The following is a 43,913-nucleotide window of genomic DNA, read 5'->3' as shown; positions in this document are numbered from 1 at the left end:
AGGGTGAAACGAGGTCGCTGGGTGCTGCTGAAGAACCGGGAGAACATGACCGACAAGCAGCATGCCTATCTGGAGGAACTGCTGGCCGAGAACCGGTCGCTGATGGTGGTGTATCTAATGCGGGAGCAGTTGAAGGAGCTGTGGTATGCCGACTGTCCCGATGCAGCGCTGAGCCAGTGGCGGTTATGGTGGCAACAGGTCACCGAGAGCGGCATCGAACCGCTTATCCGCTTCGCTAGGAAGCTCAAACCCTACCTCAAAGGCATCATCTCTTCAGCCACCTATCGGCTGCACACCTGCAAGCTCGAGGGAATGAACAACAAGATAAAGGTCATCAAGCGCATGGCCTACGGATACCGGGACAGCGACTACTTCTTCCTGAAGATACGAACCGCTTTTCCCGGTAATGCGCGATGAACCTTTTTTATGGGCGCTCGTCGGATTGCCGGCCTGCGGGCGGAGCCCTTCGGCGTTGTTGCGGCGAAAGCTGCGCTTTCTCGTTTCCGCGCCAACCCTTCCGAGCGCGCCATATTTCAATACCAATCATTGCGACTGGTCATAAAGCCCGAGCGGACACTCGGGTTTTTTATGTCTGATTTCTGCTTAAGTGTGCGGAGTCTTACCTTCAGTACGGTATGGGAGTTACGGTTGGCTGCTGCATCCTGCATCACTTTTTGTTCAGCCGAGGGTCGTATTGAAGCATTGTTGTGCAATCAAGCACCTGGAGCGAATTTGTTGCCCTTTAAGGGTTTGACATCCTCGCATTAGGCCGTAAGATAGCACTCCTGTGTTGGCCACTAAGGCGAACGCAGAGCGTGGTGAGGTGGCCGAGTGGCTGAAGGCGCGCCCCTGCTAAGGGCGTATACCTTGATCGGTATCGAGGGTTCGAATCCCTCCCTCACCGCCATTGCGCGCTCGTAGCTCAGCTGGATAGAGTACCTGGCTACGAACCAGGCGGTCGAAGGTTCGAATCCTTCCGAGCGCGCCATTTAATAAGAAAGCCCGAGCTAACGCTCGGGTTTTTTTATGCTCGCTCGTCGGATTGCCGGCCTGCGGGCGGAGCCCTTCGGCGTTGTTGCGGCGAAAGCGTGGGCTTTGATGTTTCTGGCTCTAAATGAAGACAGCTAGCCAGGCTGGGTCAGTTCAATCATCAGGGCGAAGAAGCCGATCAGCCCGAGGCAGAGGCCAACGATCCAGTAAAACCCCTTCTTTCCCTGCTTCAGGGTATAGCCATTCATGGTCAGAAACAGGTACCACAGCAGTGACAGGATAATTGGGATCAGAAACATTCTTCCTATCATGGTGGTTCCTCATCATTGAACTAAAAGCAATTTCTTAATAAATACCAAGAGTTTGCTGAGTTTTCAAACCGGCTACTACCGTCGGGGACTCGCGCCCCCCCTGGATAGATGACGGGGATTGACAATGTTTATCAGTGCGTTAACCCTTGTGAATCAAGTGTAAAAAATTGACAAATTGGCTTCTTATTTATCCATACGCGTGTAGCATATAGCCTCTGGGGGATTATCAAATTGACTATGCGCTACCTGACTTTGCTGACTTTGTTCTCCCTACCCGTTCTGGCCTGGTTCGACGCGGTTCCCGACTGGCTGGATAAAGAGAGTCATCAGCTGGTGATGGACCTCAACAGTGGTATCGGACAAAGCCAGAATCCTAACTTCTTAAAAGCCGAATATGGCGATGGTGAGATGATACTGTACTATCGTCAGGTTGATGGCGATCGCCTGGGTGCCTTCGGCGCTGTGGTGGAAAACCACGTTCAGGAGACCATTTACAGTTTCTGTACCAGCGCCTACTATCGTAAGCGCCTGGAACTGGGCATGGTGTATCGTCACCTGTACCAGAGTGATACGGGCAACACCAGCCAGGAGATCCGTATCGACAGATACAGCTGTCTGCAGTCACAGCGTTTTTGACCGCAAGGGGAACAGAGGCCCCGTAAGTCCGTACCTCTGAACGCCTTTGGCGGTTGATTGGAGGTTAGATTCTTGCAACTCACCAGCTTCAGTGACTTCGCGTTCCGTTCCCTGCTCTACATGGCGACGCTGCCAGAAGGGGAGTTGACCAGCATCACCCGGGTTACCGAGATCTACGGAGTATCCCGTAACCACATGGTGAAGGTGATCAACAAGCTGGGCCATGCCGGTTTTGTGAAGACGGTAAGGGGCAAGAAGGGGGGCATCTGTCTGGCAAAAGCCCCTGAAGAGATTGGCCTGGGCGAAGTGATTCGCGCTCTGGAGCCTTTGCAGCTGATCAACTGCGGTGAACCCTATTGTAAAATCCTTCCCGCCTGCCGCCTGAAGCAGGTCCTCACCGAAGCCACCAATGCCTTTCTGGGTACACTGGATAATTACACCCTGGCCGATATGCTGGCCAATAATGACGAGCTGAAAGCTCTGATGATCCCTTCGGAAACCGTCGAGTAGTCTCTTGCTCTCTGCCGAAGGGGGCCTGTTCGTCAGTGCCTTTGTCTCCGCCACTCTTGCTCCCGGCGGCTCGGAACTGCTTCTGGGCTATCTGATTCAATCCACTCCTGATACCTGGTTCAGCCTCGTCATAATCGCCACCATAGGCAATACTCTGGGTTCCCTCACCAGTTATCTCCTTGGGCGCCTGGGACGGCGTGCCAAATCGCCCGAACAGCTGATTGAGGGAAAGCACCAATGGCTGATACCCAAGGTGCAGCGTTATGGCGTCTGGAGCCTGTTGTTGGCCTGGCTGCCCGTGATCGGGGATGGCATTCCCCTGCTTGCCGGATGGTTCCGGTTTGGGATGTTATCTAGTAGTCTGTTGATCTTCATTGGTAAGTTTTTTCGATACCTGGTGATAGCCCTCACCACTCTGGGCATCATCAGTCAGTTCTAGGCGCAGCCCGACCGGGCTGTGGGCCGCTACAGGAGGGATTCCGTGAAATTGTTCAAGCCGCTGGCACTCAGTCTGGCGATCACCCTGGCCGGATGCGCATCAGACGCTCCCACCCCATCGCTGCCCGATGGGGTCGCTTATCTGGGCTCAAATCTGTCTCAGCAGGCAGAAGTAACAATTCCTTACGAAAAGTTCCAGCTGGATAACGGTTTGACCGTCGTCCTGCACAAGGACGGTTCCGACCCTCTGGTGCATGTGGACGTCACCTATCATGTGGGTTCAGCCCGCGAGGAACTGGGGAAATCCGGTTTCGCCCACTTCTTCGAACACATGATGTTCCAGGGATCGGAAAACGTCGCCGATGAACAGCACTTCCAACTGGTGACTGAGTCCGGTGGTACCCTGAACGGGACCACCAACAGCGACAGAACCAATTACTTTGAGACTGTGCCGGCCAATCAGCTGGAGAAGATGCTCTGGCTCGAGGCAGACCGCATGGGATTCCTGTTGCCGGCGGTCACCGAAGAGGCGTTCGAGGTTCAGCGCGCCACGGTAAAGAATGAGCGCGGCCAACGGGTGGACAACCAGCCCTACGGGCGTCTCAATGAACTGGTCTCTCAAGCCCTCTACCCCAAAGGGCACCCCTATTCCTGGCCGGTGATCGGCTGGATGGAGGAGCTGGACAACGGCAACGTGGACGACCTGCGTGCCTTCTTCAAGCGTTGGTATGGCCCCAACAACGCCACCCTTACCATAGGCGGCGACTTCGATCGTCAGCAGGTGCTGCAGTGGGTGGTGAAGTATTTTGGCTCCATCCCACGTGGCCCGGAGGTGACGGCCCAGCCCAAGGCGCCCGCCGCGCTAGATGCCGACCGTTACCTGACCCTGGAAGACAAGGTACACCTGCCCCTGATCTACCTCTCCTTCCCGACGGTGTACGCCCGTCACGAGGATGAGGCGGCGCTGGACCTGCTGTCTGAGATCCTCGGCGGTGGCAAGACCTCCATCTTCTACAAGAACCTGGTGAAATCCGGACTGGCGGTGCAGGCCGGGGTCGGACACCCTTGCCGCGAGCTGGCCTGTGAGTTCACCATGTATGCCCTGGCCAACCCGGGCAAGATGCCCCAGCTGGACGGGATCGAAAAGGTGATTCGCGATTCCGTTGCCGAGTTTGAGAAGCGCGGTGTTCTGGCCGATGATCTGAAGAAAGCCCAGGTCGGCCATGAGGCAAACACCATTTTCGGCCTGCAGAGTGTGCGGGGTAAGGTGACCTCCCTGGCCTACAACCAAACCTTTTTCGATGAACCGGACCTGCTTCAGCAGGATCTGGAGCGTTACCGTAATGTCACCGCCGAAGACGTCATGCGGGTGTTCAACACCTACATCAAGGGCAAGCACGCGGTGATCATGAGTGTTGTACCCCAGGGTCAACTGGCCCTGGCCGCCGCGTCAGCCAGTTTCACCGCCCCGGGTCCGATTCCCAAGGATCAACTGAGCCACGCCGGTAAGGTGGAACAGGCCCAGATTCAGGACAGCTTCGACCGAAGCCAGGTGCCGGGTTCCGGTCCTGCGCCTCAGCTCAAGGTACCTGCCCTGTGGCAACAGCGCCTGGCCAACGGCATCGATGTCATTGGCACTCGCAGCGATGAGACCCCCACCACAGAGATCATGATTGCCCTGGATGGGGGGCAGCGCCTGACCTCCGCTGCCGAGGCGGGCCTGGCCCAACTCACCGCCACCATGATGGGGGAGTCCACCGAGTCCTTCACCACCGAGGAGATGGCTCAGGAGCTGGAGAAGCTGGGCTCAACCATCTCCGTCAGTGCCTCAGGTTATCGCACCTACGTCAGCGTCAGCGCCTTGACGGCCAATCTGGACGCCACGTTGGCCCTGCTGCAGGAGCGTTTGCTCAAGCCTGCATTCAAGGATGAGGACTTCCAGCGGGTTAAGGTTCAGCAGATTCAGGGACTGCAGCATCAGGCCAATGACCCAGGCTGGCTGGCCAACACCGCCTGGAGTGAGCTGCTCTATGGTGGCAACAGTGCAGGTAAGCCCGTAGGCGGTACCCTGGAGAGCGTTCAGGGCCTGACCCTGGAACAGGTCCAAGGCTTCTACAAGGAGCAGTTTCGCGCCGGAAACGCCAGCGTGGTGGCGGTGTCCGACCTGGATCAGCCTCAGCTGATGGCCAAGCTGAACTGGCTGGGCCAATGGCAGGGCGACGCCAGCCAATGGGCACCGCTGACGGCGATGCCACAACTGGCCGGCCCTAAGGTGTACCTGCTGGATAAGCCGGGGGCTGCCCAGTCGGTGATCAAGATTGGCCGACGCGGCATGCCTTTCGATGCCCTGGGTGATTACTTCAAATCCGGGCTGATGAACTATCCCCTGGGAGGGGCGTTCAACAGCCGCATCAACCTGAACCTGCGTGAAGACAAGGGCTATACCTATGGCGCACGCAGCAGCTTCCGTGGCGGACCTGAGCTGGGCTCCTTTGTGGCCGGTGCCAGTGTCCGTGCCGATGCCACTGCGGCGTCGGTGAAGGAGTTTGTCGACGAGCTCCAGGGGTTTGCAGACAAAGGGATGACTGAGGAGGAGCTGGCCTTTATGCGGGCTTCGGTGACTCAGTCTGATGCCCTGAGTTTCGAGACTCCCGGGCAGAAAGCCCGCTTCCTGGGTAAGTTGCAACGTTATGATTTGCCTAAGGACTTTGTTGAACAGCAGGGGGCGCTGATCCGCAGCATCAGTCGTGATGAACTGAACCGGCTGGCCAAAGATCAGCTGGACCTGTCACAAATGATCATCCTGGTTGTTGGCGATAAAAGCAGCGTAGAGCCCTCTCTGAAAGAACTGGGCTATGATATCGTCACACTGACGCTGTAAAATTGTCCCTTTCCATCTACACCGGGAGGGCAACGCCCTCCCGTTTTAACGAGTATCTGACTTGACGGATTTTGAACGGAACCTGAGCCGACTCTCCAATGAGGAGGGCCGGCTCGCCCTGCGCTCTCTGGGACGCGGGATAGAGCGGGAAGCCTTGCGAATCCTTCCCGAAGGCTTGCTGGCACGGGACCCTCATCCCCAGGCTCTGGGCTCTGCCCTGACCAATAAGTGGATCACCACAGACTTTTCTGAGTCGCTGTTGGAGCTGATCACCGGGGTAAACACCTGTGTCGATGGCCTGCTGGAGGAGCTGGGCGATATCCATCGTTTTGTCAGCCACCACATCGGCGACCAGTTGTTGTGGCCCCAGTCCATGCCCTGCTTCATTGATCATCAGGAAGATGTGCCCATCGCCCTGTATGGTCATTCCCACGTCGGAAGGATGAAGACCCTCTACCGAGAGGGGCTTAAACGCCGTTACGGGGCCAAGATGCAGTCCATCGCCGGGGTTCACTTCAACTTCTCCCTGCCGAAATCATTGTGGCAGGCCCTGTACGGCGACAACAGCCAGGAGACCATCTCCACCGGCTATTTCCATCTGATTCGCAACTTCCGTCATCAGGCCTGGATACTGCCTTACCTGTTTGGGGCGTCCCCAACCCTGTGCTCCTCCTTCCTGGATGGCCGAGAGGTCGGGCTGGAGTTTGACACCCTGCCCAGCGGCCTGCTGGTGTTGCCCTGGGCCACCTCCCTGCGGATGAGCGATCTGGGGTACACCAACAGCGAGCAGACCAACCTGCGCATTCGTTACAACTCGGTGCAGGAGTACGTCTCGGACCTCAAACGTGCCATTACCCTGCCGTCAGAGCGTTTTGCCGAGCTGGGTCTGGAGGAGGGAGGCCAGCGGGTACAGCTGAACACCAACATTCTGCAGATTGAGAACGAACTCTATTCTCCCATCCGGCCTAAACGCACCGCTCATAGTGGTGAGACCCCCTCCGATGCCCTGGATCGCGCCGGTGTGGAATACATTGAGGTGCGTACCCTGGATGTGAACCCCTTTGCCCCCCATGGAGTCAGTCGCGATCAGGTGTTGTTGCTGGATCTCTTCCTTCTGGACTGCCTGTTGCTGCCCAGTCCCTGCTGGACAGACGAATGCCAGCAGCAGACTCAACGCAACTTCGATACCGTGGTTGCCAGGGGCCGTCAGCCTGGTCTGGAGCTGGAGTACGGTTGTGGTGACAGCAAGCCGCTCAGTCAGTGGCTGGGGGAAAGTTTTGAACGCTGGCGCCAGATCGCCAGGGTAATAGACGGTGAGCAGGGCAGTGATTATCAGGATGCCCTGGCGCAGTGGCAGGGGTGTATTGATGATCCTGAGCAGACCCTCTCCGGCCGCATCCTGGCCGAACAGAAGGTTCAGGCCAATCCGGTGATGGCACTGGCCAAAGCCCATCGTCAGCACTGGCTCGACGGCCAGTCCCAGCGCCTGCCTGAGCAGAGGTTGCAGCAGGAGGCGAAGGATTCCATCGAGCGTCAGCAGGCCCTCGAAGCCAACCAGGCGGGCAGCTTCGAGGAGTACCTGGATCACTACTTCAGGGGCATCGAACAGTGAAACACCTGGGGTGGCTGTTGCTGGTCGGCGGGGCGTTGGCCGGTTGTGCCAGCAACCAGGAGTTTGCCTGCGGGGTGGTGGCCAGTGGTGTGCGACCCCCGGCGGAGCAGGGGCTGTTTCAGGTGATGGTGACTCACATTGATGGACAGCCGGTGGTCTCCAAGGCCAGTTACCGTCTGCCTCCCGGTGAGCATCAGCTGCGCCTGGTGGAGCTCATTGATGATCCTCGTTTGGGCATCAGTCTGCGTGACCGCAGCTACCGGGAGATGACCCTGAAGGTCGAGGCCAATCAGCAGTTCTCTCTGGCTGCCCGATTCGATCCGGCGGCTGAGTCTGTCGCCGAGGGGCGCTACTGGGAGCCCACCCTCTGGCAACAGCACGCTCAAACCTGCTCGCTGGAGTAGCCGTCAGAAATCAAAAAAGGCCGCATCAGCGGCCTTTTTTGTCTCTTACAACCCATCAGGCGATGGCCATGGCACCGCCGAGTCCGATAAAGGTCAGCCCGCAGAGTCGGTTAAACCGCTTCTGAGCGGTAGTGCTGCAGAGCCGGTTGGCCAGCTGGCAGCCACCGAACGCCACCAGGTTGAGCACCATGAAGTCCACGGCGGTAAAGGTGGAGCAAAGCACCAACAGCTGAGGCACCATCGGTTTCTCGGGGCTCAGAAACTGGGGAAACAGGGCGGCGAAGAAGATCAGTCCCTTGGGGTTGGCCAGGCCGACCATCAGTGTCTGGCGGAACAGTCCGAAGGCGGAGGCGTCATCCCGGTAGCGGAAGCCCGACTCCAGGTTTTCCTCCGGGCGTGAGCGCCAGGCAGAGATTCCCAACCATAGCAGATAGCCGGCTCCGCCGTATTGGAGCAGTTCAAACAGCGCCGGGCTGCTGGTGATCAGGGCGCCTATCCCCGTAGCGGACAGCAGCATCAGCACCAGTCCGGCCAGGTTGGAACCCAGCACGGTGGCCAGGGCTCTCTTATGGCCGTGACGGACGCTGGTGGAGAGGGTCAGCAGAGTCATGGGGCCGGGAGCAACCAGCAGGATGACTACGGTGGCAAGGTATACCAGGTAAAGCTCAGTCGACATTGGAAAAACGACGGGTTTTCAGAGAAAGGGGCGCATTTAACCAGTGCTGCACAGAGCTGTAAAGGACCGGGGGGAATTCGGGCACAGGAATTGAGAGCTCACCTGTCAGCTTTGGCTGACAAAGGGGCAATTTCTTCACCCTTGTGGCCTGGCGATCGTTGATGGTATGGCTTTTCCTCATCTTAAGGTGGCAATTGTGAATGCCTCAGGGCAGAATCAAGGCTTTCAGGGACTCACACGAACATCCAAACCCATGATGAAAATAGTAAAACTGTTGCTGAGCTCGGCGCTTCTGGTTTCTCTGGTTGGCTGTGCCACGCCGCCCCCCAGAGACCCGGAGAACCTGTGTAACATCTTTACGGAGAACCGTGATTGGTATAAGGCGGCCAAGGACAGCCGGGATAAGTGGGGAGTGCCAGTGCATGTTCCCATGGCGATGATGTACCAGGAGAGTTCCTTCAAGCACAACGCCCAGCCTCCCATGGAGTGGTTCCTCGGGTTTATCCCCATCGGCCGAGCCTCCAGCGCCTATGGTTACGCCCAGGCCAAGACGGTGACCTGGGATCAGTATGCCCGGGAGACCGGCAACTCCTGGTCCAGCCGCAGTGACTTCGACGATGCCATGGACTTCATGGGCTGGTACATCTACAAGACCAACAAGATCAACGGAGTCTCCAAGTGGGATGCTTACCGCCAGTACCTCAACTATCACGAGGGGTGGGGGGGCTATAAGCGCGGCAGTTACCGCAAGAAGCAGTGGCTGGTGAAGACCTCCCGCAAGGTTGAGGCACGCTCTAAGCGCTATGCGGCCCAATACAATCAGTGCAAAGAGGACCTGGATCGCAGCTGGCTGTGGCGTCTGTTCTTCGGTTGATGCTCTCCTGAGTCAGAAAAGCCAGCACCCGTTGCTGGCTTTTTTTATCACTGACGCATCAAGACTCTATGCCGGGAAGACCGAGCCCTCAGAGGTATTGCCGGCAGATCTCCACCAGCGCTGTCGGGGTATCGGCCACATGATCCGGCTGGTGTTGCCAACGCTGAGGGGAAGCTCCGCTGTAGGCGGCGGTAATGGCAATCACCCGGCTCTGTGGGCCGAGGACGGCACCCAGGTTACGGGCAAACTGGACGTCGCCCTGATGGTCTCCGATGTAGACCAGGGTTTCCGGGCTGTGCCCCCCAAACATCGCCTCTATGCACTGGAGCCCGCCGGCAGGGTGGGGCTTCTGCGCCTCTGAGGAGACTTCGTTGTACCCCACCACCGCTTTGAAGGGGGAGGCGATACCCTGGCGTTCCAACTGGCGCCAGATGGTCACCGAATCATTCTGGGAACAGATGCCATGGGGCAGTGCCTGCAGCTGCTCCAGGACCTCTGCAATCCCCTCAAACAGGGAGACGTCGGTGGTGTTGCGCCTCTGATGCTGAGCCCACAAAGGGCCTGCCTGGGCGGTTTCCACAGCCGTCAGTCCATAATAGTTCTGATAGAGGTCCTGCCAGTTTTGCGCCGCGTGATTGGCCTGGTGATAGCGCGCCTCACTGCGAAGGCAGTGCGGAAGGCGGTCGCCGGTCAGCCTTGGGGCAACTTCATCCAGAATGGAGAGAGTGATGCTGATGTTTTTAGGCGCGGAATTCACCAGGGTGCCGTCATAATCCCATAGGATGGCGCTGTGGTGCATAGGGGGCTCCTTCTGAACAGTGGCGCTCACTTTGCCACCGAATACACCCAGGAAAAAGCCCCCAATCTCGAAATGAGTGTTCTCAGTCATGGGCAAACAACCACAAAAAACCGGAGCCAGGCTCCGGTTTTCTTGGTTTGAACGGATGAGGTTCAGTCGCCGAAGTAATCGGCCACCTGCTTGAGAATCCCCGGGCCGTCCAGGCCCAGTACGGTGTGCATCTCCTCCTGGGTACCCTGTTCAATAAAGCGGTCGGGCAGGCCGAGCTGCAGCACCGGCTTGGCGATCTTGAGACGATTCATGCACTCCACCAGGGCGGAACCGGCACCGCCCATGATGGCGTTCTCTTCCAGGGTCACCAGACGATCGTGGCTGCCGGCCATCTGCTGAACTATCGCTTCATCGATGGGCTTGACGAAGCGCATGTTCACCACGGTGGCGTCCAGCTGCTCGGCCGCCTCCAGGGCGTAGGGCAGCAGGGTGCCGAAACTGAAGATACACAGCTCTTTGCCCTGACGACGGATCTCCGCCTTGCCGATAGGCAGCGCCTCCATCTCTTCCTGAATCTCTACCTTGAGGCCGGTGCCTCTCGGGTAGCGCACGGCGGCCGGGGTGTCCATCATGTGGCCGGTGTAGAGCATCTGGCGACACTCATTGGCGTCTGCCGGAGCCATTACCGTAAAGTTGGGAATGCAGCGCAGGTAGGAGAGATCGAAGGCCCCCTGGTGGGTCTGGCCATCTGCGCCCACCAGACCGCCCCGGTCGATGGCGAACAGCACCGGCAGGTTCATGATGCCCACATCATGAATCGCCTGGTCGTAGGCGCGTTGCAGGAAGGTGGAGTAGATGGCCACCACCGGGTGGTATCCCTCACAGGCGAAGCCAGCACCCAGGGTGACGGCGTGCTGCTCGGCAATCGCCGCGTCGAAGTACTGCTCCGGGAACTGCTGGGAGAACTCCACCATGCCGGAGCCTTCGCGCATGGCCGGGGTGATCCCCATCAGTTTGTTGTCCTTGGCGGCCATATCGCACAGCCAGTCGCCGAACACCTTGGAGAAGGTCGGTTGTCCCGGCTTGGACTTGGGCAGCTTGGACTCCTCGACATTGAATTTCGGCACACCGTGGTAGCTGATGGGATCCTCTTCCGCGGGCTTATAGCCTTTGCCCTTCTTGGTCATGATGTGCAGAATCTGCGGACCCTTGAGGTTGCGCATGTTGCGCAGGGTGTCCACCAGACCGCTGACGTCGTGACCGTCGATGGGGCCGATGTAGTTGAAGCCCAGCTCCTCAAACAGGGTCCCCGGGACCACCATCCCTTTCAGGTGCTCTTCGGCTCGGCGGGCCAGCTCCTTGATGGGAGGCAGGCCGGACAGGGCTTTCTTGCCGCCCTCGCGAATGGTGGTGTACAGCCGGCCGGACATCAGCCGGGCCATGTGGTTGTTCAGCGCCCCAACGTTTTCAGAGATGGACATCTCGTTGTCGTTGATGATCACCAGCATATCCTTATGGATGTCGCCGGCGTGGTTCAGGGCTTCGAACGCCATGCCTCCGGTAAGGGCACCGTCACCGATGACCGCCACCACTTTGCGATCCTGCCCTTCACGGTCGGCGGCAATGGCCATACCCAGGGCGGCGGAAATGGAGGTGGTGGAGTGGCCGACACTCAGGGTGTCGTACTCGCTCTCTTCACGCCAGGGGAAGGGGTGCAGGCCATCCTTCTGGCGGATGGTGGGCATCTCCTTGGCGCGACCGGTGAGGATCTTGTGGGGGTAGGCCTGGTGGCCCACATCCCAGACCAGGCGGTCAAAGGGGGTGTTGTACACATAGTGCAAAGCAACCGTCAGCTCCACAGCCCCCAAGCCGGAAGCCAGGTGGCCCGAAGAGTGGCTCACGCAGCGCAACAGGTACTGACGGAGTTCATCCGCCACCGCTTGCAGGTCGGCCTTGGGCAGGGTGCGCAGGTCCTGGGGCATCAATGCCTTGGACAGGAGTGGATAATCGTTCAGATCCAGACTCATTATGACAGTCGCTTCTTGTTATCGTGATTATTGGCCTCGCTCGATGATGTATCGGGCAAAGTCAGTAAGTAGTTCAGTATTGTATGGCAACTGGGCCAAAGATGTCAGGGCATCTTTATGGAGACTCTGCGCCACCTCACAAGCCCCTTCCAGACCCAGCAGGGCAGGGAAGGTACTCTTGTCCGCATCGGCGTCCGACCCCTGGGGTTTTCCAAGCTGTTCGGTGTCGGCGGTGATGTCGAGGATGTCGTCCTGAACCTGAAATGCCAGACCTAAGGCCTCGGCGTACTCCACCAGGGCGACGCGGTGTGCAGAATCCAGGTTGGGCACCGCCAGGGTCGCCAGCTCTACGCTGGCCCGGATCAATGCTCCGGTCTTCAACCTGTGCAGCTGGGTCAACGCTTCCAGAGGAATACGTTTGCCGGTGGAATCCAGATCGATCGCCTGGCCGCCACACATCCCCTGATAACCGGAAGCCCTGGCCAGGGCGCGGAACATGGCCACCCGGTTGCCCTCCAGCGCATCAGGCAGGTCAGCCTCTGCCAGAATTTCAAACGCCAGGGTCTGCAGTGCATCCCCGGCCAGAATGGCGGTGGCTTCGTCGAAAGCGATGTGACAGGTGGGTTGGCCGCGGCGCAGATCATCATCGTCCATGGCGGGAAGATCATCGTGGATCAGCGAGTAGGCGTGGATGCACTCCACCGCCGCAGCCAGGGGATCCAGGGTCTTCTCATCGGCGCCCAGCATGGTGCCCACGCTGTAGACCAAAAAGGGCCTGACCCGTTTGCCGCCCAGCAGGGTGCCGTAACGCATCGCTTCCAGCAGGCCGGGAGCGCAGGGGGGCAGGGAATCAAATTGGTGGATAAGGTGTTGGTCGACCCGCTCACGGTAGCGGGTCAGGGCAGCGCTCAGCATGCTTACTCCTGAGATTCGAAATCAACCAGTTGTGCGTCGCCTTCCTCATCCCTGGTAAGCATCTGTACGCTCTGTTCCGCCTGGGTCAGCTTGCTCTGGCTGGCCCGCACGAGGTGAATGCCCCGCTCGAACTGTTTCAGCGCCTGCTCCAGCGGCAGGTTTCCCTGTTCCAGATTGCCAACAATCTGCTCCAGCTCCGACAGCGCCTGTTCAAAACTTAGGTTGTCCGGTTTTTTTGCCATCTTTCGGCTCCTTGAAGTGCTGGACAAAGGTACTGCTTTGTCGACCCTGGATCAATGGAGGTCCAGGCTGAAGCTGAAATTTCATTAAACTTGCCTTCGATTGGACCGATAAAGACAATAGACTACCTAGTTCCCCCTGCTGGGACGATCAGAAATTCAGACAGATCAGGAGAGTTTGTGGATCTCGCGACCCTAATTGGCCTCTTAGGCGCCTTCGCATTCGTGATCATGGCGATGATGGACGGGGGGGACCCCGGTGTTTTCGTCAACATCCCTTCGATCCTCATCGTAGTGTGTGGCTCCCTGTTCGTGGTGATGATGAAGTACAACATCAAGCAGTTCCTAGGAGCCATCAAGATTGCCGCCAAGGCCTTCATGTTCAAAATTGACAAGCCGGAAGACCTGATCGAGCAGGCGGTGGTGATGGCCGATTCTGCCCGAAAGGGGGGCTTTCTGGCCCTGGAAGAGGCGGAGATCAACAACAGTTTTATGCAGAAGGCGGTGGACCTGCTGGTGGATGGTCACGATGCCTCGGTGGTGCGTCAGGCGCTGGCCAAGGATATCGGTCTGACCATGGAGCGGCATCAGAGCGGCTCCGGTATTTTCCGCGCCCTGGCGGATGTGGCGCCGGCGATGGGGATGATCGGCACCCTGATCGGCCTGGTGGCGATGCTCAATAACATGGACGATCCCAAATCCATCGGCCCTGCCATGGCGGTGGCTCTGCTGACCACCCTCTATGGCGCCATCATCGCCAACATGGTGGCGGCCCCCATCGCCGATAAGCTGGAGTTGCGCATGGGCGAAGAGATGCTCAACCGGCGCTTGATCATGGACGCGGTACTCTCCATTCAGGATGGTCAGAACCCCCGCGTGATCGAAGGCTTTTTGAAGAACTACCTGGCGGAGAAGCAGCGAGCCGTCTCCACCACCGAGGAGTAGCTTCATGACTCTGAGCGCCAACCGTGATGAGGAGATGGCTCCAGCGAAGAAGGCCAGTGGTGGCTCTCCAGCCTGGATGGCCACCTTTGCGGACCTGATGTCTCTGTTGATGTGCTTCTTCGTACTGCTGCTGGCCTTCTCCGAGATGGACGTGCTGAAGTTCAAGCAGATCGCCGGTTCCATGAAGTACGCCTTCGGTGTCCAGAACAAACTGGAGGTGAAGGACATCCCCAAAGGCACCTCGGTGATTGCCCAGGAGTTTCGCCCCGGGCGGCCGGAGCCCACTCCCATCGAGGTGATCAACCAGCAGACCATTCAGTTCACCAAGAATCACCTGGACGTGGACCCTGGTAAGGACCCGGTGGCCGGCAGTGAGCAGACCAACGATGGCAAGCTCAAGGGCGGGGCCAGCGAGCAGACCTCTCCCTCGGCGGATACCATGGCTCAGACCCAGGCCCAGGCGGAAAGCAGCGCCCTGGCCAAGAAGCTGGCGGAGCAGCTTCAGGAGCAGATTGAGGATGGGGCCATTGAGATCGAGTCCCTGGGACAGCAGATCGTCATCCGCATCCGCGAAAAGGGCGCCTTCCCGGCAAACTCGGCGTTTCTGCAGCCCAAATTTCGTCCGGTGGTCGCCGCTGTGGCCGGTCTGCTGAAGGATGTGCCTGGTATCATCACCATCACAGGGCACACGGACAATGCGGTGATCAACAACGAACTCTACCGTTCCAACTGGGAGCTCTCCTCTCAGCGAGCGGTCTCTGTAGCCCATGAGATGATCACCGTGGAGGGGTTTGAGCCTCACCGCATGGAAGTGATCGGCAAGGCCAACACCCAGCCCCTGGCCAGCAACGACGAAGCCGCTGGTCGAGCCAAAAACCGACGGGTGGAGATTGCGATCACCCAAGGTAAGCCTAAACTTTCCGAAGAGATCCCGGCCGTTCAGTAACCTGAGCGGGGTCACGTCCCCCGGGACGTGACCTTGTGTCCTCTCTGCCAGTGGTTCCCCAGATGCATAAGCTCAGGTATAATGCCGCGCTTTGATTTTTTGCCCGTACAGGAAGCTCATGAAATTTATCGTTAAGCTGCATCCCGAGATCATGATTAAGAGCAAATCGGTGCGTAAGCGCTTCGGTAAGTTGCTCGAGTCCAACATTCGCAATGTGCTGCGTAAGACGGATGAGACTGTGCGGGTTCGCTTCAACTGGGATCATATCAGCGCTGCCAGCAGCAATGACGATCCGGCCAATACCGCCAAGCTGGTGGAATCTCTGAGCAACATGCCGGGCATCCACCACTTCATGGAAGTGCGCCAGTACAACTTCGAGACCCTGGACGACATCTATCAGCACGCATTGCCGGTGTTCACCGAACGCCTGCAGGGCAAGACCTTCTGTGTGCGCGCCAAGCGTCGCGGCAAACACGACTTCAACTCTCTCGAGGTGGAGCGTTATGTGGGCGGTGGCCTGAACCAGCACACCGAGGCGGCGGGTGTTCGCCTCAAGGACCCCGATGTGGTGATCGGCCTGGAGATTGAAGACGACAAGCTCTATCTGGTCCACAAGCGTCATGACGGCATGGGCGGCTTTCCCATCGCCACCCAGGAGGATGTGCTCTCCCTGATCTCCGGCGGCTTCGACTCCGGAGTCTCCAGCTTCCAGTGCATCAAGCGCGGTGCCCGTACCCATTACTGCTTCTTCAACCTCGGTGGCGCCGCCCATGAGCAGGGCGTGAAGCAGGTGGCCTACTACCTGTGGAATAAGTACGGTTCCTCCCATAAGGTGCGTTTCATCTCCATCCCGTTTGAGCCGGTGGTTGAGGAGATCCTCGAGCGCATCGACAATGGTCAGATGGGCGTGATTCTCAAACGGATGATGATGAAGGTGGCCAGTGCCGTGGCCCAGAAGTACAACATCCCCGCCCTGGTGACCGGTGAGGCCATGGGTCAGGTGTCCAGTCAGACTCTGACCAACCTCAATGTCATCGACAAGATCAGCGACACCGTGATTCTTCGCCCCCTGGTGACCTGGGACAAGCAGGAGATCATCGACGTGGCCAGGGAGATCGGTACCGAGGAGTTTGCCGCCAGCATGCCCGAGTATTGTGGGGTGATCTCGCAGAAACCGACCGTGAAGGCGGTGCTCGCCAAGATCGAGGAGGAGGAAGCCAAGTTCTCCGAGGATCTGGTGGAGCGTGTGATGGCGGAGGCCAAGATGATGGACATTCGTGATATTGCCAAAGAGGAACAGGCCAAGGTCACCGAGATGGAGACCGTGGACAGCCCCATCGACGGCGCCGTGGTACTGGATATCCGCGCCCCCGAAGAGGAGGAGCAGAGCCCGCTGCAACTGGACGGTGTCGAGGTGGTGACCCTGCCCTTCTTCAAGCTGGGCTCCCAGTTCAAGGAGCTGGACCAGCAGCGCACCTACCTGCTGTACTGTGACCGCGGCGTGATGTCCAAGTTGCAGGCCCTCTACCTCAAAGAGCAGGGTTACAGCAACATCAAGGTGTACCGCCCCTGATTGACATCCAACTATAAAAAAACCGCCGAAAGGCGGTTTTTTTATAGTTGGCGTTTGACGTTCAGCGCGACTGCAGAGCCTTCACCCTGTCCAGGTTGTCCCTGTGTGTCGGTGCCTCAATGCCCGCCTTGTCCGCCAGGGCAACCACGAAGCCACTGATCGCCTCAATCTCTGTCTGACGGCCGGCGTCCACGTCGGTGAGCATCGAGGAGCGGTTCTTTGCCGTCGCCCTGGCCACCTTGAGCCCCAGGGCCAACACCTCGTCGGCCTCCATGGAAACGCCCTGACTGGCGGCCACCTCAGCCAGCTCTTCGCTGAGCCGGGTCAGGGTGGGCAGGAACTCGGCCCGAGTCAGCTCACCATTGGGGCAGCGGTGCAGTGCCGTCAGTGGGTTGATCAGGGCGTTGACCGCCAGTTTGTGCCACAGCCTCAGCTCAATGCGGGCGTCGAGCTCAAAGCCGATGGCCGCCAAGGCGTCAGGCAAGGCATCCTGGCGGAGCAGGGGACCGGCAAAACGTTGCCCCAGCCCGGTGTGGGTCACCGCGTCTTGTCCCTGGCGCAGCCCGCCGTCGGTCAGGGTGCCCGCCCACCAGTTGTGTTCGGGGAAGCGTCTGGCCAGCGCCTGCTGAGGGCCAAGGCCATTATGCAGCAGCACTATGGGGGTCTGAGAGGAGAGCCTCGGGAGCAGAGGCGTTACCGCCTCTTGGACCTGGTAGGCTTTGGTGGTGATCAGCAGCGCCCGACAGGGCGGCATTGCCTCGGGAGTCAGGTGGCGCACCCTGTGGCGAAACGTATCACCCTCCAGGGTGGTCAGGCGGTGCTCCCGCACCCCACAGTCACAGCCTGGTCGGCCTATGATCACCACCTCGATGCCCTGCTGTGCCATCAGGCCGGCCATCAGTTGGCCGATGGCACCGCCGCCGACAAGGGCTATCGGTTCTGCCATCGCACCACCAGCATCAGCACTAGGTGAAACATCAGGGCGCCGGCCATGTCCGCCAGGAAATCCATGGGGTCCGCCTGCCGGTAGGGCAGCCTGGATTGCACCAGTTCCACCAGCCCGGCGTAACCGGCCAGCACCAGCAGCTGCTGCCAGCGGGGCCAGTCGAAGGCCAGGTGCAGCATCATCGCCAGGGCGGCGAAACCAAACAGGTGCCCCAGCTTGTCGGTATGGGCGATGGGCTGAGGGTAGCTGGGTTTGCCAAACAGCAGGTAGGAGAAGGCCGCCAGCATAATCAGCAGGCTGAATCTGAACCAGAGCCGCTGCTGCGGGTTGGGAGAGGTCAAAATCATCATGGCAGCAATGATAGCCGTCCGGAGGCCGCCAGGCCATGACCAATTGCCCCTTTTGGCCCATTGCGCCTTGCGGTGGCGGCGACTGAGAGTAAACTCCTTGGCATCAACAGATTTGGCCGACAGAGGCTTTTCAGGAGATTCAGATGCCCTCATTCGACATAGTGTCCGAGGTAAATGCCGTAGAGCTGCGCAACTCTGTGGACAACGCCAGCCGTGAGCTGACCAATCGTTTCGATTTCCGCGGTGTGGAAGCCAGCTTCTCCCTGGCGGAGATGGTGGTGACCATGAAGACCGAGTCCGATTTCCAGCTCAAGCAGATGGAGGACATCCTGCGCGGTGCCCTGGCGGCCCGTAAGGTGGACACCAGCGCCATGGAGGTGGATGAGAAAGCCCTGCACAGCGGCAAGACTTTCTCCCGCAACGTCAAGTTCAAGCAGGGGATTGAGCAGCCCACCGCCAAGAAGCTGGTGAAGATGATCAAAGACAGCAAGCTGAAGGTGCAGGCTCAGATCCAGGGGGACAAACTGAGGATCACCGGCAAGAAGCGTGACGACCTGCAGGCGGTAATGGTCCTGGTGCGTGAGGCGGAGCTGGGGCAGCCGTTCCAGTTCGAGAACTTTAGGGAATAGAGGCTGACCTAGCTGGCGGGAGGTCGTCGTGTGGCTTTAGTCATCACGCGTTGACAACTTCGAAAACTTCCGCGACTAGTTGCCCTGGCTTACGACGGGCTGCGCAGCCGGCTCTGACCTCAGGTGGCCTGAAATCTCGTGCGGGGGCGTGTCAGCCGATCCAACACGGGACGACTAGGGGCGACCGTTTTTAGAGGTGGCACAGCAATCGCGACCTTGCTGAATCGGCGGGCAGGGAACGTTGCCATAGGAGCAAAATACGCAGCAGTGACCGGGCAGGGGACGCAGCAGCTGGCCGCAGCTTCGGCACTCATAAAACCACTGGCAGGCATCGGTGGGCATCGACTCGGTGCGTTGATGCCCACAGTAGGGGCAGCTGAGGGTGGATTCCAGCACCAGCGGCATGGCTTACACCGGCTGCTCGATAGTGAGCATCTGCTCCTCCAGCAGCCTGCGGGTGTACTTATGCTGTGGGTTGGCGAACACCTCTGTGGTGCGCCCCTCCTCCACCACCACGCCCCGTTTCAGGACGATCACCCGGTCGCTCATGTGCCGCACCAGGCCCAGGTCGTGGGACATCAGGATGTAGCTCAGCCCCAGCTTCTGCTGCAGCTCCAGCAGCAGATTGACACACTGGGCCCTCAGAGAGGAGTCCAGTCCGGACAGCGCCTCATCCGAGATGATCACCTTGGGTTCCAGCATCAGTGCCCGGGCGATGGCCACCCTCTGGCGTTGACCGTGGGAGATCATATGGGGGTAGAAGTCACCGTGCTCCCGCAGCAGCCCCACCTTCTTCAGGATGCGGTTGATCGTTTGCTGACGCTCCTCCTTGTCCTGGCTGGTGTTGAACTTCAGTGGCTCCTCCAGCAGCTGGCCTATACGCTGTCGTGGGTTCAGCGAGGTGGTGGTGTCCTGGAAGATCATCCGGATCAGGCTGCAGCGGCGCTTGTGATCCATCATCTCCAGATGTTCTCCGTCGAGCAGGATCTCGCCACTGCTGCGCTGTTCGGCGCCGGCCAGGATTTTGGCCAATGTAGTACGGCCGGAGCCCGCTTCCCCGACGAAGGCCAGCGTCTCTTTGGGGTAGAGGTCGAAGGAGATCGGCTCCAGCGCGGTGTCGTACACTTTGCGAAAGCGCCGGTAACCCGCCGGGAACTTCTTGGACAGGTTCTTCACCTGCAGCAGGGGCTCGGTCATTTTCTCTCCTCCTCCGCCTGCAGCGGAAAGTGGCAGCGGAAGGCATGGCCGTTCTTGGTGGCGATCCGCGGAGGGTTCACGCATTCACGGCGGGCGTGGGGGCAGCGCGGCCCGAGACGACAGCCGATGGGCAGGTGTTGCAGCGGCGGGATCATCCCCTCCAGAGTGTTCAGTTGCCGCTTGGGCAGAACCGACATGTTGGCACTGGGGGCACTGGCGATCAGGGCCTGGGTGTAGGGGTGGCGAGGCCCTTTGATCAGGGCCTTTACCGAGCCGGATTCCATCATCTGACCACAATAGAGCACACTCAGGTTGTGGCTCCAGCGGGCCACCGAGTTGAGGTCGTGGCTGATCAGCAAGATGGCCACGCTCTTGGTCTGGTTCAACTTGGCCAGCAGGCGGTAGATCTGGGCTGCCGTTGCCGTCTCCAGCCCGGTGGTGGGCTCATCGGCGATCAGCAGCTTAGGACGGTGGGACACCGCCATGGCGATCATCACCTTCTGCGCCAGTCCCTCAGACAGTTCCCAGGGAAAGGCCCGCATCACCCGGGCGTGGTCTTTCACCCCTACCCGGTGCAGCAGGTCGATGGCCATCTCCTTGCGCGCCTTGGGGCGCTTCCACCACGACAGTTCATCGAAGTCCGGCATCGCCTCGATCAACTGGCCGCCGATGCGACTGCCGGGATCCAGGCAGGAGCCCGGCTCCTGGAAGATCATGGCGATCTCCCGCCCCATCAGCTTGCGCCTTTTGTTGATGGACATGGTCAGCAGATCTTCACCTCGCCAGCTCAGGCGGTCGGCGATGATGCGGGTGCGCTTGTCGGTGATGCCCATGATCGCCTGGGCCAGCAGGCTCTTGCCTGAGCCGGACTCGCCCACCAGGCCATGGATTTCACCCTCCTGCAGGGTCAGGCTGAACTTCTCTACTGCCACCAGCCAGCCGTGGGGCGTGTTCAGCTCAATGGTGAGGTTTCGGATGTCGAGCAGATGCATCAGCCGCGGCCCTCCAGCAGGGCCTGGCGCAGCCCCTCACCCACCACATTGGTGGCCAGAACGCTGAACAGAATTGCCATGCCCGGCATGGTCACCGTCCAGGGGGCGGTCAGCAGGTTGTCCAGCCCCTGCTCTACCATGGCACCCCACTCGGGGGAGGGGGACTGTGCTCCCAGGCCGATGAAGCCGAGGGCAGCGATATCCAGGATGGCCACGGAGAACGCCAGGGTGGTCTGCACGATCACCGGATTCCACACATTGGGCAGGATGGAGTCGTAGAACACCTGCCAGGTGCCGGCACCGTCCAGGCGGGCCGCCACCACGTACTCTTTCTGCACCTCTTCGTGAACCGCGTTGTGCACGGTGCGCACAAAGCGGGGCACCAGGGAGAGCCCCACTGCCCAGATGACGTTGTCCAGTCCGGGTCCCAGGACGGCGGCAAAGAGAATTGCCAGCACCAGGGAGGGCATGGAGAGCAGGGTGTCCAGCAGGTGGGAGAGCACACTGGCCTTCAGGCCCTTGGTCATGCCCGACAGGCTGCCAATCAGGAAGCCGCACACCAGCGAGAGCAGCACAATCACCAGGGCATAGCCAAAGGTGAGGTGGGCCCCCTGCAAAATCCGCGAGAACAGGTCCCGGCCCAGGTCGTCCGTACCCAGGAAGTGTTCCACCGATCCGGCATCGGCCCAGGAGGGGGGCACCAGCAGGGCAGAGGGGTCCTGATAGGAGGCGGAGTAGGGGGCGACGAAGGGGCCCAGCAAGCTCATGGAGAGGATCAGCATCAGCACCCACAGTCCGATCAGTGACAGGGGGTTACGGGTAAAGCTCTCCCAGATGGTCTGCCACAGGGAGGGGATCTTCTCCTCGTAGTAGATATTAACGTTGCCCATAGATCTCTTTCCGGCTGATGGGGTTGAGCGTGGTGTGGGCCACGTCAAACATGATGCTCAGGAATACGATGAACAGGGAGATGGTCAATACCCCTCCCTGCAGAGCGGTGTAGTCCCCCTGGCGCAGGGCCGCCACCAGCCAGGCACCCACGCCCGGCCAGGAGAACAGCAGCTCCACGATGATGATGGAACTGGCGATGGGACCCAGTTGCAGCGCCAGCACCCGCAGCACTGAGGACAGGGCGTTGGGCAGGGCATGGTTCATGATTAGCTTGTACCTGGAGATCCCCCGGGCTTCCAGGGCGCGGATATAGTTCTTCTCCAGCTCTTCCGCCAGGGCAAAGCGGGTAATGCGGATGATGATGGTCAGGGGCAGTACCATCACCACCGACATCGGCAGCACCAGGTGGGCCCAGGCGTCGGCCATGGCGGCCCCCCGCGAGGGGCCGTCGGAGAGGAAGATGTCCACCAGCAGTAGGCCACTGAAGTCGGGGATGTCGTACATCAGATTGATTCGCCCGGAGGCGGGCAGCCAGTCAAACTGGATGCCAAAGGTGATGATCTGCAGCAGCCCCAACCAGAACACCGGCAGGGAGAACCCCACCAGGGTCAGGGTCATCACCACCCGTTGTACCGTGGCGTTGCGACTCAGGGTGGCCAGCATGCCGATGGGGATGCCGACAAGCAGGGCCAGCCCAACGGAGAGCATCCCCAGCTCCAGGGTGGCGGGCAGCACTTGCAGCAGCTGTGCGGCGATGGCCTCCCCCGAATCCATGGAGACGCCGAAGTCACCGCGCAGGCGGGTGCTGACGTAGGCCACATAGCCGACGATGGGCCCGTGTTCCAGCTTGTAGGTATGGTTGATTTCAGCCAGTTCGGCGATGCTCGGGTCGCGCACACCGGACAGGTTGGCCACCTGGTCGCCGGGCAGGGCCAGGGTGACCGAGTAGACCACCGCAAACAGCATCAGGGTGGTAAGCACAAACAGGTTTATACGTCGCAGCAGGTAGCTCAGCATCAGTTTACCCTCTTAACCTGGCCAAAGCGGATGCCGCCTACGGTCGTCAGGATGGGCCCCTCCAGGTGGCGCATCCGCCCCAGGGTTCGGGTGGCGTGGGCCAGAGGCAGCAGAGGCACCTGCTGCACCAGGTGTTGCTCCAGCTGATGGTACTGGATGCGACGCATGGTCCGATCCTCATTGCTTCTGGCCTGCTGCAGCAGGGCATCAAACTCGCGGCTGCACCAGCGAGCGTGGTTGGTGCCGGAGACCAGGCCGCTGCAGCTCAGGATGGGAGTGAAGAAGTTATCAGGATCCGTGTTGTCGGCGTTCCAGCCCAAGAGTACCGAGTCGTGCTCTGCCTGACGCAACATGGTGGTAAACAGGCTCCAGTCGTAGCTTTTAATGATCACCTCGACACCAATGGCAGCAAGATCCTGCTGAATCAGTTCGGCAGTCTTGATGGCGTTAGGGTTGTAACTTCGGCCAATGGGAGGTGCCCAGATCTCCAGGCTCATGCCCGCCAGCCCCGCCTGGTTTAGCAGGGTGCGTGCCAGTTCGGGGTTGTAGGGCAGCTCGGTGGTGCCCTCCTGGTAGGCCCAGGAGATGGGGGGCAGAAGGCCGGCGCCCCGGGCGGCGGTGTTGTGGTAGACCGCCTTGAGGATCTTCTGCCGGTCTACCGCCATGGCCAGGGCCCGGCGTACCGTCAATTGATCGAAGGGGGGCTTCTGGGTATTGAACGCCCAGTAGGCTACGTTGAAGCCGGGTTGGGCTTCCAACTGCAGGTCGTCGTACTCCTGCAACAGCGAGAGCTGGCCCACCTGTGGCAGGGCGGCCACATCACAATCACCGCCAATCAGCTTGATCATCCGCCCGGTGGCGTTGGGGGTGATGTCGAAGATCAGCTGCTCCATGGCCGCGGGGCCAAGGAAGTAGCCGGGGTGGCGCTTATAACGCACAAAGCGGTTTTTCTTATACTCCACCAACTGGAAGGGGCCGGTGCCTATGGGCTGATGGTCGATCAGCTCCATCTCTCCATCCCGGTAGAGTTGCTGACCATACTCCGCCGAGAGAATGACGGCGAAGTCGGTGGCGATGTTGGTGAGGAAGGTGGCATCGGGCTGGCGCAGCTCAAATTCCACCTGGTGGTCATCCAGCCGGTGGACCGCCAGCAGGTTCTCGGCCAGTTCTATGCTCTGAAAGAAGGGGTACTGACCACCGCCCACGCTGTGATAGGGGTGATCGCTGTCGGTCATTCTGTTGAAGCTGAACAGCACATCGTCTGCGTTAAAGGGGCGATTGGGAGTGAAGCGTTCGTTGCTTTGAAACCAGACATCACGGCGAAGAGTGAAACGGTAATGGCGGCCATCTTCAGAGATCTGCCAGCTTTCGGCGAGCTCAGGCATCAGCTTGCCGCTGACGTCATCAAACCCCAGCAGCCGGTTGTAGATCTGCTTGGAGCTGGCGTCCAGGGTACTGCTGGAGGTAACCAACTGGGGGTTAAACAGCTCCGGGTTGGCCTCGGAGCAGTACACCAGTCCCTGGGTGGGGGCGGAATCGGTACGACTGCAACCCTGGGTGAGGGAGAGCAGCAGCAGCGCCGCGAGAACACGAAAGTGAGTCATTGGGTTAACTGACGTTTCTGGGATCCAGCTAGTGTATCAAAGCCAGGGACTAGGGTCACCTGACCTGGCGGGTGTTTCTCTTTTCGGTGTGAAATTTGCCCTTGAGAGCGACGTCATCCAGGCCCTTCCGGGGACCGCCCGGGATGAGCAGGTCCCAGGCCATCTGGCGGCGCCAACGCCAGACAGGTTGGGGAAGAAGGCCCAGCAAAGGTCCGCAAGCAGGCAGCTACAGCAGGTCGTACTTCTTCAAAATACCCCGCAGCTGATGGTAACTCAGTCCCAGCATCTCGGCGGTGCGCTTCTGGTTGAACTGGCTCTCCTCCAATGCCTGCTTGAGCAGGTCCACTTCGAATGACTGCACCGTCTCCTTGAAATCCAGGGGCAGCACGGGTTTGCCATTGGTTGCGCTGCTTTGCGGAGCCGCGGGCGTCGCCGGCTCCGGGGCAACAGGGGCGGTGGAGACCGGCGGCGGACTCTGCCTGTCCTGGGTCTTAACCCGCTGCTCTGGCCGCCAGGGGGACTGGAAGGGATCCAGGATGATCTGGTGCACCGGCAGGGTGTCATTGTTGTGACGGTATACGCTGCGCTCCACCACGTTCTTCAGCTCGCGAACGTTGCCGGGCCAGTGGAAATCCAGCAGGGTTTGTCTGGCCGTGCTGGTGAAACCGGGAAACATCGACATGTGCAGCTGGCGGGCCATATTGATGGCAAAATGCTCTGCCAACAGCAGGATATCTTCGGTGCGCTCTCTCAGTGGCGGTAGGGTAATGACGTCAAAGGCCAGCCTGTCCAGCAGGTCGGCACGAAACTCGCCCTGCTCCGCCAGGTCCGGAAGGTCCTCGTTGGTGGCGCAGATAAGGCGCACGTCGGTGCGGACGCTGCGGCTACCGCCCACCCGTTCAAACTCGCCATATTCGATGACCCGCAGCAGTTTTTCCTGGATCAGCCCCGAGGTGTTGGCCAGTTCATCCAGGAAAAGGCTGCCTTTATGGGCCCGTTCAAACCGCCCTTCGTGACGCTTTCCTGCGCCGGTAAAAGCGCCTGACTCATGGCCAAATAGTTCACTTTCAAGTAGATTCTCATTAAGTGCGGCGCAGTTCAGGGTGATATAGGGCTGCTCCCAACGGCTGGAAAGAAAGTGCAGTCGTTTGGCGATCAGCTCTTTGCCTGTCCCCCGTTCGCCGATGATGAGCACCGGCTTATCCAGAGGCGCTACCTGAGACACGTGGTCCAAAATACTGAGAAAGGCGTTGGATTCGCCTATCAGGTTGTCTTGTTTGCGAGAGTTGGCCATCGGTCCCTGATGTAGTGTGATTGGCTAATTGTTAGTGGATTTCATAATAGGGACTGGAAGGCTCAAAATAAAGGGATTTAAAAATTCCCTTTAATAACAGTGGTATAAAGGTCTGTGAAAAGTTGGCACGCTTCCTGTAGCACTAAGGGCAAGAGGGCCATTACAGACTTTTAGAGGAAAGAGATTATGGGTATTTTTTCAAGGTTTGCCGACATCGTAAACTCCAACATCAGCGCCCTGCTGGACAAGGCGGAAGATCCGGAGAAGATGGTTCGCCTGATCATTCAGGAGATGGAAGACACTCTGGTTGAAGTACGCTCCACCTCCGCCAAAGTACTGGCCGAGAAGAAGGAAGCGATTCGCCGCATCGAGCGTGCCGAGGCCCAGGTAGAGGATTGGGCCTCCAAGGCGGAGCTGGCCCTGAGCAAGGATCGTGAAGACCTGGCCAAGGCGGCTCTGATGGAGAAGCAGAAAGGCGCCGAGCTGGTGGACACCCTCAAGCGTGAGCTGGTCTACATCGAAGAGCAGATTGAGCGTCTGAAGCAGGAGATCAACCAGCTGCAGGACAAGCTGAATGACGCCCGCGCCCGTCAGAAGACCATCATCATGCGCAAGCAGACTGCCAGCTCCCGCCTGGACGTGAAACGCCAGCTGGATACCGGCAAGATTGACGAAGCCATGATGAAGTTCGATCAATACGAGCGTCGCGTGGAAACCCTCGAAGCGGAAGTGGAAGCCCACGAAATGATGCAGCCCAAGTCCCTGGAGGATGAGTTCGCTGCCCTGGCCGCCGAAGAGAAGATCAATGATGAACTTGAGCAGATGAAGAAGAAGCTCAAGAAGAAGAAAGACTGATTAGGGAGGAGTCGGAATGGAAGAGATCATGGGTTTACTCATTGCGCCGCTCATTATATTTCTGCTGATTGTGGCGCCCATCTGGCTCATCCTGCACTACCGGAGCAAGAAGCAACTGGCTCAGGGGTTGAGCGAGGAGGAGTATCAGCAGCTGAACCAGCTGCTGACCCGGGCGGACAAGATGAGCGAGCGTATTCAGACTCTGGAAGCGCTGCTGGACCAGGAATCACCGGAATGGAGGACCAAGCATGAAGGATAAACCACGTCAGTTGGTTCGACTGCCGGAGCAGGGCAAGGTGGCCGGGGTCTGTGCCGGTCTTGCCGAGCACTTTAATCTGGAGGTGTGGCTGGTTCGTATCGTGACTCTGTCCGCCATCCTGCTGACCGGCATCTTCAGCCTGCCCCTGCTGCTCTACATCATTGCCTGGGTGTTACTGGATAAGGGAAGTACCCGTCAGGAGACGCACCAGCCTGAGTTGAAAACCAAGGTGTGGCAGGCCGGTGATTCACCCCAGAAGGCGATGACGGAGGTCAGCACCCGTTTCCGCAACCTGGAGTTGCGTCTTCGCCGGCTGGAGAAGCACGTCACCTCCGATGCGTTCCACCTGAAGCGCGAAATCAACAATCTCTAACCTCTCGGGCTCGGTTTGGCAACCGGGCCCAACCTTCTTCTGTCCCACCAAGCAGTGATCCTATGAGTGCCATCAAACACAGGGTAAAACGTCTCACAAGCCAACTGGAAGAGGTCGCCCAGCGGGGCATGGACCGCCACATCCGCCTGGGGGTGACCGGCATCTCCGGGGCGGGAAAAACCGCCTTTATCACCGCCTTGGTCAATCAGTTGCTGCAGGCGGAGAGTCATCAACTGCCCGCCTGGCAGGTGATGGCCCAAAGCCGCTACCTGGGCGGGCGTATCGCCCCGCAGCCAGACCTGACCCTGCAGCCCTTTGATTACAATGGTGCCATCGCCTGCCTTCGGCAGGCGCAGCCGCTGTGGCCCCCTTCGACCCGCACCATCAGTGAGATTCGTCTGGCGCTGCGCTATATGCCGGACAAGGGGCTGGCGGGGCAGATAGGTCGGCCGGTCACCCTCTATCTGGACATCATCGATTATCCCGGCGAGTGGCTGCTGGATCTGCCTCTGATGCAGCAGGAGTATGAGCAGTGGTGCGATCAGATCTGGCCTCAGTTGCAGCTGCCCGCCTGGCGAGAGCTGACCGAGGCTTGGTGTGCTCGTGCCAGCAGTCTCAGCAGCGAGGCCACCGAGAGTGACATCGCCGAATTGGCTCAGGAGTACGCCAGCCTGCTGCTCTTGCTGAAACAGCAACGCGGAGCCAGCCTGCTGCAGCCGGGCCGCGCCCTGTTGCCAGGCGAGTTGGCCGGCGCTCCGGTCCTGGAATGGTTCCCGCTGCCGCCGGCGAAGCTCAACAGTCTCGGCGAGGAGTCGAGCTTGCGTCAGACCCTGGTGTCACGCTATCAGGCATACCGGGATCAGGTGGTCACCCCCTTCTTTCGGGACTATTTTGCCAGGTTGGATCGCCAGGTGGTGCTGGTGGACTGCCTCTCTGCCCTCAATCAGGGGCGGGACCAGGTGGAACAGCTGGCCCAGACTCTGCAGGCCCTGAGCCACAGCTTCCGCTACGGACCGGGCTCAGTGGTCACCCGGCTGTTCCGGCCCAAGATTGACCGGGTGCTGTTTGCCGCGACCAAGGCGGACCACCTGACGGTGGATCAGCACCACAATCTGCTGCAGTTGATGCACAGCCTGATGAAGTCATCCCGGCGCCAGCCCAGGTACTTTGGTACCCAGATGGAGACCCTGGTGCTCAGCGCCATCAACGCCACCCGCCAGGGTCAGGTGGAGCGCGACGGCCGCACCGTATCGGTGATCTCCGGCACCGATCTGAGCGGTACCAAGAGTGTTCGCTTTCCCGGTGAGGTGCCGGCAGCCCTGCCGGGCAACGGCTTCTGGCAGCAACAGGGCTTTTGCTTTCAGCCTTTCAGTCCGCCTCGATGGGATGGACAGGATGCGCTGCCCCACATGAGGCTGGATTACGCCCTGCAGTTTCTCATTGGAGACAAGATGCGATGAAACCCATTAAGGCTGCCGAAGAGTTCAGCCCCGAGCTGGAGACCGAGATACACCCCATGGAGGAGGCCGAGGCTGCTGTGGAGCCCGTCGAGGTCCTTCCCCCAAAAAGGCGTATGGGCTGGTGGGGCAGGGCAGTGTTGGCCAGCGGCGCCGCGCTGATATTGGTCGAGAGTGGCTTCACCCTGGTTCGGGCCTGGGCGCAGAGCCCCTGGCTGTTCGGTCTCTATGCGCTGTTCTTTGCCCTGGCCCTGGGAGGCTTGTTGACCCTGAGTGTCAGGGAGCTGTCCCGATTGCGCCACCTCAAGACGCGCCAAAGCCTGAGAGAGGAGCTGAATCCCCTGGTCAGCAGCGAGCAGATGGGGGCGGCCATGCCTCTGCTGGAGGGGCTGAAGCAGGAGTTGCCCGGTGCGACGCAGCGCTGGCCGGAGTTTGAACGTTGCCAGCAGCCTCACCACAGCGATGCGGAACTGCTGCAACTGGCCAACACCACCCTGGTGGCGCCCCTGGATGAACAGGCGGAGACCATCATCTATCGCTATTCCGCCCAGGCCTCGGTGATGTTGGCGGCCAGTCCCTTGGCGGTATTGGACATGGCGCTGATGTTGTGGCGCAACCAGAAGATGCTCGATGAGCTCTCCAGGCTCTATGGGGTCGAGCCCGGCTACCTTGGCCGCCTCTCCCTGGTGCGGCAGATGCTGGTGAATCTGATCTATGCCGGCGGCAGCGAACTGGTGTTGGATCTGGGGGGGCAACTGCTCACCGCCGAGCTGACCGGTAAGCTGTCCGCCCGGGTCGCCCAGGGATTGGGGGCAGGCATGCTGACCGCCCGCCTGGGCTATCAGGCCCAGGCCCTTTGCCGGCCCCTGCCGCTGATCTCCCCCAGACCCAAGTTGCTCAAGGTGCAGGGCAGGTTGCTGGGCGAACTCACCCGGTGGTCCGCCGGAGCCCTGAAACGGGCCCGGGAAACCGCCGATCGTAACAAATAATTTACATTAAACCGTGAGAGGATTTTTCCTTCAGGCTGTTGCCTTGAGGCCGCTGGATTATGGTAGGGCTATAAAAGTGCGCCCCAGATCACGAATCTGATACACATAAATCCAATTAAGGGGTGCGTATTGGGGAGTTAAGCAACATGGCTTCAAAGATGCATCCGGAGACGGCGGTGATTCACGCCGGTCACCTCCGCGAACCTCAGGGCAGTCTGGTGTCGCCCTTATATCAGTCGGCCACCTTCGTGTTCGACGACGTACAGACCGGTTCTGCCCGCTTCGCCGGGGAGCAGACCGGGCCCATCTACACCCGCCTGGGCAATCCTACGGTGGCGGAGTTCGAACGCCGCATGGCTCACCTGGAGGAGTCCGAGGGGGCCATCGCCTTTGCCAGCGGCATGGCCGCGGTCTCCGCCGTGTTCCTGGGATTGCTCAGCAGTGGCGATCACCTGATCTGCAACACCTGCCTCTACGGCTGTACCCACTCCCTGGTGAGTGAGCAGTTGCCCCGGTTTGGCATCGAGGTCACCCAGGTGGATTTCGCCGACCTGCAGGCGGTGGAGGCGGCCATCCGGCCCAACACCCGCATGCTGTTCCTGGAATCCCCGGTCAATCCGCACCTGGCGGTGTATGACCTGGCAGCGGTGGCCGGCCTGGCCAGCCGCAGGGGGCTCACCTCGGTGGTGGACAACACTTTCATGACCCCGTTGCTGCAGCGGCCCAAGAGCCTGGGCATCGACATCGTGCTGCACAGCGCCACCAAGTATCTCAACGGCCATGGCGACGTCATTGCCGGGGTGGTGTGCGCCGACGGTGAATCGCTGGAGCTGATGCGTCACCGCAGCCTTAAGGACATTGGTGGTGTGTTGTCCCCCCACGACGCCTGGCTGATCCTCCGGGGCATGAAAACCCTGGCACTGAGGATGGAGCGCCACTGCCTCAATGCCCAGACTCTGGCGGAGTTTTTGGAGGGGCACCCCGCGGTGACCCGGGTCTACTACCCTGGGCTCAAGACGCATCCGGGCTACCACCTGCTGGGCAGCCAGATGGGAGGGGCCGGAGGCGTTCTGGCGCTGGAGCTGAACGCGGACTTCGATGCGGCGGTGGCGTTTGTGAATCGCCTTAAGCTGTTCAACATCGCCGTCAGCCTCGGGGACGCGGAATCCCTGGTGCAGCATCCCGCTTCCATGACCCACGCCACCTATGACGTGGAGGACAGGGAAAAGGCCGGGATCAGCGATACCCTGATTCGCCTCTCTGCCGGACTGGAAAACGCCGAGGACCTGCTGACTGACCTGCGCCAGGCCCTGGCGCCCCTGAGCCAGAGCAGCACCCTGGAGGAGGCCCTATGAAAGGCACCAGCTATGTTGCCCGTCAACCGGATGAGCAGGGCATCATTCACTACAGCGAGGAAGAGAACCGGATCTGGAGCGAGCTGCTGGCCCGCCAGATGACCTGGCTGCCAGGGCGTGCCTGTGACCAGTATCTGGAGGGGCTGCGCAAGCTGAACCTTCCGACGGATCGCATCCCCCAGCTGGCGGAAGTGGACGCCGTACTGGAGCAGGCCACCGGTTGGCGTACCGCTCAGGTGCCGGCGCTGATCTCCTTCCAGCATTTCTTCGAGCTGCTGGCGGACAAGCAGTTTCCCGTGGCCACCTTTATTCGCAGCCGGGAGGAGTTTGACTACCTGCAGGAGCCGGACATCTTCCACGAGATCTTCGGCCATTGCCCGCTGCTGACCAACCCGGCGTTTGCCCACTTCACCCACACCTATGGCAAGCTGGGGCTGGCCGCCTCGCCCAAGGAGAGGGTCTTTCTGGCCAGGCTCTACTGGTTTACTGTGGAGTTTGGTCTGGTGCAGACCGAGCAGGGGCTGCGCATCTATGGCGGCGGCATCCTTTCCTCCCCGGGTGAGACCCGTTATGCCCTCTCGGACGAGCCTGAGCGGGTGGGCATGTCGGTGCTGGATGCCCTGCGCACTCCCTACCGCATCGACATCATGCAGCCCATCTACTATGTACTGAATCACCTGGACGACCTGTTCGACATCGCCGAACTGGATCTCATGTCCCTGGTCAAGCAGGCCCAGGAGTTGGGGCTGCACGAGCCTAAATTTCCGCCAAAACAAAAAGTAAGCTAAGGGCTACAGGCCCTAAAGGGAAAAGCTAATGTCTGAATTGTCACAAATGAAATGCGAAGCCTGCCAGGCCGGTGCGCCCACCGTATCCGATGAAGAGCTGGCGCAGCTGATGCGGGAGATCCCCGACTGGTCCACGCCGGTGCATGACGGGGTCATGCAGCTGGAGCGGGTCTATAAGTTCAAGAACTTCAAGCTGGCCTGGGCCTTCTCCAATAAGGTGGCGGAGCTGGCGGAGGCGGAGTTCCACCACCCCGGTATCCTGCTGGAGTGGGGCAAGGTGACCGTCACCTGGTGGACCCACGCCATCAATGGCCTGCACAAAAACGATTTCATCATGGCGGCCAAAACCGACCAGCTTCTGGACTGAGCCCAGGTCCACAGTTCAGGGGGCACCAGGAGGTGCCCTTTTTCATGGCTGGATTCTCAGCAGGCAAGGTCAAAATGGATGCCAACAGCTCCGAGCTCTGCTCAAAAAATGCCCAATAAATTGTAAACAATTACTGACAGCGTAGTGCGCTCTGACGAATAGAGGTATCATGAGCCTTTATCGAACAGCAATTTAGGACCTTTTATGCGCCTGGAAGTGAGTTGTGACGACCGCATCGGGTTGGCCAGGGCGATTCTGGAAGTGCTGGAGCAGCACCAGATAAACGTCAATGCCATCGATGCTGAGAGTCAGGGCTACATCTATCTGCAGTTGCCGGATTTGAGCTTCGATGAACTCGCCGTACTGCTGCCTATCCTGCGTAAAATTGACGCGGTAAAGGATGTCCGCACCGTTCCCTTCATGCCTTCCGAGCGCGAGCATTATGCTCTGGAAACCCTGCTCAGCACTCTGCCCGACGCGGTGCTCTCCATCGACACAAAACTGAAGGTCACCATGGCCAACGACTCTGCGGTGGCGATCCTCGGCAGTGACCGCGAAGAGGTGGAGGGGCAGTTGCTCAGCAACTGGGTTCAGGGGTTCGGTTTCCAGCGCTGGCTGCAGTCCGAGGAGGTGCTTCCTCAGGCCAGTCGCGTACAGGTCCAAGGCAGTGACTATCTGGCGGAGATGTTCCCCATCCACCTGCCCGAGGCCGGCTCCGAAGGAACCTCCCTGGCCGGTGCCGTGGTGTTGCTCAAGTCCCCCTCCCGGGTAGGCAAGCAGTTCAACGCCCTGCAGCAGCAGGTGACAGGTTTCGATACCGTACTGGCCCAGAGCGATAAGATGAAGGCGTTGCTGGAGCAGGCCAGACGAATGGCCCAGTTGGAGGCTCCCCTGCTGATCAGTGGCGAGACCGGTACCGGCAAAGAGCTGATGGCCCGTGCCTGTCACGACGCCAGCCTGAGGGCGGAAAAGTCCTTCGTCGTGATCAACTGCGCTTCCCTGCCCGATGCAGTGGCGGAGAGCGAGCTGTTCGGCCTGGCGTCCGCGCCGGGTCAGCCCATCAAGAAGGGGGTGATCGAGCAGGCCAACGGCGGCACCATCTTCCTGGATGAGGTGGCGGATATGTCTGCCCAACTGCAGGTGAAGCTGCTGCGGTTCATTCAGGATGGCCGTTTCCGTCGGGTCGGGGACGACGAGGAGATCGCCGTGGATGTGCGCATCATCTGTGCCAGTCAGAAGGATCTCTCCGATCTCTGTCAACAGGGCAAGTTTCGTGAAGACCTCTACTACCGCATCAATGTGCTCAACCTGATGCTGCCGCCTCTGAGGGAGCGCCAGGCGGACATCGTTCCCCTGGCAGAACTGTTCCTGGAACACTACAGCCAGCAGTTGGGCAGCCCTTCCCGTCAGCTCTCCGGTGAGTGCCGCGAATTCATTCGCCACTACGCCTGGCCGGGCAACGTGCGCCAGCTCAAGAACGCCCTGTTCCGGGCGGTCTCAATGGCCGAGGGCATGGGAGAGATCGGCTCCGACGATCTGCGCCTGCCCGCCTGGACCGAAGGCTTTGGCTACTTCGATCAGGAGTTCGAAGGCACCCTGGAGCAAGCGGTCAAGCAGTTTGAGTCCAGCCTGCTCAGGCGGCTCTATCCAGCCTATCCCAGTACCCGTCAGTTGGCCAAGAAGCTGGGGGTGTCCCACACAGCCATCGCCAACAAGCTGCGGGAATACGGCATAGGCAAGAAGCGTAAGTAATTGATTTAATACTGCTATGTCACCCCTGTAAACCAGGGGTGACATCTTCTCCTCCCCCTCTCTTTCCTGTGATCTCTGTCACGTCCTGCCATCCTTTGTTAGCGTTTGGTTACCAGCGTGTCGGCAATTCGTTGCCGTCCACCATGGACCGTCTCACCCGAATCAGAAGGACGGCCAATAGCGATCAACAAGGGAGAAGAAAATGACCTCTATGGATTACAACCCTCTGGGGACCGATGGCTTCGAGTTTGTGGAGTACACCGCCCCCAACGCCGAGGGTATTGGCAAGCTCAAGCAACTGTTTGCCCTGCTGGGGTTCACTGAGATCGCCAAGCACCGCAGTAAGGAGGCCTGGCTCTACCGCCAGGGGGACATCAACTTCATCATCAACGCCCAGCCCCACAGCCAGTCCGCCGAGTTTGCCGCCGCCCACGGCCCCTCCGTCTGTGGCATGGCCTGGCGGGTGCAGGATGCCGGCAAGGCTATGGACCATGCCCTGGCCAACGGTGCCGAGCGTTTCGAAGGCAACATCGGTCCCATGGAGCTGAACATCCCGGCGGTGCACGGCATCGGTGACTCCACCCTCTACTTTGTCGACCGCTACGGTGACCAGAGCATCTACGACGTGGATTTCCAGTTCTATCCTGACTGGCAACAGACCCTGGCCGCCAATGACAAAGGGCTTATCGAGATCGATCATCTGACTCACAATGTGTTTCAGGGCAACATGAACAAGTGGGCCGGCTTCTACGAGCGCATCGGCAACTTCCGTGAGATCCGTTACTTCGACATCGAAGGCAAGCTCACGGGTCTGGTGAGCCGGGCCATGACCGGTCCCTGTGGCAAGATCCGCATCCCCATCAACGAATCCTCCGATGACAAGTCGCAGATTGAGGAGTACCTGAGGGAGTACAAAGGGGAGGGGATTCAGCACATCGCCCTGACCACCGAGGACATCTACCAGACCGTGGCCGATCTGCGTGCCGGTGGCATGGACTTTATGCCCACTCCGGACACCTACTATGAGAAGGTCAACGACCGGGTGGAAGGCCATGGCGAAGACGTGGACCGTCTGCGTGACCTGCGCATTCTCATCGACGGCGCGCCGATGAAAGATGGCATCCTGCTGCAGATCTTTACTCAGACCGTCATTGGCCCTGTGTTCTTCGAGATCATTCAGCGCAAGGGTAACGAGGGCTTCGGTGAGGGCAACTTCAAGGCCCTGTTCGAGTCCATCGAGGAGGATCAGATCCGCCGCGGCGTCATCTGATGCAAGTGGCTGGGACGCGTTGACCGACGCGTCCCGGGATCTGAGATTTTGCCAAGGAGGTCTCCATGAGAAAGTGGATCAGTTTCCCCCACAAGGAGGGAACCGTCTCCCGTCAGGCCCATGCGGATCTGCCCGAGGAGGCGATCTATGAGCGTGAAGCGGGCCGGGCCGGGTTTTTCGGGCCCGCGGCTCACTTCCATCACCGCCACCCGCCCACGGGCTGGAGCGAGTGGCAGGGGCCCCTGCGCCCCAGAGCCCTGGATCTGAACCGCCAGCCAGAGCGTGCGCCTGTCCCCTGGCAGGTACCGGCGTTCCTGCACAACAACCATTGCCAGATGCGTCTGTGGCATCTGGACTCCGACATGACCGAACTGATGCGCAATGCCGACGGCGATGAGCTGATGTTTGTCCATGCCGGTCGCGCCGAACTCTACTGCGACTACGGCCACATGACCCTGGAAACCGGGGACTATCTGATGATGCCCCGCTCCACCATGTGGCGCCTGGAGGTGATTGAGCCTCTGCAGCTTCTGATGATTGAAGCCACAGGTGACAGCTTCCAGCTCCCCGATAAGGGGCTGGTAGGACCCCATGCCATCTTCGACCAGGCGATGCTGGATCTGCCCCAGATCAATGACCGTTTCTTGGCACAGCAGAATGAAACGCCCTGGCGGGTCAACATCAAACGCCTGGGGGCGTTCTCTGCGGTCAGTTACCCCTTCAACCCCCTGGATGCCATAGGCTGGCATGGTGACCTGGCGCCGGTGCGCATCAACTGGCGGGACATTCGTCCCCTGATGAGTCACAGGTACCACCTTCCCCCCTCGGCCCACACCACCTTTGTGGCCAGTCGGTTCGTGGTGTGCACCTTTGTGCCCCGGCCCATCGAGAGTGATCCTGGCGCTCTCAAGGTACCCTTCTATCACAACAACGATGACTACGATGAGGTGCTCTTCTATCACGCCGGAGATTTCTTCAGCCGGGACAACATCGAGGCGGGCATGGTCACCTTCCACCCCTGTGGCTTCACCCATGGTCCACACCCCAAGGCCTTTGCCGCCGGCCAGGCCTATGCCAAGAAGTTTACCGACGAGGTGGCGGTGATGGTGGACACCAGGGATCCCCTGGAACTGTCTGAGCAGGCCCAGGCCCTGGAAAACCCCGACTATGCCAACAGCTGGCAGGTGACCGAATAAGGAACAACAGATGAAATTAGCCACCCTGAACAACGGCAGCCGCGATGGCGAGTTGATGCTGGTCAGCCGGGATCTGACCCGGGCCGTCTCCGCCGTGGAGATCGCGCCCACCCTGCAGGCTGCCCTGGACAACTGGAGCGTGGCCAGGCCTCTGCTGCAGGCCCGTTACCAGATGCTCAATGACGGTGCCCTGGGCGATGCCATCCCCTTCGAGCAGCAGGCGTGTCACTCTCCCTTGCCAAGGGCCTTTCACTGGGCCGACGGCAGTGCCTATGTGAACCATGTGGAATTGGTGCGTAAGGCGCGGGGCGCCGAGATGCCCGAATCCTTCTGGACCGATCCCCTGATCTACCAGGGGGGGTCGGACACCTTCCTGGCGCCCTATGAGCCGATCCGCATGCCCACCACCGACTGGGGGGTGGATTTCGAGTCGGAGATTGCGGTGATCACCGACGATGTCCCCATGGGCATCAGCCCTCAGGGGGCCATGGACCACATCAAATTGCTGATGCTGGTTAACGATGTGTCTCTGCGTAACCTGATCCCCGGTGAACTGGCCAAGGGGTTTGGCTTCTATCAGTCCAAGCCCTCCAGCGCCTTTTCGCCGGTGGCTGTCACCCCGGATGAGCTGGGAGAGCACTGGACGGACGGCAAGGTCAACCTGCCCCTTGTGACTCACCTCAACGGAGAGTGCTTCGGCCGCCCCGACGCCGGTGTAGACATGACCTTTAATTTCCCCACCCTGGTGGCTCACGCCGCCAAGAGTCGTCCCCTGGGCAGCGGCACCATCATCGGTTCAGGGACTGTGTCCAACTACGATCGCAGTGCCGGCTCCTCCTGTCTCGCCGAGAAGCGGATGCTGGAGATCATCGACCAGGGCAAGCCGGTGACACCATTTATGCAATTTGGTGATATCGTCAGAATTGAAATGCTTGATTCTCAGCACAATTCCATATTTGGTGCTATAGAACAAAGACTGGAAGAGTCTTAGGGAGTCCCCGTTGCCGATGCTCAAATTGTACGGATACTGGCGATCCAGCGCGGCCTACCGGGTTCGGATCGCCTGCGCCCTGAAAGGGCTGGAGTACGAGAACATCTCGGTCAACCTGGTCAACAACGGCGGAGAGCAGCTTCAGCCCTGCTATGGTGTGCTCAACCCTAACCATCTGGTGCCCACCCTCCAGGATGGGGACCTGATTCTCAATCAGTCTCTGGCGATCATCGAGTATCTGGATGAAGCCTATCCTGAACCTTCGCTGCTGCCCGATGAACCCACGCGACGTGCCCGTGCCCGTGCACTGGCTCAGAACCTGGCCATCGACTGCCACCCCCTGAACAACCTGAGGGTCCTTAAGTACCTCACCGCTGAGTTGGGGGTGACGGATCAGCAGAAGATGGCGTGGTACCACCACTGGCTCAAGACCGCCTTTGCCGGGTTTGAGCTGCAACTTGAGCAGAGTGCCGGGCTCTATTGTGTGGGAGATCAGGTCACCATGGCGGACCTGTGTCTGGTCCCCCAGGTCTACAATGCCGAACGCTTCCAGTTGCCCATGGCGGAGTACCCGCTCATCAACGGCATTGTTCACCGCTGCCGGGAGTTGAGCCCCTTCGTTCAGGCGGCGCCGGAAAACCAGCCGGATGCAGTCACCTAGATCATCAGTTAGGCTGGTTATCGAGTGCCTGGGCTGTTGACAAAAGAAAGGCCGGTATGCACCGGCCTTTTTTATATAGAAAACAGTTAGATTAGATCTAAATCGACTTGGCGCTGTCCCGCTGTTCCAGCAGGAAGTCCAGGAAGGTACGGTCTGCCTGGGTCAGGGCGCGGCCCCGTTTCCAGGCCACATGCAGATCCATAAACAGTGGCTCGGCAAAGGAGACCGCCTTGATCTGCGGATCGTTGTCCACCACCATCTTCAGCACCGTGGTGATGGCGAAGCCCTGACGGACAATGGAGCGAATCAGCTCAATCAGGTTGGTTTCAAAGGCCAGTTGCGGTTCCTTGTTGTGGGCCTTGGCCATCTGGTCCATCCGCTCCCTGTGGTAGTAGCCGCGTTTGAACATCACCAGTTCATGTTCGAGGAACTCATCAAACTTGACCGACTCCTGCTCCGCCAGGGGGTGGTCCAGGGCACAGGCAACAATCATCTCCTCCTTGGTCAGAGGGATGGTTTCCAGGGTAGGCTGGGTATCTCCGTCGATAACAATGCCGATGTCAATCTCGTCCCGTTCAATCATCGACTGAATTTCGCGGGTACCAGCCTCTATCAGGGAGAGCTTGAGCTCGGGATACCTGTGGTGGAAAGCCATCAGCAGCGCAGGGAAGTAGTAGGAACCGATCATGCCCGGCAGGGCGATCTTCACCTCGCCGCGACCCAGTTGTTGCAGTCGGGTCATGGCGGACTCGGCCAGTTCGACCCGGGAGAGGATCTCCTTGGCGTGGGGCAGCAGTTCCTGCCCCTCGGCGGTCAACTGGACGCGCTTGTCCTGACGGTGCAGCAGCACCAGGCCCAGCTCAGTTTCCAGCTTCTTGATGGCGGTACTCACCGCAGGTTGAGCCACGCCCAGGATGCGTGCGGCCCGGGTGAAACTGCTTTGCTCGGCGACAGTGACGAAGTTGCGTAGTTGACGGAGGTCCATAACGGATTCTTTCTTTTTTTAAGAATTAATATAATTGATTTATTACTATGCCAAACAAATGCGCTATTACCTAACGAATTTTTAAGCGCAATTAGCAAGGATGGATCCATGACACAAAGCTCGAGTGACTTGACGCAACTATTTACCGGGATCTGTCGGCTGGAGCACGCTCTCGCCCTGATGGAATGGGATCAGGCAACCCTCTGCAGCGAGGCAGGCCAGGCCGCGAGAGGGGAGGCGATGGCGGAGCTCCATTCCGAGATTCATCGTCGTCTCAATCAGTCCTGGGTCGCCGAGGCCCTGGCGCAGGCACCCAGTGACACCGCTGAGCAGCGGAGAATGCTGACCCTGATGTCCCGGCGTCACAAGGAGGCAACTCTGTTGGATGAGGCCTTCGTCCGTCGCAAGGTCACCCTGTCGGTGGCCTGTGAAACCGCTTGGCGACGGGCCAGGGAGGAGAACCATTTTTCCTACTTTGCCGACGCCTTTACGCCTTTGTTGACGCTGCTCAAGGAGGAGGGCGTCAGGCGAGCCGAGCCCGGCGAGCCACTTTATCAGGCGTTGTTGAAGAAATTTGAACCCGACCTGAGCCTGGACGGGCTCAATGCCCTGTTCGCCCCTGTCGAGGCGCAGTTGCCTGAGCTGATTCAGCAAGCCAGTGCCCGCAGCGCACAGCGCACTGCCGAGCCTCTGCCCCGCATCGGCGTGGAGGAGCAGAAGCGGGTGGCCGAGCGCCTGGCGCATCAGTTGGGGTTTGATCCTGACGCTGGGCGCATCGATGTCAGTACCCACCCCTTTACTGCCGGGGTGCCGGGGGACATTCGCATCACCTCCAGATACGACAGGGACAACCTGCTCTCCGGTTTCTACTCGATGATCCATGAAGTGGGTCATGCCAGATTTGAACAGGGGATCGACAGCAGGTGGCACCAGACCCCCATGGCCAGAGTCCAGTCCGCCGGGCTGCATGAAGCCCAGGCTCTGGCGTTTGAGATGCAATTGGCCCGGGAACCTGAATTTCTGAAGTGGCTGTCACAGCGGCTGCAACAGGAGTGGGGAAGCCACGCCGGGTTGAGTGCGGCCAATCTTCAGGCTCATGTGCACAGGGTGACTCCTAGCTTGATCCGGGTGGAGGCGGATGAGGTGACCTATCCTGCCCATATCCTGCTGAGGCTGCGCCTGGAGCAGGCACTTCTGTCCGGGGACCTTCCCCTGAATGATCTGCCGGATGCCTGGAACCGGGGAATGGAACAGTTGCTTGGGGTGACACCGTCTAACGACAGAGAGGGGTGCCTGCAGGATATTCACTGGTGCTTCGCCGAATTTGGTTACTTCCCCAGTTATGCCCTGGGGGCCATGCTGGCGGCACAGCAGTTTGAAGGGCTAAGGCAGCAGACTGGCTGGCAGCAGCCGGTGCCGGAACGTCACCTCTGGGTGTGTGATCAGCTGTCACAGACAATCTGGCACCGAGGTGGCAGCCAGGATCTGAACCAGGCGGCTCTGGACATCAGCGGCAGCCCGCTTAGTGCCGAGCCCCTGCTGACCCATTTGCGTCGCCGCTATCTGGAGGATTAATCTCGGCGGTTTCCCCTGCCAGGCCATGGCGACTCAGACGATGGAACTGAAGGGCCGCCAGGATGCCCAGCAGGGCGCTGAGCATCAGCACCAGTCGGGTGTCGACCAGGGCCAGCAGGGCGCCCAGGATGGCGATCACCACGTTGCCCAGGCAGAACACCGTGGTCAGCAGCCCCATCAACTGCCCCTGGCCGTCGCTGCCCTGTGCCTGCTCGGACAGGTAACTGGGCACCATGGCATTGAATAGGGCGATGCCTGCGCCTGCGGCCACGAAACTGGTGATGTAGTGGCCTGAACCGTAGGGGAAGCTGGCGATGGCCAGGGCGAACAGCACCATACCCACCAGAGCCGAGGGCACCAGCCCCAACATGCGCTTGACCTTCATGGTCGCCAGAGTCGCCGTGGCGATCATCGCACTGGTAAGCAGTACCGTGGCCCAGGCGATCTGCTGACTGTCGAAGGACAGGTACTCCACCAGCCACACCGGGTAGAACTCGTAGAAGCCATTGAGCCCCAACATCAGCAGCAGATAGCAGCCAAAGAAACTGCGGTACTTGGGTTGGGTCAACAGGCTAAGGCTGCTGCCCTGTCCCGGCTTTATCCCTTTGGGGTTGTCCGCCGGCAGGGCAATCAGTATCAGCCCCAGCGCCGCTGCGCAGGCCAGGGCTGCGACCCAGAACGCCAGGCTGGCGCCCAGGGGCAGCAACATGCCGCCCACCAGGGGCCCCACCAGATAGCCGGCATAGCCCATGGCACTCAGATAAGAAAAGGCGCGGGTGCGGTCGATTCTGGGGTGCAGGTCTGCCGCAATGGCCCGTGCCACCGACAGATTGCCCTCAAACAGCCCGGTGAGCAATCGACTCAGGGCGAACAGGGAAAAGCTGCCCAGGCTGATGGACCAGGCGGTCAGGCCGTAACTCAATGCGGCCCCCAGCATAGTCCAGGCCAGTACCCGTTTGCGCCCCGCCCTGTCGGACCAGGCACCGATGTAGTTCCCACCGATGAGAATACCCACAGGGTAGATGGCCAGAGCCCCGCCCAGAAGCAACTTGGGCGGCAGCCCCAGGAACTGTCCGACCGGGTGCCCCAGGTCCAGGAACAGGGGAGCCAGGATCGGGTAGGGCAGGGCGATGCCACTCACGCTGATCAAGGTGATCAGCAGGGTGATGCCAAAGGTGTAGTAGGGGCGAGCGTCCATCTCTCATCCATTATGTAAAGCTAATGATTTATATATTGAGGGTGATTCACCCATCTGTAAAGCCATGGCCGCAAATTTCTCTATCGGGCCTGACTTGGCGCCGGTCACAGGATAAGGTAGTGGCCGCCTGAGCTCGGGTAGACCTCGGGCAGAGAAAAATAACCAGTAGGAGAAGTCATGTCCCGCCCCCTCGCTGCCAGAGTGCCCAATGCTCTGGTCTTGCTCAGTTTCCTCGCGATCCTTGCCTGGTTGGCCACCCTGGTGGTGCCGGCCGGGATGTTTGATGTTCACCAGGTGGGTGATCGTACCCTGTTGGTGGAGGGCAGTTTCCGTTACGCTGAGGAGCCCCTGGCCATGCCCTGGTTCTCCGAAGAGGGGGGCTCCGGCCTGACCAACGTACTCTTTGAAGGCCTGGTCTCCGGCTCCAAATGGGGCAGCGCCATCGGCATCATTGCCTTCCTGCTGGTGATCGGCGGGGCCTTTGGCATCATCATGGCCACAGGCGCCATGGACAGGGCCATCGTCTCCATGATCCACCGCTCGGCGCGCTATCAGGATTTGATGCCCCCGATTCTGTTTCTGCTCTTCTCCCTGGGGGGCGCCATCTTTGGCATGGGGGAGGAGGCGGTGGCCTTCTGCGTCATCCTGGTGCCTATGATGGTGCGCCTGGGCTACGACAGTCTATCCGCGGTGTGTTGCTCCTATGTGGCGACTCAGGTGGGTTTCGGCACCAGCTGGATGAATCCGTTCAGTGTGGCCATTGCCCAGGGGATCGCCGGAGTGCCCGTGCTCTCTGGTGCCCCACTGCGAATGGCGATCTGGTCACTCTTTACCCTTGCTGGCATGCTCTATCTCTACCGCTATGGTCGCCGTATCCGCCGTCAGCCCGAGCTGTCTCCCAGCTACTCATCAGATCAGTATTGGCGTGATCGAAGTGATCAAGGCAACCAGGCCGAGTCCATGGACAATCTGGATAAGGGGATCATTCTGGCTCTGGTGCTGGGCCTGGTCTGGGTCACCTGGGGGGTCATCACCAAGGGGTACTACATCCCGCAGATCGCCGCCCAGTTCATGGTGATCGGCCTGATCATCGGCATCATGGCGCGCCTAGGTGGCCGTTTTACCTCCCTCAATCAACTGGGTGACCAGTTTACCCATGGCGCCGCCATCCTGATGCCGGCGATTCTGGTGGTGGCCCTGGCGAAAGGCATCATCCTGCTCCTTGGGGGGGATAACCCGGCACAGCCCTCGATCCTGAACTCGTTGCTGTACAGCGCAGGCAACGCCTTCGAAGGGCTGGGCACTCAAGCTGCCGCCGTGGTGATGTTCTGGTTCCAGTCGCTGTTCAACGTACTGGTCTCTTCTGGAAGTGGTCAGGCAGCCTTGACCATGCCATTGATGGCGCCTCTTGCCGATATGCTGCAGGTGACTCGCCAGGTGGCAGTATTGGCATTTCAGTTGGGGGATGGCCTGACCAACATCATCATTCCAACCTCTGCCAGCCTGGTGGGGTGCCTGGGTGTGGCCAGATTGGAGTGGCCGCTGTGGGTCGGCTTTATCTGGCGCTTCACCCTGATGATGATGGCAATGGCCACCCTGGTGATGGTGATAGCAACGGTTGTGGGCTATCAGTAAACAACCGGCCCTTGGGGGGCAAGCACTGTGGCTGCCCCCCTGATCGTTCGCGCATTCCTTGCAGGGAGGAGCCTATTGCTCTTCTCCTAGAAGGTGGGCAATCTCATCGGTGGGGATCAGATCCAGGTGCCCCCCTTCATCGAAACACCACCCTTTGATGTACCCCATCGCCTTCATTCGCTCGAAGTTGTCGATAATCACGCCGGCTTCCCGATCGGCGGACGTGGAATCTAGCCCCTGAACATGACGCAGGTACTCCGCAATGCTGCTCCTGGAGGCTGATTGAGAAATATCGGCCATCGTCACTCTCCTATGCTCTTGGTATAAACCTAGTACGAAGAGTGCAGATCGCCAGATGATTTTTAATGGGGGCAGGTGTGGATTGACTTCAAAACGGAGAAACAAAAAAAGCGAGTCCGAAGACTCGCTTTTCTTTTAAGGTGGTGGGCGATACCGGGCTTGAACCAGTGACCCCCTGCTTGTAAGGCAGGTGCTCTCCCAACTGAGCTAATCGCCCACA

At 59.7% G+C, this 43,913-nt stretch carries 45 protein-coding genes and 3 tRNA genes; 29 read left to right on the top strand and 19 right to left on the bottom strand.

Translation table 11 applies throughout. From position 1 onward, the window contains the following. The 3 genes from G505_RS0116580 to G505_RS0116570 all read left to right on the top strand — a co-directional run. Positions 1-417 (top strand): transposase (locus G505_RS0116580; protein ID WP_028110560.1); only part of this gene is annotated, 417 nt, incomplete at its 5' end. A gap of 400 nt (positions 418-817) precedes the next feature. Then, positions 818-907: transfer RNA gene (locus G505_RS0116575), tRNA-Ser, on the top strand. Positions 908-911: 4 nt separating this feature from the next. Then, positions 912-988, top strand: a tRNA-Arg gene (locus tag G505_RS0116570). Positions 989-1,124: 136 nt separating this feature from the next. Here G505_RS0116570 and G505_RS23110 read toward each other — a convergent pair. After that, positions 1,125-1,301 carry a hypothetical protein gene (locus G505_RS23110; protein ID WP_157509259.1) on the bottom strand — a complete coding sequence of 59 codons (177 nt, stop codon included), beginning with the start codon at positions 1,299-1,301 and terminating at the stop codon, positions 1,125-1,127. 237 nt (positions 1,302-1,538) lie between these two features. Between G505_RS23110 and G505_RS0116555 the strand changes: the two genes are divergently transcribed. From G505_RS0116555 to G505_RS0116530, 6 genes are all read left to right on the top strand, one after another. After that, on the top strand, positions 1,539-1,937 hold the full coding sequence (locus G505_RS0116555; RefSeq protein WP_028110559.1) for a hypothetical protein: 399 nt from the start codon (positions 1,539-1,541) through the stop codon (positions 1,935-1,937). Between the two features lie 72 nt (positions 1,938-2,009). Next, a complete protein-coding gene (gene nsrR / locus G505_RS0116550) occupies positions 2,010-2,447 on the top strand; it encodes a nitric oxide-sensing transcriptional repressor NsrR (protein WP_028110558.1) in 438 nt (145 codons plus the stop codon). A 4-nt stretch (positions 2,448-2,451) separates the two neighbouring features. Beyond that, entirely contained in the window at positions 2,452-2,886 is a 435-nt protein-coding gene (locus tag G505_RS0116545; protein ID WP_035385509.1) for a YqaA family protein, read from the top strand. A 42-nt stretch (positions 2,887-2,928) separates the two neighbouring features. Next, the gene (locus G505_RS0116540) at positions 2,929-5,766 is read left to right on the top strand and encodes a M16 family metallopeptidase (RefSeq protein ID WP_028110556.1); all 2,838 of its coding nucleotides are present in this window, start codon (positions 2,929-2,931) and stop codon (positions 5,764-5,766) included. A 61-nt stretch (positions 5,767-5,827) separates the two neighbouring features. After that, the gene (gene gshA / locus G505_RS0116535) at positions 5,828-7,378 is read left to right on the top strand and encodes a glutamate--cysteine ligase (RefSeq protein ID WP_084644038.1); all 1,551 of its coding nucleotides are present in this window, start codon (positions 5,828-5,830) and stop codon (positions 7,376-7,378) included. Beyond that, positions 7,375-7,782, top strand: a complete 408-nt coding sequence (locus tag G505_RS0116530) for a hypothetical protein (RefSeq protein WP_028110554.1) — start codon at positions 7,375-7,377, stop codon at positions 7,780-7,782. The genes gshA and G505_RS0116530 overlap by 4 nt, the downstream gene beginning before the upstream one ends. A gap of 55 nt (positions 7,783-7,837) precedes the next feature. On the opposite strand, the gene G505_RS0116525 is transcribed toward G505_RS0116530, so the two are convergent. Next, the gene (locus G505_RS0116525) at positions 7,838-8,458 is read right to left on the bottom strand and encodes a LysE family translocator (RefSeq protein ID WP_028110553.1); all 621 of its coding nucleotides are present in this window, start codon (positions 8,456-8,458) and stop codon (positions 7,838-7,840) included. 256 nt (positions 8,459-8,714) lie between these two features. On the opposite strand from G505_RS0116525, the gene G505_RS0116520 reads away from it, so the two are divergent. Next, a complete protein-coding gene (locus G505_RS0116520) occupies positions 8,715-9,332 on the top strand; it encodes a transglycosylase SLT domain-containing protein (protein ID WP_028110552.1) in 618 nt (205 codons plus the stop codon). An 88-nt stretch (positions 9,333-9,420) separates the two neighbouring features. Here G505_RS0116520 and G505_RS0116515 read toward each other — a convergent pair whose 3' ends face one another. The 4 genes from G505_RS0116515 to xseB all read right to left on the bottom strand — a co-directional run bounded on the left by G505_RS0116515 (position 9,421) and on the right by xseB (position 13,306). Beyond that, a complete protein-coding gene (locus tag G505_RS0116515; protein ID WP_211219987.1) occupies positions 9,421-10,221 on the bottom strand; it encodes an HAD family hydrolase in 801 nt (266 codons plus the stop codon). A gap of 62 nt (positions 10,222-10,283) precedes the next feature. Next, positions 10,284-12,149 carry a 1-deoxy-D-xylulose-5-phosphate synthase gene (gene dxs / locus G505_RS0116510; protein ID WP_028110550.1) on the bottom strand — a complete coding sequence of 622 codons (1,866 nt, stop codon included), beginning with the start codon at positions 12,147-12,149 and terminating at the stop codon, positions 10,284-10,286. 27 nt (positions 12,150-12,176) lie between these two features. Then, positions 12,177-13,064: a (2E,6E)-farnesyl diphosphate synthase gene (gene ispA / locus G505_RS0116505; RefSeq protein WP_028110549.1), complete on the bottom strand. Its 888-nt coding sequence runs from the start codon at positions 13,062-13,064 to the stop codon at positions 12,177-12,179. 2 nt (positions 13,065-13,066) lie between these two features. Then, the gene (gene xseB, locus G505_RS0116500) at positions 13,067-13,306 is read right to left on the bottom strand and encodes an exodeoxyribonuclease VII small subunit (RefSeq protein ID WP_028110548.1); all 240 of its coding nucleotides are present in this window, start codon (positions 13,304-13,306) and stop codon (positions 13,067-13,069) included. Positions 13,307-13,483: 177 nt separating this feature from the next. Here xseB and pomA point away from each other — a divergent pair, with 177 nt between their 5' ends. The 3 genes from pomA to thiI all read left to right on the top strand — a co-directional run bounded on the left by pomA (position 13,484) and on the right by thiI (position 16,767). After that, positions 13,484-14,248, top strand: a complete 765-nt coding sequence (pomA, locus tag G505_RS0116495) for a flagellar motor protein PomA (RefSeq protein ID WP_028110547.1) — start codon at positions 13,484-13,486, stop codon at positions 14,246-14,248. Positions 14,249-14,252: 4 nt separating this feature from the next. Further along, positions 14,253-15,194, top strand: a complete 942-nt coding sequence (locus G505_RS0116490) for a flagellar motor protein MotB (protein WP_245568395.1) — start codon at positions 14,253-14,255, stop codon at positions 15,192-15,194. Between the two features lie 118 nt (positions 15,195-15,312). Next, a complete protein-coding gene (thiI, locus tag G505_RS0116485) occupies positions 15,313-16,767 on the top strand; it encodes a tRNA uracil 4-sulfurtransferase ThiI (RefSeq protein WP_028110545.1) in 1,455 nt (484 codons plus the stop codon). Positions 16,768-16,828: 61 nt separating this feature from the next. On the opposite strand, the gene G505_RS21855 is transcribed toward thiI, so the two are convergent. Continuing rightward, entirely contained in the window at positions 16,829-17,713 is an 885-nt protein-coding gene (locus tag G505_RS21855; RefSeq protein WP_051216366.1) for a ketopantoate reductase family protein, read from the bottom strand. Next, positions 17,698-18,063 carry a VanZ family protein gene (locus G505_RS0116475; RefSeq protein WP_245568394.1) on the bottom strand — a complete coding sequence of 122 codons (366 nt, stop codon included), beginning with the start codon at positions 18,061-18,063 and terminating at the stop codon, positions 17,698-17,700. The genes G505_RS21855 and G505_RS0116475 overlap by 16 nt, the downstream gene beginning before the upstream one ends. Before the next feature lie 143 nt (positions 18,064-18,206). Here G505_RS0116475 and G505_RS0116470 point away from each other — a divergent pair, with 143 nt between their 5' ends. Next, on the top strand, positions 18,207-18,692 hold the full coding sequence (locus G505_RS0116470) for a YajQ family cyclic di-GMP-binding protein (RefSeq protein ID WP_028110543.1): 486 nt from the start codon (positions 18,207-18,209) through the stop codon (positions 18,690-18,692). 174 nt (positions 18,693-18,866) lie between these two features. On the opposite strand, the gene G505_RS0116465 is transcribed toward G505_RS0116470, so the two are convergent. From G505_RS0116465 to pspF, 7 genes are all read right to left on the bottom strand, one after another. Next, positions 18,867-19,097, bottom strand: coding sequence for a GDCCVxC domain-containing (seleno)protein (locus G505_RS0116465; RefSeq protein ID WP_028110542.1), 231 nt, complete (start codon positions 19,095-19,097; stop codon positions 18,867-18,869). Between the two features lie 3 nt (positions 19,098-19,100). Beyond that, on the bottom strand, positions 19,101-19,889 hold the full coding sequence (locus G505_RS0116460) for an ATP-binding cassette domain-containing protein (RefSeq protein ID WP_028110541.1): 789 nt from the start codon (positions 19,887-19,889) through the stop codon (positions 19,101-19,103). After that, the gene (locus G505_RS0116455; RefSeq protein WP_028110540.1) at positions 19,886-20,881 is read right to left on the bottom strand and encodes an oligopeptide/dipeptide ABC transporter ATP-binding protein; all 996 of its coding nucleotides are present in this window, start codon (positions 20,879-20,881) and stop codon (positions 19,886-19,888) included. Before G505_RS0116455 ends, G505_RS0116460 begins: the two co-directional genes overlap by 4 nt. After that, positions 20,881-21,771 carry an ABC transporter permease subunit gene (locus tag G505_RS0116450; RefSeq protein ID WP_028110539.1) on the bottom strand — a complete coding sequence of 297 codons (891 nt, stop codon included), beginning with the start codon at positions 21,769-21,771 and terminating at the stop codon, positions 20,881-20,883. Before G505_RS0116450 ends, G505_RS0116455 begins: the two co-directional genes overlap by 1 nt. Continuing rightward, a complete protein-coding gene (locus G505_RS0116445) occupies positions 21,758-22,789 on the bottom strand; it encodes an ABC transporter permease subunit (protein ID WP_028110538.1) in 1,032 nt (343 codons plus the stop codon). Before G505_RS0116445 ends, G505_RS0116450 begins: the two co-directional genes overlap by 14 nt. Continuing rightward, positions 22,789-24,393, bottom strand: coding sequence for an ABC transporter substrate-binding protein (locus G505_RS0116440; RefSeq protein ID WP_028110537.1), 1,605 nt, complete (start codon positions 24,391-24,393; stop codon positions 22,789-22,791). Before G505_RS0116440 ends, G505_RS0116445 begins: the two co-directional genes overlap by 1 nt. Before the next feature lie 226 nt (positions 24,394-24,619). Next, complete coding sequence (gene pspF / locus G505_RS0116430) at positions 24,620-25,687, bottom strand: phage shock protein operon transcriptional activator (RefSeq protein WP_028110536.1); 1,068 nt, start codon at positions 25,685-25,687, stop codon at positions 24,620-24,622. 186 nt (positions 25,688-25,873) lie between these two features. Here pspF and pspA point away from each other — a divergent pair, with 186 nt between their 5' ends. From pspA to maiA, 13 genes are all read left to right on the top strand, one after another. After that, a complete protein-coding gene (gene pspA / locus G505_RS0116425; protein WP_028110535.1) occupies positions 25,874-26,542 on the top strand; it encodes a phage shock protein PspA in 669 nt (222 codons plus the stop codon). A gap of 28 nt (positions 26,543-26,570) precedes the next feature. Next, positions 26,571-26,801 carry an envelope stress response membrane protein PspB gene (gene pspB, locus G505_RS0116420; RefSeq protein WP_028110534.1) on the top strand — a complete coding sequence of 77 codons (231 nt, stop codon included), beginning with the start codon at positions 26,571-26,573 and terminating at the stop codon, positions 26,799-26,801. Next, on the top strand, positions 26,791-27,174 hold the full coding sequence (gene pspC, locus G505_RS0116415; protein WP_028110533.1) for an envelope stress response membrane protein PspC: 384 nt from the start codon (positions 26,791-26,793) through the stop codon (positions 27,172-27,174). The genes pspB and pspC overlap by 11 nt, the downstream gene beginning before the upstream one ends. A gap of 62 nt (positions 27,175-27,236) precedes the next feature. Further along, positions 27,237-28,634, top strand: a complete 1,398-nt coding sequence (locus G505_RS0116410) for a YcjX family GTP-binding protein (protein ID WP_028110532.1) — start codon at positions 27,237-27,239, stop codon at positions 28,632-28,634. After that, positions 28,631-29,620 (top strand): YcjF family protein, encoded by a 990-nt coding sequence (locus G505_RS21850; protein ID WP_169628229.1) that lies wholly within the window; start codon positions 28,631-28,633, stop codon positions 29,618-29,620. Before G505_RS0116410 ends, G505_RS21850 begins: the two co-directional genes overlap by 4 nt. A gap of 146 nt (positions 29,621-29,766) precedes the next feature. Then, positions 29,767-30,975, top strand: coding sequence for a trans-sulfuration enzyme family protein (locus G505_RS0116400; protein WP_028110531.1), 1,209 nt, complete (start codon positions 29,767-29,769; stop codon positions 30,973-30,975). Then, positions 30,972-31,763 (top strand): phenylalanine 4-monooxygenase, encoded by a 792-nt coding sequence (gene phhA, locus G505_RS0116395; protein WP_028110530.1) that lies wholly within the window; start codon positions 30,972-30,974, stop codon positions 31,761-31,763. Before G505_RS0116400 ends, phhA begins: the two co-directional genes overlap by 4 nt. Before the next feature lie 28 nt (positions 31,764-31,791). Then, positions 31,792-32,130 carry a 4a-hydroxytetrahydrobiopterin dehydratase gene (locus tag G505_RS0116390; protein ID WP_028110529.1) on the top strand — a complete coding sequence of 113 codons (339 nt, stop codon included), beginning with the start codon at positions 31,792-31,794 and terminating at the stop codon, positions 32,128-32,130. A gap of 204 nt (positions 32,131-32,334) precedes the next feature. Next, positions 32,335-33,882 carry a transcriptional regulator TyrR gene (tyrR, locus tag G505_RS0116385; protein ID WP_028110528.1) on the top strand — a complete coding sequence of 516 codons (1,548 nt, stop codon included), beginning with the start codon at positions 32,335-32,337 and terminating at the stop codon, positions 33,880-33,882. 202 nt (positions 33,883-34,084) lie between these two features. Then, complete coding sequence (gene hppD, locus G505_RS0116380; RefSeq protein WP_028110527.1) at positions 34,085-35,152, top strand: 4-hydroxyphenylpyruvate dioxygenase; 1,068 nt, start codon at positions 34,085-34,087, stop codon at positions 35,150-35,152. A 65-nt stretch (positions 35,153-35,217) separates the two neighbouring features. Continuing rightward, entirely contained in the window at positions 35,218-36,348 is a 1,131-nt protein-coding gene (locus G505_RS0116375; RefSeq protein ID WP_028110526.1) for a homogentisate 1,2-dioxygenase, read from the top strand. A gap of 10 nt (positions 36,349-36,358) precedes the next feature. Then, positions 36,359-37,339: a fumarylacetoacetate hydrolase family protein gene (locus G505_RS0116370; RefSeq protein WP_028110525.1), complete on the top strand. Its 981-nt coding sequence runs from the start codon at positions 36,359-36,361 to the stop codon at positions 37,337-37,339. Between the two features lie 16 nt (positions 37,340-37,355). Further along, positions 37,356-38,000 carry a maleylacetoacetate isomerase gene (gene maiA / locus G505_RS0116365; RefSeq protein WP_028110524.1) on the top strand — a complete coding sequence of 215 codons (645 nt, stop codon included), beginning with the start codon at positions 37,356-37,358 and terminating at the stop codon, positions 37,998-38,000. 97 nt (positions 38,001-38,097) lie between these two features. Here the strand turns inward: maiA and G505_RS0116360 are convergent, their stop codons facing one another. Further along, complete coding sequence (locus G505_RS0116360; protein ID WP_028110523.1) at positions 38,098-38,985, bottom strand: LysR family transcriptional regulator; 888 nt, start codon at positions 38,983-38,985, stop codon at positions 38,098-38,100. Positions 38,986-39,093: 108 nt separating this feature from the next. Here G505_RS0116360 and G505_RS0116355 point away from each other — a divergent pair, with 108 nt between their 5' ends. Then, positions 39,094-40,560, top strand: coding sequence for a carboxypeptidase M32 (locus G505_RS0116355; protein ID WP_028110522.1), 1,467 nt, complete (start codon positions 39,094-39,096; stop codon positions 40,558-40,560). Here G505_RS0116355 and G505_RS21845 read toward each other — a convergent pair. Continuing rightward, complete coding sequence (locus G505_RS21845) at positions 40,508-41,758, bottom strand: MFS transporter (RefSeq protein WP_051216362.1); 1,251 nt, start codon at positions 41,756-41,758, stop codon at positions 40,508-40,510. The genes G505_RS0116355 and G505_RS21845 overlap by 53 nt on opposite strands. 177 nt (positions 41,759-41,935) lie before the next feature. Between G505_RS21845 and yfcC the strand changes: the two genes are divergently transcribed. Further along, positions 41,936-43,393, top strand: a complete 1,458-nt coding sequence (yfcC, locus tag G505_RS0116345) for a putative basic amino acid antiporter YfcC (RefSeq protein WP_035385508.1) — start codon at positions 41,936-41,938, stop codon at positions 43,391-43,393. 72 nt (positions 43,394-43,465) lie between these two features. Here yfcC and G505_RS0116340 read toward each other — a convergent pair whose 3' ends face one another. Both G505_RS0116340 and G505_RS0116335 read right to left on the bottom strand, forming a co-directional pair. Then, on the bottom strand, positions 43,466-43,693 hold the full coding sequence (locus tag G505_RS0116340) for a hypothetical protein (protein ID WP_028110520.1): 228 nt from the start codon (positions 43,691-43,693) through the stop codon (positions 43,466-43,468). A gap of 141 nt (positions 43,694-43,834) precedes the next feature. Continuing rightward, a tRNA-Val gene (locus G505_RS0116335) sits at positions 43,835-43,910 on the bottom strand. Between the last annotated feature and the right edge of the window lie 3 nt (positions 43,911-43,913).

This window comes from Ferrimonas futtsuensis DSM 18154, assembly GCF_000422645.1.
Lineage (GTDB): Bacteria > Pseudomonadota > Gammaproteobacteria > Enterobacterales > Shewanellaceae > Ferrimonas > Ferrimonas futtsuensis.
This window is presented reverse-complemented; position numbering and strand designations above follow the sequence as displayed.

Coding starts and splice junctions, on each gene's coding strand:
- G505_RS0116525 (WP_028110553.1), bottom strand. CDS start 8,458: ATGTCGACTGAGCTTTACCTGGTATACCTTGCCACCGTAGTCATCCTG.
- G505_RS21845 (WP_051216362.1), bottom strand. CDS start 41,758: ATGGACGCTCGCCCCTACTACACCTTTGGCATCACCCTGCTGATCACC.
- pspB (WP_028110534.1), top strand. CDS start 26,571: ATGGGTTTACTCATTGCGCCGCTCATTATATTTCTGCTGATTGTGGCG.
- G505_RS0116490 (WP_245568395.1), top strand. CDS start 14,253: ATGACTCTGAGCGCCAACCGTGATGAGGAGATGGCTCCAGCGAAGAAG.
- thiI (WP_028110545.1), top strand. CDS start 15,313: ATGAAATTTATCGTTAAGCTGCATCCCGAGATCATGATTAAGAGCAAA.
- ispA (WP_028110549.1), bottom strand. CDS start 13,064: ATGCTGAGCGCTGCCCTGACCCGCTACCGTGAGCGGGTCGACCAACAC.
- G505_RS0116515 (WP_211219987.1), bottom strand. CDS start 10,221: ATGACTGAGAACACTCATTTCGAGATTGGGGGCTTTTTCCTGGGTGTA.
- G505_RS0116400 (WP_028110531.1), top strand. CDS start 29,767: ATGGCTTCAAAGATGCATCCGGAGACGGCGGTGATTCACGCCGGTCAC.
- G505_RS0116455 (WP_028110540.1), bottom strand. CDS start 20,881: ATGCATCTGCTCGACATCCGAAACCTCACCATTGAGCTGAACACGCCC.
- pspC (WP_028110533.1), top strand. CDS start 26,791: ATGAAGGATAAACCACGTCAGTTGGTTCGACTGCCGGAGCAGGGCAAG.
- G505_RS23110 (WP_157509259.1), bottom strand. CDS start 1,301: ATGATAGGAAGAATGTTTCTGATCCCAATTATCCTGTCACTGCTGTGG.
- G505_RS0116445 (WP_028110538.1), bottom strand. CDS start 22,789: ATGCTGAGCTACCTGCTGCGACGTATAAACCTGTTTGTGCTTACCACC.
- G505_RS0116370 (WP_028110525.1), top strand. CDS start 36,359: ATGAAATTAGCCACCCTGAACAACGGCAGCCGCGATGGCGAGTTGATG.
- G505_RS0116410 (WP_028110532.1), top strand. CDS start 27,237: ATGAGTGCCATCAAACACAGGGTAAAACGTCTCACAAGCCAACTGGAA.
- G505_RS0116470 (WP_028110543.1), top strand. CDS start 18,207: ATGCCCTCATTCGACATAGTGTCCGAGGTAAATGCCGTAGAGCTGCGC.
- dxs (WP_028110550.1), bottom strand. CDS start 12,149: ATGAGTCTGGATCTGAACGATTATCCACTCCTGTCCAAGGCATTGATG.
- pspA (WP_028110535.1), top strand. CDS start 25,874: ATGGGTATTTTTTCAAGGTTTGCCGACATCGTAAACTCCAACATCAGC.
- pspF (WP_028110536.1), bottom strand. CDS start 25,687: ATGGCCAACTCTCGCAAACAAGACAACCTGATAGGCGAATCCAACGCC.
- G505_RS0116460 (WP_028110541.1), bottom strand. CDS start 19,889: ATGACCGAGCCCCTGCTGCAGGTGAAGAACCTGTCCAAGAAGTTCCCG.
- maiA (WP_028110524.1), top strand. CDS start 37,356: ATGCTCAAATTGTACGGATACTGGCGATCCAGCGCGGCCTACCGGGTT.
- G505_RS0116475 (WP_245568394.1), bottom strand. CDS start 18,063: ATGATGATTTTGACCTCTCCCAACCCGCAGCAGCGGCTCTGGTTCAGA.
- G505_RS21850 (WP_169628229.1), top strand. CDS start 28,631: ATGAAACCCATTAAGGCTGCCGAAGAGTTCAGCCCCGAGCTGGAGACC.
- G505_RS0116520 (WP_028110552.1), top strand. CDS start 8,715: ATGAAAATAGTAAAACTGTTGCTGAGCTCGGCGCTTCTGGTTTCTCTG.
- G505_RS0116465 (WP_028110542.1), bottom strand. CDS start 19,097: ATGCCGCTGGTGCTGGAATCCACCCTCAGCTGCCCCTACTGTGGGCAT.
- yfcC (WP_035385508.1), top strand. CDS start 41,936: ATGTCCCGCCCCCTCGCTGCCAGAGTGCCCAATGCTCTGGTCTTGCTC.
- G505_RS0116375 (WP_028110526.1), top strand. CDS start 35,218: ATGAGAAAGTGGATCAGTTTCCCCCACAAGGAGGGAACCGTCTCCCGT.
- G505_RS0116555 (WP_028110559.1), top strand. CDS start 1,539: ATGCGCTACCTGACTTTGCTGACTTTGTTCTCCCTACCCGTTCTGGCC.
- tyrR (WP_028110528.1), top strand. CDS start 32,335: ATGCGCCTGGAAGTGAGTTGTGACGACCGCATCGGGTTGGCCAGGGCG.
- hppD (WP_028110527.1), top strand. CDS start 34,085: ATGACCTCTATGGATTACAACCCTCTGGGGACCGATGGCTTCGAGTTT.
- phhA (WP_028110530.1), top strand. CDS start 30,972: ATGAAAGGCACCAGCTATGTTGCCCGTCAACCGGATGAGCAGGGCATC.
- xseB (WP_028110548.1), bottom strand. CDS start 13,306: ATGGCAAAAAAACCGGACAACCTAAGTTTTGAACAGGCGCTGTCGGAG.
- G505_RS0116355 (WP_028110522.1), top strand. CDS start 39,094: ATGACACAAAGCTCGAGTGACTTGACGCAACTATTTACCGGGATCTGT.
- G505_RS0116440 (WP_028110537.1), bottom strand. CDS start 24,393: ATGACTCACTTTCGTGTTCTCGCGGCGCTGCTGCTGCTCTCCCTCACC.
- G505_RS0116450 (WP_028110539.1), bottom strand. CDS start 21,771: ATGGGCAACGTTAATATCTACTACGAGGAGAAGATCCCCTCCCTGTGG.
- G505_RS0116390 (WP_028110529.1), top strand. CDS start 31,792: ATGTCTGAATTGTCACAAATGAAATGCGAAGCCTGCCAGGCCGGTGCG.
- G505_RS21855 (WP_051216366.1), bottom strand. CDS start 17,713: ATGGCAGAACCGATAGCCCTTGTCGGCGGCGGTGCCATCGGCCAACTG.
- G505_RS0116360 (WP_028110523.1), bottom strand. CDS start 38,985: ATGGACCTCCGTCAACTACGCAACTTCGTCACTGTCGCCGAGCAAAGC.
- G505_RS0116340 (WP_028110520.1), bottom strand. CDS start 43,693: ATGGCCGATATTTCTCAATCAGCCTCCAGGAGCAGCATTGCGGAGTAC.